The organism is Prosthecobacter dejongeii (assembly GCF_014203045.1).
Lineage (GTDB): Bacteria > Verrucomicrobiota > Verrucomicrobiia > Verrucomicrobiales > Verrucomicrobiaceae > Prosthecobacter > Prosthecobacter dejongeii.
The window spans coordinates 57672-113884 of record NZ_JACHIF010000007.1; the positions used below are offsets into that span (position 1 = coordinate 57672).

The 56213-nt window shown below is 54.5% G+C and carries 53 protein-coding genes, 2 tRNA genes and 1 pseudogene (1 of these 56 only partly in view); 28 read left to right on the plus strand and 28 right to left on the minus strand.

Going from position 1 to position 56213, the window contains the following annotated elements; all coding sequences use genetic code 11:
• Positions 1-93 precede the first annotated feature (93 nt).
• From HNQ64_RS15960 to HNQ64_RS15975, 4 genes are all read left to right on the plus strand, one after another.
• Positions 94-888, plus strand: a complete 795-nt coding sequence (locus HNQ64_RS15960; RefSeq protein ID WP_184210401.1) for a class I fructose-bisphosphate aldolase — start codon at positions 94-96, stop codon at positions 886-888.
• A gap of 23 nt (positions 889-911) precedes the next feature.
• The gene (locus HNQ64_RS15965; RefSeq protein ID WP_184210403.1) at positions 912-1562 is read left to right on the plus strand and encodes a hypothetical protein; all 651 of its coding nucleotides are present in this window, start codon (positions 912-914) and stop codon (positions 1560-1562) included.
• A gap of 80 nt (positions 1563-1642) precedes the next feature.
• Positions 1643-1719: transfer RNA gene (locus tag HNQ64_RS15970), tRNA-Asp, on the plus strand.
• A gap of 215 nt (positions 1720-1934) precedes the next feature.
• Positions 1935-2011: transfer RNA gene (locus tag HNQ64_RS15975), tRNA-Asp, on the plus strand.
• A gap of 128 nt (positions 2012-2139) precedes the next feature.
• On the opposite strand, the gene HNQ64_RS15980 is transcribed toward HNQ64_RS15975, so the two are convergent.
• The 5 genes from HNQ64_RS15980 to HNQ64_RS16000 form a co-directional block, all read right to left on the minus strand.
• Entirely contained in the window at positions 2140-3234 is a 1095-nt protein-coding gene (locus HNQ64_RS15980; protein ID WP_184210405.1) for a hypothetical protein, read from the minus strand.
• Between the two features lie 83 nt (positions 3235-3317).
• Positions 3318-3992 (minus strand): superoxide dismutase, encoded by a 675-nt coding sequence (locus HNQ64_RS15985; protein ID WP_184210838.1) that lies wholly within the window; start codon positions 3990-3992, stop codon positions 3318-3320.
• Between the two features lie 245 nt (positions 3993-4237).
• Positions 4238-5554 carry an APC family permease gene (locus HNQ64_RS15990; protein ID WP_184210407.1) on the minus strand — a complete coding sequence of 439 codons (1317 nt, stop codon included), beginning with the start codon at positions 5552-5554 and terminating at the stop codon, positions 4238-4240.
• A 63-nt stretch (positions 5555-5617) separates the two neighbouring features.
• On the minus strand, positions 5618-6931 hold the full coding sequence (locus tag HNQ64_RS15995; protein WP_184210409.1) for a c-type cytochrome domain-containing protein: 1314 nt from the start codon (positions 6929-6931) through the stop codon (positions 5618-5620).
• 28 nt (positions 6932-6959) lie between these two features.
• The gene (locus HNQ64_RS16000; protein WP_343075904.1) at positions 6960-8987 is read right to left on the minus strand and encodes a DNA gyrase/topoisomerase IV subunit A; all 2028 of its coding nucleotides are present in this window, start codon (positions 8985-8987) and stop codon (positions 6960-6962) included.
• 290 nt (positions 8988-9277) lie between these two features.
• Here HNQ64_RS16000 and HNQ64_RS16005 point away from each other — a divergent pair, with 290 nt between their 5' ends.
• From HNQ64_RS16005 to mutM, 3 genes are all read left to right on the plus strand, one after another.
• Entirely contained in the window at positions 9278-10081 is an 804-nt protein-coding gene (locus HNQ64_RS16005) for an immunoglobulin domain-containing family protein (RefSeq protein ID WP_184210411.1), read from the plus strand.
• 67 nt (positions 10082-10148) lie between these two features.
• Positions 10149-11036, plus strand: a complete 888-nt coding sequence (locus tag HNQ64_RS16010; RefSeq protein ID WP_184210413.1) for a hypothetical protein — start codon at positions 10149-10151, stop codon at positions 11034-11036.
• Between the two features lie 72 nt (positions 11037-11108).
• Positions 11109-11921, plus strand: a complete 813-nt coding sequence (gene mutM / locus HNQ64_RS16015) for a bifunctional DNA-formamidopyrimidine glycosylase/DNA-(apurinic or apyrimidinic site) lyase (protein WP_184210415.1) — start codon at positions 11109-11111, stop codon at positions 11919-11921.
• A gap of 9 nt (positions 11922-11930) precedes the next feature.
• Here mutM and HNQ64_RS16020 read toward each other — a convergent pair whose 3' ends face one another.
• From HNQ64_RS16020 to HNQ64_RS24490, 5 genes and pseudogenes are all read right to left on the minus strand, one after another.
• On the minus strand, positions 11931-12662 hold the full coding sequence (locus HNQ64_RS16020; RefSeq protein ID WP_184210417.1) for a segregation/condensation protein A: 732 nt from the start codon (positions 12660-12662) through the stop codon (positions 11931-11933).
• Positions 12663-12727: 65 nt separating this feature from the next.
• Complete coding sequence (locus tag HNQ64_RS16025) at positions 12728-13723, minus strand: zinc-binding alcohol dehydrogenase family protein (protein ID WP_184210419.1); 996 nt, start codon at positions 13721-13723, stop codon at positions 12728-12730.
• Positions 13724-13774: 51 nt separating this feature from the next.
• A complete protein-coding gene (locus HNQ64_RS16030; RefSeq protein ID WP_246431072.1) occupies positions 13775-14614 on the minus strand; it encodes a L,D-transpeptidase family protein in 840 nt (279 codons plus the stop codon).
• A 55-nt stretch (positions 14615-14669) separates the two neighbouring features.
• The gene (locus HNQ64_RS23980; RefSeq protein ID WP_246431073.1) at positions 14670-15248 is read right to left on the minus strand and encodes a LacI family DNA-binding transcriptional regulator; all 579 of its coding nucleotides are present in this window, start codon (positions 15246-15248) and stop codon (positions 14670-14672) included.
• A gap of 309 nt (positions 15249-15557) precedes the next feature.
• Positions 15558-15695, minus strand: a pseudogene (locus HNQ64_RS24490) (LacI family DNA-binding transcriptional regulator); the annotation flags it as partial.
• A gap of 144 nt (positions 15696-15839) precedes the next feature.
• Here HNQ64_RS24490 and lspA point away from each other — a divergent pair.
• The 8 genes from lspA (at position 15840) to HNQ64_RS16075 (ending at position 21889) form a co-directional block, all read left to right on the plus strand.
• Positions 15840-16334 carry a signal peptidase II gene (gene lspA / locus HNQ64_RS16040; protein WP_184210423.1) on the plus strand — a complete coding sequence of 165 codons (495 nt, stop codon included), beginning with the start codon at positions 15840-15842 and terminating at the stop codon, positions 16332-16334.
• Positions 16335-16901: 567 nt separating this feature from the next.
• On the plus strand, positions 16902-17606 hold the full coding sequence (locus HNQ64_RS16045) for a hypothetical protein (RefSeq protein WP_184210425.1): 705 nt from the start codon (positions 16902-16904) through the stop codon (positions 17604-17606).
• Positions 17607-17722: 116 nt separating this feature from the next.
• Positions 17723-17959, plus strand: a complete 237-nt coding sequence (locus tag HNQ64_RS16050; RefSeq protein ID WP_184210427.1) for a hypothetical protein — start codon at positions 17723-17725, stop codon at positions 17957-17959.
• A 111-nt stretch (positions 17960-18070) separates the two neighbouring features.
• A complete protein-coding gene (locus tag HNQ64_RS16055; RefSeq protein ID WP_184210429.1) occupies positions 18071-19159 on the plus strand; it encodes an SAM-dependent methyltransferase in 1089 nt (362 codons plus the stop codon).
• A gap of 79 nt (positions 19160-19238) precedes the next feature.
• Complete coding sequence (locus tag HNQ64_RS16060) at positions 19239-19793, plus strand: DUF1353 domain-containing protein (RefSeq protein WP_184210431.1); 555 nt, start codon at positions 19239-19241, stop codon at positions 19791-19793.
• A 112-nt stretch (positions 19794-19905) separates the two neighbouring features.
• Positions 19906-20277: a hypothetical protein gene (locus HNQ64_RS16065; RefSeq protein ID WP_184210432.1), complete on the plus strand. Its 372-nt coding sequence runs from the start codon at positions 19906-19908 to the stop codon at positions 20275-20277.
• Between the two features lie 24 nt (positions 20278-20301).
• Positions 20302-21174, plus strand: a complete 873-nt coding sequence (locus HNQ64_RS16070) for a ferredoxin family protein (RefSeq protein ID WP_184210434.1) — start codon at positions 20302-20304, stop codon at positions 21172-21174.
• 16 nt (positions 21175-21190) lie between these two features.
• On the plus strand, positions 21191-21889 hold the full coding sequence (locus HNQ64_RS16075; RefSeq protein ID WP_184210436.1) for an SET domain-containing protein: 699 nt from the start codon (positions 21191-21193) through the stop codon (positions 21887-21889).
• A 292-nt stretch (positions 21890-22181) separates the two neighbouring features.
• Here HNQ64_RS16075 and ilvN read toward each other — a convergent pair whose 3' ends face one another.
• From ilvN to ilvB, 3 genes are all read right to left on the minus strand, one after another.
• Positions 22182-22727, minus strand: coding sequence for an acetolactate synthase small subunit (ilvN, locus tag HNQ64_RS16080; RefSeq protein ID WP_184210438.1), 546 nt, complete (start codon positions 22725-22727; stop codon positions 22182-22184).
• A gap of 42 nt (positions 22728-22769) precedes the next feature.
• On the minus strand, positions 22770-23555 hold the full coding sequence (locus tag HNQ64_RS16085) for a DNA-methyltransferase (RefSeq protein WP_184210440.1): 786 nt from the start codon (positions 23553-23555) through the stop codon (positions 22770-22772).
• A 64-nt stretch (positions 23556-23619) separates the two neighbouring features.
• Positions 23620-25347, minus strand: a complete 1728-nt coding sequence (ilvB, locus tag HNQ64_RS16090) for a biosynthetic-type acetolactate synthase large subunit (protein WP_184210442.1) — start codon at positions 25345-25347, stop codon at positions 23620-23622.
• A 322-nt stretch (positions 25348-25669) separates the two neighbouring features.
• On the opposite strand from ilvB, the gene HNQ64_RS16095 reads away from it, so the two are divergent.
• The 4 genes from HNQ64_RS16095 (at position 25670) to HNQ64_RS16110 (ending at position 29871) form a co-directional block, all read left to right on the plus strand.
• Complete coding sequence (locus tag HNQ64_RS16095; RefSeq protein WP_184210444.1) at positions 25670-26125, plus strand: hypothetical protein; 456 nt, start codon at positions 25670-25672, stop codon at positions 26123-26125.
• Between the two features lie 132 nt (positions 26126-26257).
• The gene (locus HNQ64_RS16100) at positions 26258-26410 is read left to right on the plus strand and encodes a hypothetical protein (protein WP_184210446.1); all 153 of its coding nucleotides are present in this window, start codon (positions 26258-26260) and stop codon (positions 26408-26410) included.
• 51 nt (positions 26411-26461) lie between these two features.
• Positions 26462-29554 (plus strand): c-type cytochrome, encoded by a 3093-nt coding sequence (locus HNQ64_RS16105; protein ID WP_184210448.1) that lies wholly within the window; start codon positions 26462-26464, stop codon positions 29552-29554.
• Between the two features lie 47 nt (positions 29555-29601).
• On the plus strand, positions 29602-29871 hold the full coding sequence (locus HNQ64_RS16110) for an addiction module protein (protein WP_184210450.1): 270 nt from the start codon (positions 29602-29604) through the stop codon (positions 29869-29871).
• Between the two features lie 376 nt (positions 29872-30247).
• On the opposite strand, the gene HNQ64_RS16115 is transcribed toward HNQ64_RS16110, so the two are convergent.
• From HNQ64_RS16115 to HNQ64_RS16130, 4 genes are all read right to left on the minus strand, one after another.
• Complete coding sequence (locus HNQ64_RS16115) at positions 30248-31132, minus strand: prenyltransferase/squalene oxidase repeat-containing protein (protein ID WP_184210452.1); 885 nt, start codon at positions 31130-31132, stop codon at positions 30248-30250.
• Positions 31133-31142: 10 nt separating this feature from the next.
• Positions 31143-31994 carry an SMP-30/gluconolactonase/LRE family protein gene (locus HNQ64_RS16120; protein ID WP_184210454.1) on the minus strand — a complete coding sequence of 284 codons (852 nt, stop codon included), beginning with the start codon at positions 31992-31994 and terminating at the stop codon, positions 31143-31145.
• Between the two features lie 164 nt (positions 31995-32158).
• The gene (locus HNQ64_RS16125; protein ID WP_184210456.1) at positions 32159-34558 is read right to left on the minus strand and encodes a PSD1 and planctomycete cytochrome C domain-containing protein; all 2400 of its coding nucleotides are present in this window, start codon (positions 34556-34558) and stop codon (positions 32159-32161) included.
• 54 nt (positions 34559-34612) lie between these two features.
• A complete protein-coding gene (locus HNQ64_RS16130; protein WP_184210458.1) occupies positions 34613-35131 on the minus strand; it encodes a hypothetical protein in 519 nt (172 codons plus the stop codon).
• Between the two features lie 253 nt (positions 35132-35384).
• Here HNQ64_RS16130 and HNQ64_RS16135 point away from each other — a divergent pair, with 253 nt between their 5' ends.
• Positions 35385-35687: a glycine zipper domain-containing protein gene (locus HNQ64_RS16135; protein WP_184210460.1), complete on the plus strand. Its 303-nt coding sequence runs from the start codon at positions 35385-35387 to the stop codon at positions 35685-35687.
• Positions 35688-35697: 10 nt separating this feature from the next.
• On the opposite strand, the gene HNQ64_RS16140 is transcribed toward HNQ64_RS16135, so the two are convergent.
• The 3 genes from HNQ64_RS16140 to HNQ64_RS16150 all read right to left on the minus strand — a co-directional run bounded on the left by HNQ64_RS16140 (position 35698) and on the right by HNQ64_RS16150 (position 39085).
• Positions 35698-37389: a cation:proton antiporter domain-containing protein gene (locus HNQ64_RS16140; RefSeq protein ID WP_184210461.1), complete on the minus strand. Its 1692-nt coding sequence runs from the start codon at positions 37387-37389 to the stop codon at positions 35698-35700.
• Positions 37390-37469: 80 nt separating this feature from the next.
• Positions 37470-38267 (minus strand): ABC transporter permease, encoded by a 798-nt coding sequence (locus HNQ64_RS16145; RefSeq protein WP_184210463.1) that lies wholly within the window; start codon positions 38265-38267, stop codon positions 37470-37472.
• Positions 38268-38329: 62 nt separating this feature from the next.
• Positions 38330-39085 carry an ABC transporter ATP-binding protein gene (locus tag HNQ64_RS16150; protein WP_184210465.1) on the minus strand — a complete coding sequence of 252 codons (756 nt, stop codon included), beginning with the start codon at positions 39083-39085 and terminating at the stop codon, positions 38330-38332.
• A gap of 157 nt (positions 39086-39242) precedes the next feature.
• Between HNQ64_RS16150 and HNQ64_RS16155 the strand changes: the two genes are divergently transcribed.
• Complete coding sequence (locus HNQ64_RS16155; protein WP_184210466.1) at positions 39243-41345, plus strand: glycosyltransferase family 2 protein; 2103 nt, start codon at positions 39243-39245, stop codon at positions 41343-41345.
• Between the two features lie 45 nt (positions 41346-41390).
• Entirely contained in the window at positions 41391-42143 is a 753-nt protein-coding gene (gene bcsS, locus HNQ64_RS16160) for a cellulose biosynthesis protein BcsS (RefSeq protein ID WP_184210468.1), read from the plus strand.
• On the opposite strand, the gene HNQ64_RS16165 is transcribed toward bcsS, so the two are convergent.
• Positions 42133-42312 (minus strand): hypothetical protein, encoded by a 180-nt coding sequence (locus HNQ64_RS16165; protein ID WP_184210471.1) that lies wholly within the window; start codon positions 42310-42312, stop codon positions 42133-42135. The two genes, bcsS and HNQ64_RS16165, sit on opposite strands and share 11 nt — an antisense overlap.
• On the opposite strand from HNQ64_RS16165, the gene HNQ64_RS16170 reads away from it, so the two are divergent.
• Complete coding sequence (locus tag HNQ64_RS16170; protein ID WP_184210473.1) at positions 42311-44353, plus strand: FAD-dependent oxidoreductase; 2043 nt, start codon at positions 42311-42313, stop codon at positions 44351-44353. The genes HNQ64_RS16165 and HNQ64_RS16170 overlap by 2 nt on opposite strands.
• 98 nt (positions 44354-44451) lie before the next feature.
• Here the strand turns inward: HNQ64_RS16170 and HNQ64_RS16175 are convergent, their stop codons facing one another.
• Complete coding sequence (locus HNQ64_RS16175) at positions 44452-44781, minus strand: RNA recognition motif domain-containing protein (protein ID WP_184210475.1); 330 nt, start codon at positions 44779-44781, stop codon at positions 44452-44454.
• Positions 44782-45058: 277 nt separating this feature from the next.
• On the opposite strand from HNQ64_RS16175, the gene HNQ64_RS16180 reads away from it, so the two are divergent.
• The 3 genes from HNQ64_RS16180 (at position 45059) to HNQ64_RS16190 (ending at position 47561) form a co-directional block, all read left to right on the plus strand.
• Positions 45059-46039 carry a tRNA dihydrouridine synthase gene (locus HNQ64_RS16180; RefSeq protein WP_184210477.1) on the plus strand — a complete coding sequence of 327 codons (981 nt, stop codon included), beginning with the start codon at positions 45059-45061 and terminating at the stop codon, positions 46037-46039.
• A 113-nt stretch (positions 46040-46152) separates the two neighbouring features.
• Positions 46153-46758, plus strand: a complete 606-nt coding sequence (gene recR, locus HNQ64_RS16185; RefSeq protein WP_184210478.1) for a recombination mediator RecR — start codon at positions 46153-46155, stop codon at positions 46756-46758.
• Positions 46759-46835: 77 nt separating this feature from the next.
• Positions 46836-47561: a hypothetical protein gene (locus tag HNQ64_RS16190; protein ID WP_184210480.1), complete on the plus strand. Its 726-nt coding sequence runs from the start codon at positions 46836-46838 to the stop codon at positions 47559-47561.
• Positions 47562-47572: 11 nt separating this feature from the next.
• Here HNQ64_RS16190 and HNQ64_RS16195 read toward each other — a convergent pair whose 3' ends face one another.
• A complete protein-coding gene (locus tag HNQ64_RS16195) occupies positions 47573-49717 on the minus strand; it encodes a hypothetical protein (protein WP_184210482.1) in 2145 nt (714 codons plus the stop codon).
• Positions 49718-49844: 127 nt separating this feature from the next.
• Here HNQ64_RS16195 and HNQ64_RS16200 point away from each other — a divergent pair, with 127 nt between their 5' ends.
• Positions 49845-51005: a serine hydrolase domain-containing protein gene (locus tag HNQ64_RS16200; RefSeq protein WP_221305471.1), complete on the plus strand. Its 1161-nt coding sequence runs from the start codon at positions 49845-49847 to the stop codon at positions 51003-51005.
• A 1-nt stretch (position 51006) separates the two neighbouring features.
• On the opposite strand, the gene HNQ64_RS16205 is transcribed toward HNQ64_RS16200, so the two are convergent.
• The 5 genes from HNQ64_RS16205 to HNQ64_RS16225 all read right to left on the minus strand — a co-directional run bounded on the left by HNQ64_RS16205 (position 51007) and on the right by HNQ64_RS16225 (position 54824).
• On the minus strand, positions 51007-51579 hold the full coding sequence (locus HNQ64_RS16205) for an NUDIX domain-containing protein (protein WP_184210484.1): 573 nt from the start codon (positions 51577-51579) through the stop codon (positions 51007-51009).
• 71 nt (positions 51580-51650) lie between these two features.
• A complete protein-coding gene (locus HNQ64_RS16210) occupies positions 51651-53036 on the minus strand; it encodes an ATP-dependent Clp protease proteolytic subunit (RefSeq protein ID WP_184210486.1) in 1386 nt (461 codons plus the stop codon).
• A 109-nt stretch (positions 53037-53145) separates the two neighbouring features.
• The gene (locus HNQ64_RS16215) at positions 53146-53826 is read right to left on the minus strand and encodes an SGNH/GDSL hydrolase family protein (protein ID WP_184210488.1); all 681 of its coding nucleotides are present in this window, start codon (positions 53824-53826) and stop codon (positions 53146-53148) included.
• 34 nt (positions 53827-53860) lie between these two features.
• The gene (locus HNQ64_RS16220) at positions 53861-54553 is read right to left on the minus strand and encodes a hypothetical protein (RefSeq protein ID WP_184210490.1); all 693 of its coding nucleotides are present in this window, start codon (positions 54551-54553) and stop codon (positions 53861-53863) included.
• A 52-nt stretch (positions 54554-54605) separates the two neighbouring features.
• Positions 54606-54824 (minus strand): hypothetical protein, encoded by a 219-nt coding sequence (locus HNQ64_RS16225; protein WP_184210492.1) that lies wholly within the window; start codon positions 54822-54824, stop codon positions 54606-54608.
• A gap of 165 nt (positions 54825-54989) precedes the next feature.
• Here HNQ64_RS16225 and HNQ64_RS16230 point away from each other — a divergent pair, with 165 nt between their 5' ends.
• On the plus strand, positions 54990-56213 hold the 5' portion of the coding sequence (locus HNQ64_RS16230) for an arylsulfatase (protein WP_184210494.1). The gene runs 216 nt beyond the window's last position; 1224 of the gene's 1440 nt are visible here — the first part of the coding sequence; it begins with the start codon at positions 54990-54992; the stop codon falls past the right edge of the window.

The window sequence follows — 56213 nt, forward strand, 5'->3', positions numbered from 1 at the left end:
TTTCCCAAACCGGCTCCTGTTCAAAGTCGGGGCTTGGCGCTCGTTTCCTCACTTTACACCCCACGCATCCGCCGCCATCCGTAAGGTCTCGTTATGAACCGCCAAGAAAATCTTGAAATCTTCTTCCGTGACGGCAAGACCGTCATTCTCCCGATTGACCACGCTGTGGCCATCCCGGTGCCGGGCATGGAGAATCCATTCGCTCTGATTGATTCCGTGAGCCCCTACGTGGACGGTTATGTCATGAACCTCGGCGTGGCGATGCGTGCGGCCGACTCCATGGCTGGCAAAGGCATTTGCCTGCGCACGGATGTTTACAATACGCGGATCACTGGCGATGGCGCAGGCAGCATCAATGTCTATGGAGTGGAGGAAGCGGAAGCCGTGGGAGCCAATGCGGTGATGAACATGCTTTATCCTAACTCCATCAGTGAGCGCATCAATTTTCAGGAGTGCGCAGACATCATCCGCAGCAGCATGGATCTGGATATTCCGGTCATCATTGAGGCTCTGCCTTATGGCCTGGGCCAGACGGATAAATACACGCTGGAAAATGTGGCTTTTGCCGCTCGCCTCGCCGCAGAACTGGGGGCAGATGTCGTCAAGGTACCCTATCCGATTGATTGCAAACCGGGTGACTTTCGCAAAGTGGTGGATCAGGTCTGGATCCCCGTGATTATTCTGGGTGGTGCTTCTCTCAATGACGATGCGGCACTTTTGAAAATGACGGAAGATGCCATGGAAGCTGGAGCCTCTGGTGTCGCCATCGGGCGCAATGTCTGGCAGCATCAGAACCCCGCAGCGATTGCGCGCAGTCTTTCTGCGGTTGTGCATGAAGATGTCTCGGCACTGGAAGCCCTGGCTCTTTTGAAAGAACCTCTTCGTTAATCCAGTTTGGCTCATCCCCTGCCATGATGAAAACGCCTGCCCTCCTCGCCTCATCACTGCTGCTGCTTTCCCAAGCTTACAGCGCCGACTTGAAAACCTTCACCTTCACGGCTGACGATTGGTCGGAAGGGGATCCTCCGAAAGAGGTTTTCGTGGTGGATGGTACGATCAAAATCGCTGCGAAAGATGGCAATAAAGCCGTCATGATTTCTCCAGATAATCTGGTGGATGCCAGTGCCCAGTTTGCAGTGTCTGCGGCAGGTGATTCGGTGATCAAGACCAAGGTCTTTGCCAGCAAGCAGGGGCGAAGCAATCCTCGCTTCGGTATCGCTGTTCACGGCATGAGCGGCTATCGGCTGCTCGTCAATGCGCCGAAGAAGACACTGGAGTTGGTCAAGAGCGATGAAACGCTGGCCAGCATACCCTTTATCTGGAAGAGTGATGCCTGGCTGTGGATGAAGCTGGAAGTGAGGAAAACCGGCGAAGAATGGGCCATCACGGGTAAGACCTGGGCTACGGATGCTGCGGAGCCTGCTGAGGCACAGATCAAACATACGGATAAAGGGCTGAAAGGGCAGGGGAAAGTCAGTATTTGGGCCACCCCTTATTCCAATACGCCCATTTATTTTGACGACATCGAAGTAGGGGTGGAAGTAGCGGCAGAAACCAAATGAAAACAATCTTCGAAAGAAGATCATTTTCAAGTTGCCAACCTGCTGCGTGCATCTAGAATCGCTATCCACTCACGAAGCAAGGAGCGGTAGCTCAATTGGTTAGAGCGCCAGCCTGTCACGTTGGAGGTTGCGGGTTCAAGTCCCGTCCGTTCCGCCAGTGAGTTTGTAAAAAACCCGTTCAGCAATGAATGGGTTTTTTGTTGATCAAATGGCTCACGTTATACATCCGCGAAACGATGGTTGTGAGATTAAGGTCTGTATCGCTGTCTGTTTGTCGATGCTGATTAAAAAGACAAAAGCATGCGAAAAACACCCTTTTTCAGTTGCGAAAGCCCATAGCTCATGTAACATCTCTACCCACTCACGAAGCAAGGAGCGGTAGCTCAATTGGTTAGAGCGCCAGCCTGTCACGTTGGAGGTTGCGGGTTCAAGTCCCGTCCGTTCCGCCAGTGAGTTTGTTAAAAAAACCCGTTCAGTAATGAACGGGTTTTTTGTTTTTTCGGGCTTCTGTTAGCTGTGGGGCTCTAACGATGCTCCATGAATGCATGATACTTGGCCTAAAGCGAAATGAGCTTGTTTATTCATCGACCGCTTGTGCCTTCGGAGCCGCGCGGAATGCGGTACTCACGATGAGGGATGAGATGCCCGGCTTCCATTGGTAGCCGACGCCAAAAGGTAGATCGCCTGAAGCCCCTGCTTTGAAGGCAGCATCCAAATCAGTCTGGAAATGCTGTTTAAAAAGCTCAATCGGGCCTGGGTAGTTTCCATACAGACTGACCATCCACTGATCAGCAGCAAAGTATTTCAGGGGGATGCCGCTGTCGTCTTCGATGATGTTGCGCGTATTGTTAAGGAGGAAATCGCGGACATCGCTGAATTCTGTCATGTGCATTAAGTAAGAGGCAGCTTTGACAAAGCCATTTCCTTGACCTTGTTTTTTACAGAACTCGATGAAAGCAGGGTTAGTTTTGATGCCCCAATTAGAGAGGTCCGTGGTAAAATAATAGAGGGTCTGCTCTTTGCCAGTGGTGCCTATGAAGCGGATCTTCACTCCTGGAGTTTTAGACTTCTCCGTGGTGAGATTCCCAGCGGCATCTAACTTCACCAATTCTGCGCTCGTGATGCGGCAACCTGCACGCGAAAGAAACACATACAACACCGGAATCGTGCCACTCAGTTGCGTTTGACTGAGGTCATTCTTCATGTCGGCCGTGATGAAAAAGCTGAAGCTCAAAATAGCATTCAGTGCCGTTCGCAGATTGGCCAGTGCCCCCGCTCTCGCTCCGTCGCTGAGCGTGGCCACATCCGGTAAGGTACCAACAGGTTCACGCCCGCATAAGATGTAGGTGCTGGCATTCGGGTAAAAGGCATTCGCATAGAGAAAGTCAGGACCACTGAAAGTGTAAAATAAAGGGCTAGGATCCTCATAGATGTAGTTCAGCGTAGAGGGCATCCACGTACGGATCTTTGAAAGTTGCCTCTCTTCGAGATCGAGCCAAGCACGATGAAAAGAGGCCGAATGTGTCTGCCAGGCCTCTTCTCGCGCCAAGGGTTCAAGCTCTGTCGCATCTACAGATAGACCTGCGAGAAAACGGGCTTGATGATCTGGCGGGGCTGCCGCTTGAAGCTGAAGAGCGACAAGGCCAAGCAAGCTGAGGAAAATTCGTTTCATGGGGCTGGGGATGGGGGCAATGCCAATACAGCATCAGCCTAGCCATCCTTGCCAGAAGAAAAGATTTGTCCTCTTTCTGAACTTCAAACTTTGCCAGTGACGATGGCGTAAGCTCGATTGACGAATTCCCAATTCACGACTTTCCACCATGCGTCGATGTATTGTTCTCGGTCTTCTCCGTATTGCTCGTAGTAGCTATGTTCCCACAAGTCCAGGGCCAAAAGTGGCTTTCCAGATTGGTGCCATGGGATGTGGTCTTTCATGAGGGGATTATCCTCATTCATGGTGGTGCTCGTGACCAGGCATCCATCTGGCCGATAAACCAGCCAGGCCCAGCCGGAACCAACGTGATTCATCGCAGTCTCTTTGAAAACTTGTCGAAAGGCTTTCACACTGCCAAAGTCTTCAAGGATAGCCCGTGCAGCCCGTCCTTGGGGGCCCGAAGGGCCAGAATCTGGCGGGCAGAGAAAGCGCCAAAAAGCGGTGTGATTGATGTGGCCACCACCAGCACGGCGGATGGTCTGAACGGATTCTTTGGAGAGCGTTTGAGGGGCTTGGAATGACAGACCCTGGCTGACCAGTCTGCCGATTGGCATGAGGGAGTCTGACTTTTGCGGCTGGATCATCCTATCCATACCTGGCATGAGAGAGACGACATTGCCCACCGTCATTGCCTCGGTTTGTAGGGCCAATTCCAACTCTCGCAAATACTGAGCATGAGTCTCGCGATAATGGCGTCGCAGCGTGCTCGCTTTCATGAAAGGCTCCAAGGCTTCAAAATCAAATGGCAGAGGTTCTTGACGTAATGCAACTCCTAGGGGCGTGGACAACGGAGCGGGAGCACCTAAAACGGTGCTGCTAAATGCGGCCGTTGCTGCGGTAATGAAGCCCCGCCGTGTCATGGAGGAATATTGCATTTTTCGAGATTAACTGAATTCGAAAAAAAACAACAATAGGGATTTGGTTTATTATCCGGTGTTTTGCACGCAATCAGCGTTAGCCATTAAGCTGATGGAAATTTCTCTTTAGGAGACAGTGCATATAGCAATAGTCCCACAAGAATTGTGCCCAATCCAGCCAAGGACTCCTTGGGACTTTCCCACAGCAAGAAGGCCAGCATCCACAAACTGATACCCAAAAAGAGAAGCGGTGTGATGGGGTATCCCCAGCAGCGCACCGGGCGTGGCAAGTCAGGCTGTCTCCACCGCAGTACGATGAGCCCAAGCACGGTGGCAAAGGAGCAAAGCTGAATGCTGAACTGCACGTATTTGAGTACGGGCTCGAAGCTTGAAGTCTTGAGCAATGTCACCACGATGCAGATCTGAAATAGCAAGGCGACAATGGGAACTCCGCCCGCAGATTTTTTGGCAAAGGGACGTAGCAGTACTAGATCTTGGCCCATGGCCATGGTGACTCGCGGTCCCACCCATGTCATGGCGCTGATGCTGGAAACGAGTCCGAGACAGATCAACCCTGACATCAGATTGCCCCCAAGTTTGCCAAAGATGAAATCTGCCGCCACATGACCGACCTCGTTTTTTCCTTCCAGGGAGCTCAGGGGTGCCGCATACAAAAAAACGCCGTTCAGGGCTACATACAGCAAAGTTACCAGTCCTGTGCCCAGAGCAATAGCTTTGGGGACGTTACGCGCAGGATCACGAATCTCGCCCGTGATGTACGTCGCTGCATTCCAGCCTGCATAAGAGTACATGACAAAGACCAGACTGATGGCGAATGACTTGCTGGTGATCAAGGTGCCATCTCCCACTGTGGGTAGGAAGCTCACAGGCTGTCTTTCTGCCAGTAGCATTCCTGCAACAATGAAAATGAGGATCAGGGTGACCTTTCCCCAGGTGGCCATGTTTTGAAATTTCGAGGCCACATGGATGCCGAACATGTGAATGATAGTCACCGCCACGCTGACAGCTATCGAAAGATGCAAAGCGGAGGCCCCAGGAAAAATTCCCGTGTAGTATTTGCCGAAAGCCATCGCCGCTAAAGCGATGGGGGCTGCAAACCCGACTGTGGAAGAAAGCCAGCCTGCGACGAAACCCACCGAAGGATGAAATATCCGCGATAGGAAGTGATACTCTCCGCCAGATCTAGGGAAAGCGGCAGCCAGTTCTCCGTAAGCGAGGGCACCACAAAAAGCACACACCCCTCCAATGGTCCATAATATGACGATGGCAAAGCCGGAAGGCAGACCACCGACTTGATAACCGAGACTCGTGAAGACCCCAGTACCGATCATATTCGCCACAACGATGGCTGTGGCAGTCAAAAGGGAAACACCTGGGCGTGAGTGGGGAGCTTCATTCATAGACCTAGGGAGGCGAAGAGAACCCTGATATGCCCGTGATGCAAGGGAACAACCTGCATTGGATCACGGTGCAATGCTGCCCGTTTGCTTCCCTGCACCATCCCACAGCCAGACTTTTCCTTCATCGCCGCCGGCGAAGATCTTTTTGGCATCGCCCGTGATGGCCACGCTGTACAGCATGTTTCCGGTGCTGTTGAGTTTGGTCTGTTTAGCCGTATCACTCCTCTGTGCTCCGTCGTGCTTTTTTAGTTCCGTATAAATGCTACCGCTGCCTTTATCCGTGATGGCCACGAGGGCCTTGCCATCGGGTGTCCATGCTAGCGCTGTAAAAACTGTTTTTTTATCGCCCAAAGTCACATCCTGTTCCCGACTTTTAACGTCCCAGACCTTGATCTCTCGATCTGCTCCCGCTGTGGCCAGTTGGGTGGCATCTTGGTTGAACGCGACGGAAAGAACATGATTCGTATGGCCTTCATAACTGGAGATGAGCTTGCCATCTGCCACATTCCAAAGTCGGGCGAGTTTGTCTGCTGCCGCACTGGCTAGGCTTTGGCCCGTGGGGGAAAGTTTCAGGGAGTAGATGGTGTCATCATGGGCTTTCCACGTGGCGATGATTTTCTTCTCCGTGAGGTCCACACGGTGGATGAAGCCCGCTCCACCCGGTTCTCCATCAGAGGCGAAGAGCGTGCGTTGATCATTTGTTAGGGCGAGCGCAGTCAGATTGCCGACAAAATTTGCACGTATCTCCCCTTGGCTTTGCTGGGTAGCCGCGTCCCAGAGCTTGATTTGGCGAAAACCTCCCGTAATCACCGTTTTCCCATCGGCCGTCCAAATCACGGATTGCACCGTTTCATCGTGACCGCTGAGACTGCCCATTCGTGGATTCTGCGGCTGAGTCAAATCATGCAAATGCACGCGTGAGCCCGCCGCGATAGCCAGTCGCTTTTCATCCGGAGATATGGCTAGGGCGAGCACTGGCTGGTAAGCAGCGGGTAGGGGGGACAAAGCCACTGGAGAGGGTTTGGGCAGTTCATCAAACACCGCTGCATCCCACGCCGCACCCGCTTGGATCCAGCTTTGCAGCGCCGCGATCTGTTCTTTGCCAAGCTGCTTCTTGGGCGGCATGTGGGGGTCCGCCTCTTCTAGCACCAGTTGATAGAGCGGGCTTTCGGCGGGCTTGCCAGGCACCACAGAGGTGCCGTTGTCCCCGCCAATAAGCATTTTCTCACGCGTGGTCAGCAGCAGCCCCCCTTTGGCCTTGCCTGGCTTGTGACAGCCCAGGCATTCATCTCTCAGGACACGCATGGCGCTCTGCGTATCCGCCTGGATTGCAGAGAGGGAAGTCAGGGTGAAGAAAAAGGGCAAGGACCAGCGCATGAGGATATCACCCTCTTATACGCTGGCATCAGGCACTTTCTCCCGTACTTGCTTTGCGTTCGTTCACCACCCGGTCCACGGCATGTTTAGTGACGATGTTACCCTGAGAGTCACGCCCCTTGATGGCCAGGGCAGCAACAGGGAATTTGAGTGAAAGGGTGCGCAGATAGAGGGCTGGCTTAAGATGCACAAGAAGGTTCTGCGCATCGCTATCGGCCTCGTTTTCATGACGGGCAAAAAACAGCACTTTGGTGCCCGGATTGCCCTTAGCCAGGGAGTAGGTCTTGTCTCGGGTGATGCCGCCAATGCGGAAGCGTTTGGCCAAAACCGGGCCGTTTTTGCCATCGCGATAGATCAGGGTATAAACGGCCTCTTCGTCTTTCTTGAAAAGGTTGATGTATTCCAGGTTTTTCCCCACGTGGATCTTCGGTGCCATTTTAGCGACCGTCATCGTGCCTTCTTTGGTGAACCAAATGATGTCATCCAGAGGTGAGCATTTGCACAAAGGCTCACCCTCCTTTTTCAATCCGGTGCCAGCAAAGCCTTCCTTCGCATCCAGATAGAAAGTCTCATTGGCAATGATGACCTGGGCCGCTGCAACACGGTCAAAGCTGCTCACCACAGTGCGGCGTTCACGGCCTGCTCCATAGGTTTTTTTCAAACGCTCAAAGTGGGCAATAGCGAAGCGGGTGAGCTGTTTCAGATTTTTCTGCACGCTATCAATGTCTTTCTCCAGGCTACGGATGTGTTCATCCGCTTCGAAGCTGTTGAACTTGGAGATGCGTTTGATTTTGATCTCCGTCAGTCGCGCCACATCGTCGTCAGTGACCGGGCGTTTGAGGATGCTGAGATGGGGCTTCAGGCCTTTCCAGATGGCGGCCATCACCGCTTCCCAGGTCTCAGCTTCTTCGATTTTTCGGTAAATTCGGTTCTCGATAAAAATCTTTTCCAGGGAGCTGAAATGCCATTTTTCTTCCAGTTCATTGAGCTGGATCTGCAACTCCTCTCCAAGGATCTTTTTGGTGTGTTCGGCACTCTCCTTGAGGAGTTCGTTCACATTGGCAAAACGTGGTTTGTCATTCTGGATCACCACGGCATTCGGTGCGATGGAGACCTCACAATCCGTGAAAGCATACAACGCCTGGATAGTCGTCTCCACATCGGTTCCCACGGGTAGTTGGACCACGATTTCGACAAACTCCGCCGTGTTGTCATCCACTCGGGCGATCTTGATTTTGCCCTTGTCGTTAGCAGCGACGATGGAGTCCATCACCCCGCCTGTGGTGGTGCCAAAGGGGATCTCCGTGATGCGCAGCGTGTTCTTTTTCTGGCCTTCTTCGATCTTGGCCCGCACGCGAATGCGCCCGCCTCGCAGCCCGCCATTGTAGTCACTGGCATCCATGATGCCGCCCTGGATAAAGTCCGGTACCAGATAGACCTCTTCGCCGCGCAGTGCAGCCACGCTGGCATCGCAGAGCTCAATGAAATTGTGTGGCAAAATGCGGCAGCTCAGACCCACAGCGATGCCTTCGACCCCCTGCGCAAGCAGCATGGGGAACTTCACTGGCAGAGTGACAGGCTCTTTGTTACGTCCATCGTAACTGGCGGCCCAGTTCGTGACTTTGGGGCTGAAGACCACATCCAGAGCGAACTTGGACAGGCGGGCTTCGATGTATCGAGGTGCCGCCGCATTATCTCCCGTGAGGATGTTCCCCCAGTTCCCCTGCATATCAATCAGAAGGTCCTTCTGGCCGATCTGCACCATCGCATCCCCGATGCTGGCATCGCCGTGGGGGTGATACTTCATGGTGTTGCCCACCACGTTGGCCACCTTGTTGTAGCGGCCATCTTCCAGCTCATCCATGCTGTGCAAGATGCGGCGTTGCACAGGCTTAAAGCCATCGTTGATGTGGGGCACGGCACGCTCCAAAATCACGTAACTGGCATAGTCCAGAAACCAGTCCCCGTAGAGATCATCCACCGGTTTGATCTCGATGGGAGCGCTGTCCGCCAGGATGGGGGAGGTGTCTTCGGTCTTGGTAGATTTCTTGGCCACGATAAAAAAGGGAAAGGGGTTGCAACAGGTGCACCAGTCACATGCATGCCCCGGGGACGCCTGTCAAAACGGGTTGCGAGAATAGACGCTCCCGTCCGTCTGGCAAGCGTGGGCTCCGGGACGATGTCCTGATGAGCTCTCTGGCAGTCAAAGTATTGGCCAAATTGTTCCTGCCATTAGGCATCCAACTTCAAATCCCCTCCATGATAAAAGACTTAATAAAAGAGATTTTATGTAATAAGGATAGGTATCTCATGACTGCTCGTTTTTTGTCCTGCACTCTCTAGTTTTTGAAACTTTGCCTCAGAATCAAATCGTCCCTCTGGGGGGAAACTGCTAACTTCACCGCAGCCGTCGCGGGTGGGGATCTGGGAGTGGCCTATCAATGGGCATTCAATGGCAAACCCATCAGTGGGGCCATCTATCCTACCTTATCCGTGACTGGGGTGAATGCCGATCAAGCAGGCACCTACACCGTGACGGCGAGCAAGCCACCGCTCAAAGCTTCGGCATCCGCAATGTTAAACCTAAAGCAGCCGGGAGTGCTCATCTATAAACTGACCGGAACGGGCCAGACCTATTCTGGCAACGAGAATATGCGAATGGGCGTCGCGGGCTATTTATTGGTCGAAAGGACGGCTACTGAGTCAGACCTAGCCGCCATGATTTTAGTCACCCAGGCGGGGAAGCTGAAGCATTTCAGTGTGCAGTATCTTAATGAATTTCGAGCGGATTCCACCGGATCAGGACCTGGAGCGACGACGGTTTTTAGCAGTTTGGTGGAGGGGCACCCAGCAGCGGATCGGTCACTGCGTTGGTTTCAAGGAGCGAACAGTTTGATACCTCTGCGAAAAGGGCTTGAGAGCATCTTGGCTCCTCGAACTCTAACAGGACAGTGTGACCACATGGAGCCCTCTTTGGCGGGACCGGGCCATGGTGTGCAGTTGGATCGAATCGCCTTCAAAGGAGTCCTGGATATTCCCTTCACGGCAGATGCGCATCAGAGCTCCGAAGCACTGGCGCGAACGGTGGAGCGAGTCAAAATATTGCTTCAATTGCAAGGGGCCATTTCATCGGAAACGGCTCCGGAATAATAAGGCGGAGTTGTTTGCACAAAGGTGGCCGCAAGGAATGACCGATGAGTCCGCGTAATGCTCTCTCATGGTTCGCACTTCTGCCTTTCTTATCGCCGCTTTCATCTGTCTTTCGTGGAATTGGAGCGATGCCAAAGAGCCTTTTAAACCCAATTTGGGGCCAGACCTTCCCAGGGTGACGGTCACCTGTGGTGATCTGACTTTGGTGCTGCGTCAGGCCTCTCAATGGACGCCTGCTCGGCTGGACTACCATGGCGCTGCCATGACGACAGAACGCAGTGCCTACAGCACTGTCTTTTCTTTTCCTGATGTGGGGTTCATCGGCACGGGTCATTTGGAAAACGAGCCTGAGCCTTTGAAATCACTAGCGTTCATTTTGGATGGAAAGCGAGTGGAAAAGCCGACGGCAGAAATGAAGGGGCAAACTTTTCGCTTTGAGCGGCATTCTCGCATTCGTTCATTTGACCTAACCAACATCATCGAAGTCCGCGACAACCGTGTTTATGAAACCACCACCTTTCGGACAGTCGAAGCCCAGCCCTTGAAACTGGTGTATCACTTCATGCATGCTTGGGCACCCAGCGTCTCTGCTTTCCTCGCTGGGCGTGACGATAAGCCGGATCAAATCCTCTCAGGCCCTCTCACGGATGACCCCGCCACGGCAAGAAAGTTTTTCATCAATGGTCCAGTAGATTGGATGTCCGTTTATGAACCGAAGAGTTCTCATTTTGCCGTGTCGCGTCTCCTCGAATCCCCGCCTGAAGCCAAGTCCATTCCGATGATTTGGAATGTGCCAAACAGTTACCGAAAATACTACCTGAAGTGTTTTAGCGATGCCACCGTGCCTGCGGGATTTTCAGGCACCTGGCGCATGGTCACCGCCTTTGGCCAAGCAGACGTTAGCTCATGGGAAAAACCTGCTCGTGCAACTGCTCAAGCTTTGCTTGAGCCCTAGCCTGCGGCGATGAAAGGGGAGAGGAGTGCTTGAGATCGGGTGGGAACACTTCCATCCTATCATTGATTTTCCATGCCTGAGCTTCCTGAAGTCGAAACCACCCTGCGTGGGGTCTCTCCTTACCTTGTCGGTCGAGTCGTCCGTGAGGTGATCGTGCGTGATCCGCGCCTGCGATGGCCTGTGCCGGCGATCGTTCATGAACTGGAAGGGCAATGTATCACGTCGGGCATACGCCGGGGAAAGTATCTACTCTTTGGCTCACCTAAAGGGACCTTGCTGCTGCATCTGGGCATGTCAGGAAGCCTGCGAGTGACCGACCCTGCGACACCGTGGCGAAAGCATGATCACTTTGCGCTAACGACAGATCGCGGTATGCAGATTCGCTTGCATGATCCTCGTCGTTTCGGGGCGGCCTTATTCATCGAAGGCGAGTCAGGGGAGCACCCGCTCTTGGCAGAGCTGGGGCCAGAGCCACTTTCTGCAGACTTCACCGCTGCTTATCTCAAAAGCCAGTGTCTAGGGCGGAGTGCGCCCATCAAAGCGGTCATTATGGATAGCCACGCCGTGGTGGGAGTGGGCAATATCTATGCCTGTGAGGCTCTCTTTATGGCGGGTATCTCACCACAAAAAGCGGCGGGAAAAGTGACCTTGCCGCGTTTGGCCAAGCTCGTAGCGGCGATCCAGGGAGTCCTGGCTGCTTCGATTGAAATGGGCGGCACCACTTTGCGCGATTTTCTCAATGAAAAGGGAGAGCCGGGTTACTTTAAGCAGACCCTCCGTGTGTATGATCGGGAAGGGGATGCCTGTCACCAATGCAGCAGCGTGATCAAACGCGTGGTGATGAGTAACCGTTCCACTTTCTACTGCCCCACCTGTCAACAGTAAGCCGTCCGGTCATAGCACAGGTCGTATCACGACGATGTCTCCCAGCATCTGTTCCTGCTCCACCATAAGATGATTCAGCTTCATCAATTCAAGCATTGCGAGGAAGGTAACGATGACCTCCACTCGGCTGGCCGCGGAGCTAAAAAGGGAGTCAAATCTTACCCTCTCTCCCATGGGAATCGCTTCTAGGAGGTGCTCGATCTTGTCCGCAACACTGTAGCGGTCGCTGACGATTTCTCGAATGTCCGTGGAGTTTTCAAAACGCTTCAGCACCTTTTGAAAGGCGCGAATGAGGTCAAAAATGCCGACCTGACCCACCACGTCCGGTGCGGGCGCACTGAGGTCGGGTAATTCGGGGGTGGTGGCAAAAAACTCGTCGGCTTTGACTTCCTGGGTTCCCAGGAACTGAGCCACGTCTTTGAACTTTTTGTATTCCACCAACTGGCGAATGAGTTCCCAGCGCGGATCTTCCTCATCCGCATCTTCATCTGGAGGCTGCTGAGTCTGAGGAAGAAGCTCGCGACTTTTAAGATACATCAAGTTCGCGGCCATGACGATGAACTCACTGGCCACCTCGATGTTCAGCATCTTGAAGGTGTTGATGTAGTCGAGGTACTGCTTCGTGATGCGCCCGATGGACACGTCATAGATATCAATCTCATCCTTCTTGATGAGATACAGCAGTAGGTCGAGGGGGCCCTCGAAAATTTCCAATTTGACCTTGTAATCCTTGTCTTCCACCCCGTGAGCTTATGGCAGGGAACCACCCGGAAGCGAGGAGAAAAATAAGGAGCTATATGGGAGCTTTAGGAGCAGGGAATTCTTGCGATGGCCTTGACGGATTCTGTGCCAGGTGTCGTTAAAGTTTCCATCAGAGCAGGTAGATCATTCCAGTCTGCGCGGTGGGTGAGCCAGGACTGGGTATGGATGTGTCCTTGTTGAATGAGGGACAGGATGCGGGGGAAATCGCTCGCGTGAGCATTTCGACTGGCCAGAAGCGTGAGCTCCCGCCGATGCAGCAAAGGATCATCCAAAGGAATGGGATCTTTGGTGATGCCCACATACACGATGCGTCCGGTAAAACGTGCGAGGCTGAGCGCCCGTGCCATGGATGTGGCATTGCCCGTGGCATCGAACACCACCTGTGCGGCGGGTTCATCTGGCAGTGTTTCCACCACCGTTATTCCTGGATAATGCTGTCTCACAAAAGCCCGACGGCTGGCGCTAAGCTCCAGCACCGTGAGGCGTGAACTTACCAGACGGGCAAACTCCAACACCGTGAGGCCAATCGGGCCTGCACCAATGATCAGCACATCATCCTCAGGCAAGATGGCTGCGCGGTTCACTGCATGGCAGCCGATGGCCAATGTTTCTACCAAGGCTAATTGTTCAAAGTCTAGCGTCTCACTCACGTGCAATTTGTGAGCAGGCAATACCATCCTTTCCCGCATGCCGCCATCACAATGCACCCCCAGGACGGTGAGAGTTTCGCAACAATTGGTTCGGCCCTGACGACAAGCATGGCAGTGGCCGCAGTTTAGGTAAGGCTCGACGGAGCAACGATCTCCGATTTTTAAAGTGTGTACATCTGGCCCTACGGCAAGAACTTCCACGCCCAGCTCATGACCCAGAATGCGAGGATATTCAATGAAAGGCATCTTGCCCAAATAACCGCTGAGATCTGTGCCGCAGATGCCGATGGTCCGAATGGCCACGAGTGCTTCTCCTGGACCTGGAGCTGCTGGTTCAGGAAGGTCTATCCATCGAAGAGTCCGAGATTGAGCAAGCTGGAGCGCGCGCATGATTCATGCTTTTGCTAACAGGGCTGGCTACCTACGGCAATCAAGATCCGCTCACGGCTGCAAAACATAACATCCTTTTTGGACTTCGATAGTCGGTGGGGTGTGGTTTCGCTCGAAGGCTTCATACCCGGGTCTCAATTCTTGCCAAAAAGCATTAGCCGCATTCTTCGACTCCGCAGCTAAACGCTCCTCAGTGACAGGGAAAGGAAAGACATGCACGGGCACCTCATCTTGTCCGTTGGTCAAAGCCGCCTGCACGATCAAATAGATCTCCTCAATCAAAGGATCTGTCATGGCAAAGCAGCCGATGCTCACCTCACCACCATGCACCATGATGAAGCTGCCCGTGCGGCCCTGCATGACATCGTAGGCATTTGGATAACCAATATTAAACGACAAATGAAAGCTACTGCCTGGATTTAGTCGAGACTTGGTGACTCCGTAAAATCCCTCCGGTGCCTGCCCGTCGCCTTCTTTCAACTTAGGACCTAACGCTCCAGACATAGCGGCGATTGGATACTTGCGAAAAAGCTTCCATCCACGTTGAGATTCCAGCCAGAGTTCCAATTCACGGCTCTCTTTGAAAACTCGCAAGAAAGTGGAAGCGCCAAGCTGAAGGTCCCGTTCCATCAACTCTTGAGTCAATGGTTCGAGGACTCTCTCACGTGTGTGTTTCAGTCTTTCATCAGGCTTGAGCAGGCGCCACTCCTCAGGAGAGGGCGGTGGAGGGTAGGGGAGTTTCATCGTGCTGGGGCTGCTTAACCAAGTGGAGACTCCTGGCAGCGAAGGGGCGAAAGTGCAATCAATGCACATCGTCTGGGCAGGCTTTGCACCGAAAAAGGCCAACACCACCGCCACCGAAAGTAGAATCCAGAAGGTTTTGAGTTTCATGCAGCAGGGACAATCGCTGAGCCTTATTCTATAGAGAACTCTTGATCTAAAGTGATCAAAGATCGCCTCGTCGTCGTACGGATTCTCCGGGCCGCCATGTGCCCTCGGTCATGACGATCTTAGGATGCTGGGGCAAACCCCGTTCATTCTGTTGTTCCTGGGCGACAAGGAGATCCACCGCTGCTGCCCCGAGGACTTCTGCCTGCTGGTCCACACCGGCCACCTGGGGGCGGTCTGCCCGCCACCCTAATGTGACTACGCCCAGATGTTTGGAGTCTGTCATATCCTGTAACCAGTCCGCGACCAGATGTCCGCCTTCGATGACGGCATCGGGTTTGACTTTGGCTAGCCATTCTAAAAAATTTGAGCGGTTGGGTTCTCGGCGCAGGCCCAGCAGCATTTCCGCCTGTTTGAGGGGGAGTGGGTGGTGCGCTAAAAAGCTGGCTGACCATGCGCCGAACATCCGTTCATTGATCACACTGCCGCCGTAATAACCGATGCGTCTGTAGCCGAGTTTTTTCAACTGTCGCATTGCCGTCATCATGCCAAGATAATGATGATGATGCACGCGATGCAGGGCGGGGCGTGCATACCCCAGGCCGATGACTACGCTGCTGAATTTTTCCCATCTCATGGACACATGCCCACGGCTACGAGAGATAAGCGGGGAAAGAATGAAACCTGGGATTCCGCGTGCTTCCAATATGTCTGATAACCTGCGGCCCGTCATTCCTTTGCCCGCTAAGTGAAATTCATCCAACTGAAACCCCAAAGTCTCTGCCCGTGCTTTAGCTCCACTAATAAGCTGGCGAGACCAAGCTGAAAGGCCTAGGTCCTGGGGTTCCTTCTCCGCCCAAACAAAGGCTAACGTCCTTGGGGCCTGAGATCGCCGTTTGCGTCGCATGTGCGTCATCAGTTTAGAGATCTCAGGATCCGGCCGATAACCTAAATTTGCCGCTGCTTCTAAAATACGAGTTCGCAAAGCCGCTGCTACGTAAGCTTCCCCACGGAGGGCACGGGACACCGTCATCTTGGAGACGCCAAGATGATCGGCAATGTCCTGAAGGGTCGGGCTACTCACATTTTTGGGGGTGTTTCACAGTAATCTGTTCGGGGGCAGCACTGCAAGTTCATCTCTGGATCGGGTGGGTGAGTGCTTGAGAAGTCTTCCAGCCTTGCTTATGGGGATCTACTGCCGAATCTCGGCTTCTCATTTTCCCTCATCATGATCCGTCTGTTGCTTCTTCTTTCTATCCCTTTGTACATTCTCGACCAGTGGTCGAAGCTTTGGATCGTGAAACATTTCGAGCTCCACGTCACCGAGCAGGAAGTTATTCCCGGCATTTTTTGGTTGCACCACACGGCCAACACAGGTGTCGCTTTTGGCATGTTCAATGGCACTGAATATGCAAACTATGCCTTTGGTGCCATTTCCTTGACGGCTCTCACCTTCATCATCTGGATGTATAAAAAAGGTGCCTTTCCTGGAACACTCAGTCGGACAGCGGTGGCGTTGTTGATCTCTGGTATCTTTGGAAACCTTACAGATCGTTTACTCCACGGTTATGTTGTGGATTTCCTGCGCTTTGATTTCGGATTTCGTCCATTCAACCCCTGGCCTTCTTTTAACGTGGCAGACTCTTGCGTCGTCGTGGCAGCCCTTTGCCTAGCCATTGCCTCATTCACAGAAACTACTCCGACCAAGAAGCCCAAAGCCTGATCCTTCTCCATCGCAGTTCTGATAACTTGAACCCGCTTTGCCAAAAGCGGGTTTTTTGTGCCTATTTGTCGCGGCGCAAGCTTCAGAAGCACTTTTTCATTTCAGATCACCCTCTTTTTCAGAGCACACGAGGGGGATCAATCTCAATCGGAAGAATTGAGCCACTGACCCAAAAACTCGAATCAAGGGGTGTCTTTGCATTTCTGAGAAATGGGGTCTTCTCTAAACCATGTAGGACAACTGACACTACGATTCAGAGAGAATGAGGTTAAAATTCATCAGGTAGAAAATTTGGTTTCACAGTAAAATCCAGAAAATGATAAGGGTTTGATCGTTGGTATCGAAATTTCTTTTGGTATGAAAAAAGTGATGTTTTGATGATTTATTATGATAAATCATTGAAAATGAGGTGATTAAGGCCATTTTTAGACTGGGCTTGAAAAGTGAAACGAACTGGCGATCAAACGAAAGCCTCTCAATTTACAGAAATTCTAAAAAATGATGATTTAATCATTGCGGCAATTCTAGTTTTTGATATAATTACCATATCAATCACAAGAAACTGCCATGAAAACAGCTTCCACAACTTTCGCCGCGCTCGCTATCTTCCTGGTGGCTCTTGTTTTCCCCCAGTTTGTTTCCGCCCAGTATGGTTATGCAGCTAGCCACTACGCTGCCCAGCAGGCTGCCTACGCACAGCAGCAGCAAGCCGCTGCTTATCATGCCCAGATGCAGCAACAGCAGGCCTGGGCAGCCTATCATGCCCAGCAACAGCAAGCTGCTGCCTATCATGCCCAGATGCAGCAGCAGATGATGGTCGCCCGTGCAGTGCCTGTAGCTCGCACCGCTCCAGCAGCCGGTTCACTGATTCGATTCGATGGCAAATATGCTGCTTGCTCCGCAAGCCTCCCTGGGCAGGTCCAATACCTTATCAATGCTGCGAATCATCTGCAAAGCAGCCCTTATATTCGTGGCGCTGGTCATGGCCGTGTTGAAGACCGCGCCTACGACTGTTCTAGCTCGACGTCTTACACCCTGATCAAAGCTGGATTACTGAAAAGCCCACTGACTTCGGCTGGCTTTGCTAAATATGGCCAGCCAGGAGAAGGTCGCTTCATCACGATCTGGGTGAAGCCTGGTGACCATGTTTTCATGACCGTGTGCGGCCTTCGTCTGGACACATCAGGTGGCAAGGTGGGCGAGGGCCCACGCTGGCGCACCAAGGGCCGTAGCTACGCTGGCTTCACCCCTCGTCATCCTTTTGGCCTTTAATTATCATTTTTGTGACTCGTTTCTCAAACTCAAATCAATGAAGCGAGCCAATTTAAAGAATCATCCTTTTCAAATTCAATAAAATCGCAATCCTAGTAAAGCGTCTTCTCAATTTTATGAACGTTCCTTCGCATTCCAACTTTTCGTGTCGCGATTCTGAAGATCAGATTTCTCTTGGCTGGACATCAATGGGCGCCTTCGGACAGACGACGTCCTCTTTTGTTAATGCAGAAGTCGTCGCTGATTTTGTGGCAGCCACTCGCCCAGTAACCTCTCCAAAAATTCGTTTTCTGAGTTCCTTTTGGACTTCCCTTTCTGCTCCTTTTGTTTCGGCCGAAGTTGCCATGGCTTAAACCGTAGGGTCGGCAGTTTTATGGAGGGCAGCCATTGTTTGGCATAAGTAGGCCTTTCCTTTTGAAGCCCCCACTTGCACTCGACGCTGCCTGGGGCGACTTCACGGATTCATGACTCCAGTCGCAGATTTTTCCATCACCTCCCAAACTCGTTCCTGGCTGGTACGCATTCCTGAAATTTTCGAAGGTCTTTCGAAGGAGATTTTGGGACCCTTTGGTGCCGAATCATGTACTCGTTTGGGGCATGAATACTATTTGATCAAGGCTGCCAAACCTCAGGCTATCCATCAGTCGGAAGTGGCTAAGTTTGTGCGCTGGAATCTGCCCATGCATCACACCTGGCCCTGCAATCCGCAAAAAATGGAAGGGTTCATTGAAAAAGCAGCGCAGACACTTTTGAAAAAGTTTGGGGATAGCCAGCCGCAGGGGCTTTTTATCGGCCAGCTCAATCCCACATCGCCAGACAAATACTATAAAAGCCTCGCTTCCAATTTGAGGGGGCGAGCTCTTCAGGTCTTTCCCAAGATGGTCGCCGGAAATGTGGAAGAACAAGATCCCACCGCTAGCACGCTCTATTGCTTAGTTGGCAAAGAAGGGCTTTTCACCGGCCTGCAGTCTCCCCGCCTCTGCAATGGTTTGTTTCCTGGTGGCAGCAAGTACATAGATCAAGATTCCCCAGATACCATCAGTCGGGCAGGGGCCAAGATTGCTGAGGCGTTGCATTACCTCCTGCTGCACCGCCCGCCCATGCCTGCCGGCAGTCATTGGATGGAGTTAGGTGCCTGCCCCGGAGGCATGACATCTGAGCTCCTCGCCCGTGAACAGCGCGTGACCGCGATTGACCGGGCTCCGCTGGACAAGCGCCTGAATGGCCGAGCTGGGTTGAAGTTCATCCATGCCGATGTCGCCACTTTCACCCCCCAAGACGGCACTGTGTATGATGCTCTTTTATCGGATCTTAATGGCCCTCCATTCGAGTCGCTGGACCACGTCATCCGCCTATCCCGTTCCCTGCGGCCCCGGGGCCTCATCGTTTTCACTCTGAAGGTGCCCCGCATCGAGACCGTGGAAGAGCCCTGTGATCTCTTCTGCAAGATCGTCAAGACCGCCACTGCGGCAGGCCTCCGCCTCTTTGCGCAGACGCATCTCACCTACAATCGTCACGAGTTTACCCTCTTTTTTGAAAAGGGGGGGAGGTAGGGCAGGAGGCTAGTTTATAATGGATTTTACTGGTCATTCTTTTTGTTAGGCTGCTTGTGCCTTAGCCTCTCTCATTTCCATGACATCCAATCTTCACCTTCTTGCTCGTGCCACCCAGGCGCTTTTCGCTACTTGGTTGCTCACGCATTGCGCTAGCATCACGCCCGCACCGACGGTAGCATTTACAGATCATCGCCATGCCATGCTCCACGCTGACCTGGAGTATGTGGATGTCGTCACCGGGCAAAAGATCCTTGTCCCTGCGGGTTTTGTGACCGATCACGCCAGTATCCCGCCAAGTCTGCGCAGATACTTTGAGGCGGGCGGTCAAGCGTATCAATACCCGGCCATCATTCACGACTGGCTCTACTGGTCCCAGATCACCAACCGCGCGGAGGCTGACCGCATCTTCGCTGCGGCCATGGAAGATTGTGGTGTGGGTGAAGTGAAACGAAAGGCCATCCATGCTGGCGTACGCGCCGGCGGAGAGTCCGCCTGGAAGAAGAACCAAAAAGAGCGCGAGCAGGGCCTATTCAAAGTCATCCCTGCAAGTTATCGCGATCCCCGAACTTGGCCCGCCAATATTACTTGGCCCCAATTCCGCCAGCACCTTTTTGATTCTGGGGTGCGCTAAGCAGGTTTATCCAAAGCGTGGGCAATCTCAGCTATTGCATCCGCAGGCTGAAAACGGCAATATTTGACGCCATATCCGCCTCCGCCCTGCGTTATCTCTTTCGTCCCCCCACATGCCCGAAGCCCCAGTCCTCCTTTATTGCCGCTGCGCCTATGCTCAGGTCGTTCCCTCTGGGGTTAAAAACGCAGTCCTCGCACAGCTCTGCGATTCCGGTACCAGCTTTGAGACGGTCTCGGATCTTTGCGAAATGGCTGCCCATCGAGATCCCCGCCTGCAGCAACTCTCCCAGTGTGGTCACTTGCGCATCGCCGCCTGCTATCCGCGTGCTGTAACCGGCCTCTTCCATCAGGCGGGTGCACCCTTGCCTGAGGGGACGGAGATTTTAAACATGCGCAGCCAAACTGCCGAGGACATCACCCAGCAGATGCTTCGCCCTGCGGGTGCTGCGACTCCCACGCCTGCACCAGTCGCCGCCCAAGACTGATTTTTCCTCCTGCCTGCCATCGTCATGATCACTCATACCGCCCGCCCCCTGAAAGTCGTCCTTTATGAAGGAAATGGCGCCCTGCCTCTACCGCCCGAGGCCCGCCTCAAGGTCTTGACTGCTTTGCTCGATAAAGGCTATGCGGTATCCCGCGTCACCCCTACCAGCGTCACTCCCACATCGTCGGACGATCACACCCTGCTGCTCCTAGGCACCTTTCCCCAGCGCCAGGCCCCAGCCCTTGAGGACGTCACTGGCCGCATCCAAATCGAAACCCGCGACATCACGGATCTTGATCCCGAAACCGTCGTCGCGCTGGTGGACAAAACGCGAGGTGACAAGCCCATGAACGAACCGGGCAAGTGGAAGCCCTGGTTCCCCGTCATTGACTACAGTCGTTGTACGAACTGCATGCAGTGCCTCAGCTTCTGTCTCTTCGATGTGTATGGCGTTAGCGACGAGAACAAGATCCAGGTCCAGAACAACGACAACTGCAAGACCAACTGCCCAGCTTGCTCTCGCGTCTGCCCGGAGGTGGCCATCATGTTCCCCAAATACCAGGCCGGCCCCATCAATGGCGACGACGTCAGTGCTGCCGATCATGGCCGCGAAAAGATGAAGGTGGATATCTCCTCCCTCCTCGGCGGCGATATTTACTCCGCCCTCAAGGATCGCAGTGCCGCAGCCAAGAGCCGCTTCAGCAAAGAGCGCAGTCCTGACAAAGCTCTCGATGAGCGCAAAAAATGCCTCACCAAACTCGTCAGTGATGGCTTTATCCCTATGGATGTCCTCGCCTCCCTCCCCAGCCCTGACGAGATTCTTCGCAAGGCCGAAGTGGCAAAGGCTCGTGCCGCCGCTGCTCTCGCTGCCCAGCCTAGCCAGCAGCCTGCTTCCTAGATGGAAACTTTGCCGTTTGCCTGACTTTCCCAGTGGCATCGGCACCACATCCGCTGCACATCGCCTCATGCCCACAGTCACTCCCCAAAAATGGTGGATCGTCCGCCGCTCTGCCATCCATCAGCGGGGGATCTTTTCCCGCACTTTTATCCCGGCAGGCACTCCTATCATCGAATACACGGGGGAAAAAATCACCAAGGCTGAAAGCGAGCGCCGGGGCAATGCCCTTGCTGCCCGCGCGGCCAAGACGGGTGGTGCCGCTGTTTACATTTTCACGCTGAATAAGACCCACGACCTCGACGGCAGCACCTCTGGCAATACCGCCCGGCTCATCAACCACTCCTGCGAGCCCAATTGCGAGGCCTTCATCAGCCGTGGCCGTATCTGGATCCACGCCAAGTACGACATTCCCGAAGGCGAGGAGCTTTCTTTCAATTACGGTTTTGCCCTCGATACCTGGGAGGACCACCCATGCCGTTGTGGCAAGCCTTCCTGTGTCGGCTACATCGTTGATGAGCAATACTGGCCAAAGTTAAGGCGTATTCTGAAAGCCCGCGCTCAGCGTGCCGAAAAAATTGCCGCTCTCGAAGCTCGTGCGGCTGAGCTTCAGCAACAACTCGATGAACTTGGCGAGCCTACTTCTCCTACCACCAAAGTGGCTCAAAAAGAGACCGCTAAAGTTCCCCAAAAAAAGCGCTCCTCTCGCAAAAAATAGCTGCCTTAAGAGGGCGGTCATTTGCATATCTTGCGTGAGATGACCCAGTAAAAACGGGCCCGCACAGTCTCCTTCGCGGAAGGCCGCAGTGCTGGGTTACACATCCGCTCAGGTCGGCAACACATTTGCACCATTCTGCGGGCGCCTGCCGGGATTGTGGATTCAGCCTAGGGGGGGCTTACAGCAATCCAAAAAAAATCTTTGTTGATGCGATCCTGATTCAAAAAAAGGAGCCGGTGTAACCGGCTCCTTCAAAGGACTACGTGAGATGAATGCGTCCCTGTCTGGGTGACTAGGTCGTCTCCAGGCCGCGGGCCATCACCACCTTGCCGGTGCGCACGGTTTCCACGATCTCGAACTTGCTCAGCAGTCGCACGGCGGCGTCCACCTTGTCGGTGTTGCCAGTGATCATGGCAATGAGGCTGTCTTCCTGGAGGTCCACGGTCTTGCCGCCGTAATGTTCCACGATTTGCAGGATCTCGGTGCGCTGGTCTGGACCGGCGGAGATTTTCACCAGCACCATTTCTTTCGCCACCGCGTCACGATCGGTGTGCTCCACGCAATGGATCACATCAATGAGCTTGTTCACCTGCATGATGATCTGGTGCAGGCCTTCGGGATGACCGCTGATGCCAATGGTCATGCGGCTGAAGCGGGGATCCCGCGTCTGGGACACAACGAGGGACTCGATGTTGAACCCACGGCGGCTGAAGACGGCGCAGATTCGGCCGAGGACGCCGGGTTGATTGTTCACATGCACGCTCAGCGTGTGGATGTTGATGATGTCCGCCTGCGGGGCGGGCTTTTTGTCCGTGGTGGCGGGGATGCGGTCGCTCATGGTACTGATGTGTTTGAAAAAGTTTTTTTGAATTAAAAAAGGTTAGGCGGAAGCGCGTTGTGTTTTCAGACGTTTACGGGCGAGCTTGGCGTAGTCAGCACTGAGCTCAATGCCGATCCACTGGCGGCCCTGGCTTTCTGCGGCGATAGCGGTGGTGCCACTGCCGAGAAAGGGGTCCACCACAAGGTCACCTTCGTCTGAAGCGCAGGCGATGAGCTTGTGGATCAATGCGAGGGGCTTCTGGCTGGGATGTCCGCATTTCTCCTTGGTCAGCCCTTTTAGACTGGGTACGCGGAGGATGTTGGTGGCGAATTTTCCCTGATCCAGGTGGGCCTTGCGGGCTTCCTTATTTTTGTAACGTGGGTCCCGTAGGTAAGCGGTGATGGTGTCCGCATCGTAAGGGATTCGGACCGCACCTTTATTGAACTTCACGGACTCACTTTTCCTCAGCACGAGAATCATCTCGTATTGCGGAGTGAAGCTGTCACGGCGCTCATTGTAGCCCACCGCACGATCCCAAATGATGAGATCATGAAACTGGTGCTGCTGGCAGAGCCGGGACATGAGGTGGATAAAGGTGTGCTCGCGTTTTCCTAATTGGCCAAAGATGAAGCCAAGTCCGTCGTCCTTGAGCACGCGCAGGCATTCAGCCACCCAGTTCTCACACCAGGTGAGGTAGTCTTCAGGCGTTTTCCATTGCGTGTCCCAGGCTTCATCTTCGAGGACATTAAAATAGGGAGGGTCGGCGATCACCGTCTGGGCGATGGCATCAGGCAGCTTTTTCAGCTCTTTGAGGGCATCACCTTTGATGACGGTGTTGAGTTTCATGTGGGCAGGGAAGGGCGGCCAGGGGCCCTGCCGCAAAGGGCAGGGCACAAATAGCCGCACTTCATCACGTGGAACCGGTCGGCTTTTCCATCTTATGCTTCGGTGCTTCAATGATCATGTCTTCCAGGGCGGCACCTGCAGGGATCATAGGAAACACGTTTTCATACTTGATACACTCGGCCTCAATGATGCACGGGCCTTCATTGTAATCGAGAGCCTGCTGCAGGATACGCTCCACATCAGCCGGACGGCGGATGTGGAATCCTTTGATGCCATAGGCTTCACCGAGCTTCACAAAGTCGGGGTTACCCACCAGATCCACACCGCTTTCACGGTTTTCAAAGAACAACTCCTGCCACTGGCGCACCATGCCGAGGTAGCTGTTGTTCAGAACGAGGATCTTAATCGGCAGCTTGTGAATCGCGGCTGTGGCCAGTTCAAACAAGGTCATCTGGAAACCGCCGTCACCAGAAATGGAAACCACCAGCTTGTCCGGACAGGCCAGCTGCGCACCGATGGCGGCAGGGAAACCGAAGCCCATGGTGCCGGCACCGCCGGAACTGATCCAGTGGTAGCTGGCGTCGTTCTTGTAGAACTGGGCAGCCCACATTTGGTGCTGACCCACGTCCGTGGTCACGATGGCCTTACCCTGAGTGAGGTTATACAATTCATCGATCACCTGCTGCATGCGCAGGCCCCCCTGCTTTTTGTAGCCAAGAGGGAACTTCTTCTTGAAACCATCCACATGCTCCAACCAATCTTCGGTGGGTAGCTTTTCCACTAGGGGAAGCAGAGCCGTGAGGGCAGCTTTTGCATCGCCCTTGATCGCCACGTCCACCTTGATCATCTTATTAAACTCGGCGGCATCAATGTCGATGTGGATCAGCGTGGCATTACGGCCAAACTTGTCCGGCTTGCCAATGATGCGGTCATCAAAGCGAGAGCCCACATTAAGAATGAGGTCGGCCTCACAAATGGCCTTGTTCGCATAGGCAGTCCCATGCATGCCCAGCATGCCGAGTGACAGAGAGTGGGTCTCCGGGAACACCCCTTTGCCTAGCAGGGTGGTGGTCACAGGGCAGCCTAGGGTTTCTGCGAGTTGCAGAAGTTCCTTGTCCGCACGGGCGATCATCGCGCCCTGGCCAGCGAGGATGATCGGACGCTTGGACTGGGCAATGAGGCGGGCGGCTTCTTTGATGCCTTTGGAATCAATGTTGAAGGCCTCTTCTGGGTGATAGCCCGGTAGGTCCATCGGTTCATCATAATTGCCGGTGAAGGGAGCCTGGCTCTTATCCTTCGGGATATCAATCAGCACTGGGCCTGGACGACCGGTGGTGGCGATGTGATAGGCCTCGCGGGCGATACGGGGGATGGAGTTGGTGTCCTTCACCAGATAGTTGTGCTTCACCACGGGGGCCGTGATGTTAAAGATGTCTGCTTCCTGGAAGGCATCCTTACCCAGCATCCAGCTCACCGTCTGACCGCAGAGCACGATCATCGGCACGCTGTCCATCTGCGCGGTCATCAAGCCCGTGATAGTATTGCCAGCACCAGGGCCGGAGGTCACCAGAACCACAGCAGGCTTGCCTGTGGCGCGGGCGTAGCCGTCGGCCATGTGGACGGCACCCTGCTCATGACGCACGAGGACGAACTTCATATTCGTCTTCATGGTTTCCAATGCGTCGAAAATCGGGATCGCGGCGCCGCCGGAATAACCGAACACGTATTCGATGCCGAGATCGGCCAAGGTTTTGATCAGCGCTTGTGCGCCATCCAATTGGGGTGTGCTCATAAGGTTGTCAGATAAAATATCTTTTACGAAGGTTAGTTTGAAGGGTTTTTTCGAAAATACAATCTAAAAATGAGGTATTTTGGGGTTAATTGAGGTTTTTGTCTTGTGGTGGTGGTTTGAAAATTGATGAATTTGGATCAAGTGACGTTTTGTTGGTGTTTGTTAATTTGAAAAAATGGCATTTTTTGAACGAATTGGGTGTGTGCCGGGTCGTTACCATCAAAAAGGCTTCTCGAGGTTTTAACGTGCTGATGAAAAAAACTGTTCCTGCATTCAATCTCACCTTGAGAAGAATCCTGCCCAGACATACAAAATGGACTCCATGAGAAACCTCCTAGTCCTAGTCGTTACCAGCCTCCTTCTCTGTCAGTGTAATTCACTTCAGTACACCGGCACCGCTCCGAATCCGCCCCTGACCAAGCTTGCGATTGTCAAAAATACCAAGCTCCACATGTCCGGCATGCAGCCCGAAGTGGTGAAGCAGGTGCAGGAGATGGGAATCGCCACCACCCTGGTAGATGCACCCCCTGCGACTAATGAACCTTACCTGACCTTCACTGCCAACTGGGCTTGGGACCTGGCCATGTACCTTCGTTACTTCAAGGCTGAGCTCCATCAGGGCGGTCAGGTGACGGGCAGCGTGGAATACAAAACCAGTGGCTCAGACATGAGCAAATTCGGCCACACGGATGCCAAGATCCGCCCCATGCTGAGAAAGCTGATCCTCGGCGAAAACCCACCACCTAAGCCACGCGCCCCTGCTGCCTCCATGCGCTAATCGCGCAGTTTACAACCCCCTTTCTATCAACGGCGGTCCTTTTGGAGGACCGCCGTCTTCTTTAAAGCGCGTGGACAGGAGCGAACTTTCATCTGGCCCGCAGGCCACCCGCCCGTATTTATAGAGGCAACCATGTCCACCACCCCCGCCTCTCTGCCCTGCGACTTCTGCGGCTACCCCGAAGCCCATCCCGTGGCCGACATGCACATCTGCGATGAATGCTACATCGCTAAAGGTAGTTGCTGCGCCGGGGAGGAGGAATGCCCTCCAAACAGTCTCCCTTGATCGCTGCAAGGCTTGCTCTGTTCACTGCGTTTTCTACGCCCTATTTTTCTCATGACCACTCCGGCCCGTTTATTGACCCTGCTGTCTCTTTTGTCCCTTCCAGCGCTCCAGGCGGAGCCGCAGTGGATCTGGTCTTCTAAAAAGGCGGAGGCACAGGAGAAGGCGACTTTTAAACATAGCTTCGACCTAAAACTGACGCCAAAGTCGGCTCTGCTGAGCGTTACCTGTGACAACGGGGCCACGGTTTTCATCAATGGCAAAAAGGCGGCGGTGAATGAGGACTGGCAGAAGCCCGTGAAGCTGGATGTCATCAAGCTGCTGGAACTGGGCGCGGCAAACACGATCGAAATTCAAGCCACGAACAAAGGTGGTAGTGCTGGGTTGATCGCTAAGCTGGAACTGGCGAAGCAGCAGGGCGGGGTAGAGATCATCGAAACGAATGCCCAGTGGCAAGCGACGGTGACTGGCAAGGCCGAGTGGAAACCGGTGGTGGTGGTGGGTGCCTATGGTGTAGGCCCTTGGGGAAAGGTGTTCGATGGCAAGATAGGCTCCACCCAAGGCGATGGCACGGTGGTAGCAGCGGCAGATGTGACGGTGCCAAAGGGCTTCAAAGTGGAACTACTCTATACGGTGCCAAAGGAAGAGCAGGGGTCCTGGGTGGCGCTGACGACAGATGACAAGGGCCGCCTGATCGCCTGTGACCAATACGGCAGCCTCTATCGCATGGCGGTGCCTGCGATTGGCAAGACGGAGCTGCTGAAACCTGAGAAACTGAAGCTGGATTTCGGCAAGGCCCACGGCCTGCTTTACGCTTTTGGTAGTCTCTATGTGATGGTGAACGAAAACGGCAAGGACAATGGCCTATACCGCCTGAAAGACAGCGATGGCGATGACCAGTATGACAAGGTCGAAAAACTGGTGACCATGGCGGGTGGTGGTGAGCATGGCCTGCACAGCATGGTGGTGAGCCCAGACGGCAAACGCATCTATTTCAATGGCGGCAACCATACCAAGCTGCCAGACGTGCTGGACAAAAGCCGCCCGGCTAAGGTATGGGACGAGGACCATATCCTCCCCCGCATGTGGGATGCCAATGGCCACGCGCGCGGCATTATGGCCCCAGGCGGTTTCATCTGCAGCATGACGCCTGAGGGCAAGGATGTGGAGCTATTCTGCTATGGCTTCCGCAACCAGTTTGACATCACTTTCGACCTCAGCGGTGAGCTCTTTACCTACGATGCGGACATGGAGTGGGATATCGGTTCACCCTGGTACCGGCCGACGCGTGTGAACCACTGCGTGAGCGGGGCTGACTATGGTTGGCGCAGCGGCAGCGGCAAGTGGCCACAATATTACCCAGACAGTCTGCCCACCACGCTAGACATCGGCCCTGGTAGCCCTACGGGCGTGGTCAGCGGCAAAGGGGCCAAATTCCCAGCCAAGTATCAGCGCGCGGTCTTTGTCAATGACTGGACCTATGGCACCATGTGGGCCATTAACCTGGAGGCTAAAGGTGGCAGCTTTCTGGCGGATAAAGAAGAGTTCGTTTTCGGCAAACCCCTGCCGCTCACAGACGTCATCATTCATCCACAGGATGGGGCCATGTACTTTGCCATTGGCGGCCGGCGCACCCAGTCGGGTGTGTATCGTGTGAGCTATGTGGGAGAGGAATCCACCGCGCCGGTCCAGGCTTTGCCTTTGGATGAAGAAACTCGCATGCGCCAGACTCTGGAGGCCATGCATCAGGATGGTGGAGATCCGCAGAAGATCCTCGCCGCCGCCTGGCCTTACCTTAGCCACAGTGACCGCCATGTGCGTTACGCGGCCCGTGTGGCCATCGAAAGACTGCCGCAGGAACTGTGGCGGGAAAAGGCGCTGAATGAAACTCAGCCCATGGCCATCATTGAAAGCCTCATCGCCCTGGCCCGTGTGAATGGCCGCAAGACCGAGGCCCCTGTGACCAAGCCTGCTGCCGGGTCTTCATCAGCCCCGATTGGGGCGGTCTCGCCCGACAAGGTGGAACTGCAGCTCAAGATGCTTGAGACTTTAGGCCGCCTAGAAGGAGCGAAGCTGACTGTGAATCAACAACTCGGTGCGTTGCGTGCCCTTCAGCTCATCCTCATTCGTCTGGGCAAACCTTCGCCTGAAGTGTGCGAGGGTATTGTGGAAAAATTGCATCCGCTTTATCCAAGTGCTGACGACAGCATCAATCGTGAGCTTGCCCAGATCCTCATCGTGCTGGATTCTGCCCAGGCCCCAGCTAAGACGCTCGCGCTGATGGCGCAAGCCAAGGATGACTTCCAGGCTGTGGCCACGGATGCGGTGCTGAGCCGCAATGATGGTTACGCCAATGCAGCCCGCGCCGCTGCTGGCAGCCGCCCGAATTCTCAACAGATCGCCTACATGTTTGCGCTACGCAATGCCACTGCCGGCTGGACGCCAGAACTGCGCAAGACCTTCTTCTCCTGGTTCCCACGCGCCCGCACCTGGAAGGGTGGCAACAGCTTCAAAGGCTTCATCGAAAACATCCGCAAAGATTCCTTGGCCACCTTCGTGCCGGAATCCGAACGTGCCGAGATGGATGCCATCAGCAGCAAGGTGGAAGGTGCAGACATCCCGAACTACGTGGCTCCCAAAGGCCCAGGCCGCGCGTGGAGCGTGGATGAAGTGGTGGCCCTCACCAGCGGTGGTCTCAAAGGCCGCGACTTTAAAAATGGCGAGGCCATGTACCGCAGCGTCATGTGCGCCACCTGCCATCGCTTCAATGGTGATGGGGGCAGCATCGGCCCGGACCTCACCGGCAGTGGTAACCGCTACACCATGCGTGACCTGATGGAAAACATCGTGGACCCGAGCAAGGTCATCTCCGACCAGTATGACAGCCACCAGATCACCAAAAAAGACGGCAGCACCATCCTGGGTCGTATTGTGGTAGAAGAGAACGGAAAGGTCTTTGTGATGGCCAATCCCTTTGCGCCCAACGACCAGACAGCCATCAATGAGAGTGAGATTGCCCGCAAGGAAACCCGCAAGGTATCCATGATGCCTCCAGGCCTCATCAATGCGCTGAATCAAGATGAACTGCTGGACCTCATTGCCTACCTCATCAGCGGTGGCAATGAGAAGGACAAGGCTTTCAAATAGCCCCTTCCAGCGTGGACAAATTCGTCATGATGCCTTAGGCTGGTGTCATGACGGCTGCCGTTGAGCACATCAAAAAGGAGATCCGCAGTCTCGGTCCTGATGAGATCGAGGCCCTCCTGCGCGATCTTCAAAATGAGTACGTTCTGCCTCCAGCCGATGATGAAGCCGCCTCCATCGAAGCCGAATGGGACGCCGAAATAGACCGCCGCATGCAGGATGTCATCCAAGGCCGTGTGGAACTGATTTCCGCAGAGGAATCAGACCACCGCATGGATGCCCTCTTTGCCAAACGCGGGTTTGAGCGTCACAGCGCATGACCGCTTGGAGGATCCATCCGGCAGCTGAACAAGAGTTGGAGAATGTGGTTGATCATTACCTCGGCGTTGATGCCAAGCTGGCCTATTCATTCGACGAACACTATCGCCATTACCGAAATTAAATCTGTCAGAATCCCTTCATGTTCAATGTCCGCAGGAAGGACGTCCGGCGCGTTAATTTGACACCACGATTTGGGGAATACTACATCGCTTACATGGTCTGGAATGAAAAGGTGGTTATTCTTGCTGTCGCCCACGCCAAACGCCGTCCCTACTATTGGCGAAATCGCATTGTTGAAGGAAAGGATTTGTTGTAATCCAAGCTCAATAAGAACTGATTTATTTCGGCTTTAGTAGGGCAGGAGGCTTTAACTGGCTACAAAGCCAGATGCCCGAGGGCGAGCAGGCCGTAGTAGGTGTACTCGGGGTCCAGGGTGTCGTCGGTCCAGTTGCCGTGGAAGCCGCCCTCGGCGCTCCAGAGGCTGTCCACAAAATCCAGACAAGGTTCGCGGACGCGTTCGATGGCGGCGTCATTACCGGAGAGCGCATGCAGGGCCACAGCGGTGGAGAGGAGATCCGGGATCGGTGCCCCAGGGATAGCCAGGAAGCCGCCGCCAGGGAGGCATTGCCTGACGAGCCACTCGACGCTGGCTATGGGCGCAGGCATTTGCAGATGCCGGTAAAGGGAAAGCATGGCCGAGGTGGCCGTGGTGGAACCGAGGCGAATGCCGGGCTCATTGGACCACGCGCCGTCGGGCGTCTCCAGGCTGTCCATGCACAGCGCGATGTTCATCGCATCTGGTGGCAGCAGGCCGAGATCCTGATAAGCACCCCAGGCGATGAGGCAGCCGTAGGCACTGCCATTCTTTCGGTTAGGGGCCTGGTGATAACCGCCATCCGGCGTGCGGTATTTTTCAATGCGCGCTGCCAGCGAAGTGCGTGCGGCTTCCGGTAAATCATCCATACCGATCGTGGCCCAGCAGCGGGCTAGGCAGCAGAGGTGCACGAAGTCATGCCCCTCGCCATCACCATGCTTGCCTAACCATGAGCGTGTCAATTCGATGGGCAGCTTTTCTTGGAGAGCCAGCACCCCTTCCAGGCCAAAAACGGTGTAATAGAGATCCGGCTTGCCATCGCGGTCCATCACACCGCCTTCAGGATGAAAGCGAGAGCGGAGAAACTGTGCGACGAGTTCCGTGGAATCCCCCAAGAGCTTTGGAGCCACACGAGCTACCTGGAGCATTTCTAGCCGGAAAGACATAAGTGTGTAATTATCCGGCAAAGGCCACGCTCGGCACACCCTGGGCACCTGGACGGCAGATGAAAAGGCGGCCTGCTGCTGCTTCTTTAAGGTCTCCCTTTACCCCGGTCGTGACATAAAGATCCCGCAGATCCGGTCCACCAAAAGCGCAAGCGGTGGTTTCCACGCAAGGGAAGTCCACTTGTTGTACAACCGCCTGGGTCTTGGGGTCAAAACACACGACTTTGCCACCGTGACAGAAGGCAATCCAAAGACGGTCCTCACTGTCAATCGTCATGCCGTCTGGGCTGCTGGAATCAGCACTGGTATCCCAGATGACACGCTCGTTGCTGATGGCAGAGGTGCTTCTATCGAAGTCAAACGCGCGGATCTTTTTGCTCGGTGTATCAATGTAAAACATGGTTGTACCGTCGCGGCTCCAGACGATGCCGTTGGAGTTTGTCACCGGGCCAAATTTCTTTTCCACCGTGAGGTCCGTGTGCAGGCAGTAAAGGGAGGCTTCCTGGCGCTTCTTCAGATTGATGGTGCCTGCCCAGAGACGGCCTTGTGGATCGCACTTGCCATCGTTGAAGCGGTTGTCGGCGAGTTCAGGTTCAGGGTCGGCAATCGGTGTGCTGATGCCTGTCTCTTCATCCAGGAAGAAGAAGCCTTGGTCGCCAGCCCACACAAGCCCGCCCTGCTCACGCGCCACCACGGTGCCGACACGCTGGCCCACATCCCAGATCTTTTCTTCACCTGTCACCGGATTGAAAGCGATGATCTTGTGCGTCTCGATGTCCACATAGAGCAGACGGTTCTTGTCCCACAGCGGGCCCTCGCCCCAGACAGATGTGTATGCGCCAACGATTTCAGGTATGATCATGGAGCCGAGGAGATAGCGAGGGGGCAGGGGAGGTCAAGGGAAGGTCAACGGGTCAACGGGTCAACGGGTCAACGGGTCAACGGGTCAAGGCGCGATTTGTGACCAGGGTTTTAAACTTCCTCTTTGACATTCTTGACTATTGACTGCCTTGCCCTGCTCCCACCTCACCTCAGATAGATGAACTCATTCGCCATCATGAGCGACTGGCAGAGCAATTCCCACACGCGGATTTGCCGCTGGTCATGGTCGTTGATGCTGGAGGCGAGCATTGCATCTGCTGCGGTGAGGAAGTCCTGGGCCTGGGCCAGATCTGTGAAGTTCATTTCACGCGCGTAAGCGAGACGGATGGCCTGGGCGAGGCGCTGTTCCACTGTGGGGCCTTCTTTCGTCACGCGCTGGGCCAAGGCACGAGCGCTTTGTTCCGCGATGGGGCTATTCATCATCAGCAGTGCCTGTGGCGACACGACGGTGCTGTTGCGCTGGCCTGTGGAAACGGTGGGATCTGGGTAGTCGAATTGCTGGAAAAGATCGTAGAGATTGTTGCGGATGATCGGTAAATATAAGGCGCGGCGCTTGCTGTCGTACTTCGTTGCATCCTTGGAGGTGTGGTTGAAGACGAACTGGCGATTTCGCAGCGGCACGGTCTTGCCGCCCATGCTCAGATCCAATTCACCCGACACGCTCAGCAGGGCATCGCGAATTTCTTCGGCCTGGAGACGGCGAATGGGAAAATGATGGAGAAGTCGGTTTTCAGGATCTACTTCCTGACTTGGCGCACTGGCTTGCTGATAAACAGCACTGGTTAGGATGAGGCGATGAAGGTCCTTCAAACTCCATCCATTCTGGGGCAACCATGTGGCGAGCCAATCGAGAAGTTCAGGATGGGTGGGGGCATCACCCAAGAGGCCAAAGTTGTCAGGCGTGCGGGCTAGGCCATGACCGAAGTGCCAGGTCCAGACTCGGTTCACAATGACTCGAGCTGTGAGCGGATGTTCAGGCTTAGCTAGCCACTGTGCCAGTTCCAGGCGACCACTTTTTTCTTTGGGAAAACTAGCCTTTGGCTCTAGGCTAGCCTGCATGACTTTAGGAAAGCCTCGTTCTATAGGTTTACCTAGCGTGAGGTGGCTCCCACGGATGTGAATAGGAACAGTGGTCTTGATTTTGGAGTCGTCCTTGACCCCAACCACCGTGGGAAGATCGGGCAGATTTTTCTCCACTTCTTCCACAGCGGTCATGACTGCTTCCACCTTGGCCTTGGCTTCCTGTGTGGGTGTTTTTTTTGCTGCAGCCACGGCCAGAGAAAGTTCCTTCTTTTTGTTAGCCAGGGCACGTTCGGCAGACTTCACGTACGCAAATTCGTCCAGGCCACCAATGGGGGTCTCGTGCCAATAAGAGATAGCTCCGTTCATCTCTTCAGTGAAGGAGCGGGTACTCTTGAAGATGGCCGCGAGGGCGTAGTAATCCTCGTGGGAGATGGGATCGAACTTGTGATCATGGCACCGCACACAGCCCAAGGTCATTCCAAGAAAAGCTCGCCCGGTGGTTTCGATCTGCTCATCCACCACGTCCATGATCAGCTTTTCCTTGTCAGCCTCGGCCAGAACTTTGGCCCCTAGATTGAGGAAGGCGGTGGCGGTGGCCTGTTCATGGCGATCTGCCAAGGTTTTAGCGGGCAGGAGATCTCCAGCAATCTGTTCGATCAGAAAGCGATCAAAGGGTTTGTCTGCGTTGAAGCTGCGCACCACATAGTCGCGGTAACGCCAGGCCGTGCCGAGGGCGATGTTTTCATCGAGGCCGTTAGAGTCGGCATAACGGGCCACATCCAGCCAGTGCCTTCCCCATTTTTCTCCGTAGTGCGGACTGGATAATAGACGATCTATGAGGGCGCGGATGGCTGTGTCACGATTTAGTGCCACGGCCTTTTTAAATTCGGTCACTTCGCCAGGTGTTGGCGGCAGACCGATGAGGTCGTAGCTCATGCGGCGGATCAGCGTCACGGCATCCGCTGGTGGTGAGAGATGTAGATTCTTCTCGGTGAGTTTTGCTTTGATGAAGGAGTCCACCGGATGACCCTGAATTGTAGCAGGGGTTATCTTGGCGATGGGGCGGAAAGCCCAGTGCAGGCGGCCTTTTTCCAAGTCGATCTTTCGGGGCCTCTGAGCCACCACCTGAGTTCGGGGATCTGGTGCACCGCGCTGCACCCATTCTTCCAGTACTTTGATTTCGGCTGACGGCAGCGCGCTCTTCGGCGGCATCTGCATATCACGATTTTTGTAACGGATGGCCTCGATGATCAGGCTTTTGTCCGGATGACCTGCGACTAGGCCTGGGCCATTGTCACCGCCTTGTAGCAGGGCCGCCTTTGAGTCCATGGCCAGACTGCCTTTGGTTTTGCCACTTTCTGTGGAGTGGCATTCATAGCAGCGTTCAATGAGAATGGGGCGGACTTTCTGTTCAAAAAAGTCCAGATCAGCGGCCGTCGGCTCATTGGCCGACAGCACTCCCAGAGGCAAACCTGCCAGGAGTGCCGCGAACAAGCGGGATGCAGAGGCGATGTAATGCATGAGGTGTCGTAAAAAGCTACGCACCCTTTCCCCCGCTTCTTGCGTGCCAGGACTTTAGCGGTCTTTCAGCCGGGTGAAGACTTTAGCATCGCCAAACAGCTTATCCCATGCCGGAGATTTCTCCAAAAGCGCCTTTTGAGTCGCGGCTGCGCTGGCAGTATGACCGCCTTCCGTGTTTAAAGGGCGGATGGATAATTGACCATCTCCAGTCTTTTCCACGAGCAGAAGCGTGTAATGAGGCGTGTCGTTTTTCGGCAAGCCATCTTCGAAGGTAGCCGCCAACCGTACCTGCCAGATGTCCTTACCACCGACCTTTAATGGCCTCACTTCAAAGTAGCTACTTCCTTTAGCGCCAACGGGATAGTTCAACATGAAGGCGTCCGCGCCGACCGGTGCTAATACCGCAAATTCGCGTCCTCGGGCATCCCCCGTTTCATCTTCAGTCATCCATACTCCAGCGACTTCAGGGTCCGTGGCAACGAACCCTCCCGTGAAAATGGGTTCTTTAAAAAGACATGAAGAAAGGCTGATGACAAGGGCTACAGCAGCGAGGGCATGGAGAATGTGTTTCATGGGAGAGGGAGCCCGAGCAGGGCCTGTTTGTGGAGACTCCGTTCGCCCCAAGAGTATTCAAAAGTTTCAGTTTTGAGCACAAACGGGCACGTGCATTTAGCAAGGTTTCTGAACCCATTTTTCATGCAGAATGCTTTGTTAGGGCCCCTAGCAACGAAGTCTTCCCTGGTAAACGGCACTTGGCACAGTGTTTGCCCTGAGTTGTTGCCTGTGGTGAATCACCACCCCCCTCAAAACTAACCTGAATACACTCATGAAACGCATCCTCTTCAGTCTTATCGCAGCTTCATCGCTTGTGTCCTGCGCGACCGGCCCCAATGCCCAAACGGGCACCGTGGTGGGCGCGCTCGGTGGCGCAGCCGCTGGTGGCATCATTGGCAATCAGAGCGGTCGTGGTCTAGAAGGTGCCGCTATCGGGGCTGGCCTGGGTGCCCTGGCTGGCAATGCGATCGGCAACTCTCAAGATCAGCGCAACTATGAGCGCGCCCGTTATTATCACAACGGTCGTTACTATCACAACCGTGGTTATCGCAACAGCCGCTACTACTATTATTGATCCTGACGAGCTAGAGAACACGGCCCTGCTCCACAACGGCGCGGGCTGCTTCGATTTCGTCATTGATCACCACAGTGGCCCCGAAACGCTTCAACCTTTCAACATCTGAAGCAAAGCGTGCTCTCGCGAGCACCGGAATATCTTTCCGGTGCTCGCGGATCAGGGACAAAGCCTCTAATGTTAAAGTGGCATCTGGGAATGTGAATGCGACCAATCGCGCATGGGCTAAACGAGTCAGCTCCCAAGTTTCCGCATGGGCAGCATCGGCAAAAAGTACGGCCTGACCTTGGCGTTTCAGTTGCCGTACCGTTTCTGCATTTAACTCAACCACCAATGTTTCTACACCCTCGTCGTGGAGAGATTTATTGAGTTGCTGGCCCACTGGACCAAAACCACAAATGATGGCGTGGTTGTGCATAATACTCATTTTTTGGCGCATGGGAGCGGACTCTGGCAGCGCAGGTTTCTTCTTCCCCCACCCCAGTTTTTCTAATTTTGCGCCCACGGGCCCACCAGCACGCATGAGGGCAGGTAGCAGCCCCATACTGAGGGCGGCACTGGCGATAAACGTCTGCTGTAGGCCTGCATCCCAAAGGCCTGCTCCACCCGCCTTTTGCAAAAGAACCAAAGAGAATTCACCTGCGCTGCATAAGCCAATGCCTGCCATGAGAGCCTGCCGATGTACGAGCCCAAGTTTGCGGGCGATAAGCGTGATGAGCCCAGCCTTAGCTACCATCATCATCACGGTCAAGGCCAATATAGGCTTCCAGTAAACGGCCGCGACGTGCAGATCAATCATGAGTCCAACCGACACGAAAAAGAGTGTCAAGAAGAGGTCTTTAATTGGCATGATGTCAGCCAGGATGCGGTGTTTAAAAATAGATTCACTGACGGCCAGCCCCGCCACAAATGCGCCCAATGCCAGACCGAGCTGTAACAGGCCGCCGATGAAGGCCAAGCCAATGCAGGAGCCAATAACACTGAGGGTGAAAAGCTCGCGGTTGCGGGTGCGAGTCACTGCGTTCAGCAGGGCCGGAATGACCCATCGTGCAGCTACACCCGCCAGCAGGACAAACAATCCACCACGCCCCAAAAGAGAAGCAACGCGCTGCCACACACTTTCTTCGGCGGATCCTTCATGAAGCAAAAGGGGAAGGATTAGAAAGAAGACGATGATGAAAAGGTCCTGAAAAATGGCTACTGCGAGTGCCATGCGCGCTCCTGTGCTGGATTCTAATCCTAGGTCTTGAAAGCTTTTGAGACTGACTGCCGTTGAGCTCATGGCAAGAGCAACGGCCAACAAAACGGAGCCCGTGATTGAGATCCCTCCTACCCATGCGGCCAATCCGCCTAGAGTGCCACAGAGTGCCATCTGCCAACCACCGCCTACAAAGGCAAGCCGTCGGACATAGCGCAGATCGCTGAGGGAAAACTCCATGCCGAGTGTGAACATCAGCAGCATGACACCGAACTCAGACATTTGGGCAATGCGTGCCTCGGATTCCCCACCGCCTAATAGATCCAGCACCCCGCTATTCGCCACAATGACCCCGCAGATGAAGTAGCCTGCTAAAAGAGATTGTTGCAGCCTCAAAAGCAACAGAGATACCACGACGACAGTCGTGAGCATGACTGCCAGAAGCGTAAAGAGTGGCGGCAGACCCTCGGCAGCAGCGAGCAGGGGAGACAGGCGGGGGAGCATACCCTTGTCATGGACAGGGCAAAGGCTCGGCTCAAGTAGGAATCTGTGCCTTGCAAATATTCCTGACCAAAAGCCTCTGTTTACTGAGTGGCGAACTTCGTCAGCAAACCGCGTTTGCGAGTGAGTTGGAGGATCCACAAGAAGAGTCCGCCTGCGGCCGAAAGGTAGATGATGTTCAGCACAAAAGCCTGGGTGAGCAGTGTGAGATTCATCGTGCCAGTCCGCATCACTTCGCGCATGCCTTCAAAGATATAAGTCGCTGGGAAGGCCCAAGCGATGGGCTGAGACCAGGATGGCATGTCAGAGACTGGGTAAAAGACGGCTACGGCTGGCTGGATAAAAAAGGGAACTGCCCAGGCTAGAGATTCAGCGGCCTGTCCCCAGCGCAGGATCAGCGCTGTGGAGATCATACCCAGGGACCAGCCAAAGAGCATCAAATTGAGGAAAAACGGCACCAGCCACCACTCCAGAACGAAGACGTTAAAGGAGTAACCAAACCAGGCGATCAGGCCCAGGACGACCCCCGTAACCATGATGCGCAGCACGCCCACAGCAAAGGTGGCACCCAGGTATTCGCTCGTGCGGACCGGGGCGACAAAGACGTTGAGCAGGTTGCGCGTCCAGACGTCTTCCAGGAAGGAAATGGCCACGCCTTGCTGAGCACGGAACATGATGTCCCAGAGGATCATCGCCCCCAGCAGGAAGAGGATGTAGTTGCCGAATTCGTGGGTGGTGTTGCGCTGCAAAAACAACGTCAGGTTTCCCCATACCAACAGGTCCACCACGGGCCAAAACACCATTTCCACCAGGCGGACCGGGTTTCTCGTGTAGAGAAAGATGTAGCGGAGCACTAAGGCCCAAATGACGCGCAAATTCATAATCCTGTTAATCTCGAAATCTTGTTAATCCTTGTCGTTAAAACAGCCTCGCTGACTCAGCCTCAGGCCTCAAGGTCTCCGCTGCGGGCAATTTTGATGAACACGTCCTCTAGGGAGTTTTCAGAGAACTTTTTCACGATCTGGTCCGGCGTCCCTTCCGCTACGATCTTGCCTTTGTGCAGGAATATCACGCGGTCGCAGACTTCCTCGATGTCCTTCATATTGTGGCTGGTGTAGAGGATGCCGATGTTACGCTCGCTCTGCACCCGGCGCACGACTTTGCGCACCTTGTCGGCGATGTCAGGGTCCAAGCTGGCGGTGGGCTCGTCCAGCATGAGGAGTTCCGGGTCATTAAGAAACGCTTTGCAAAGGTTTACTCGGGTGGATTCTCCGGCAGAAAGCTGGCCCGTCACTCGGTCACGCAGGTGAGCCACTTCCAGCAACTCTAACAATTCAGCGATCTTCTTTTTCGGCTTGGGCACCCCGTAAATCTGGGCAAAAACCGTCAGATTTTGCCATACTTTTAAGTTTCCTGGCAGGCTCACGTAAGCAGAGGAAAAGTTGGTTTTTTTCAGGATCTCGATGCGATGGGCCTCCAGTGTTTTGCCAAAGGCAAAAAGGTCACCGGACGTCGGTAGGGTGAGACCCAGCATGCAATTCATGGCGGTGGTCTTGCCCGCACCATTGGCACCTAGAAGTCCCAGGATTTCCCCCCGACGTAGCTTGAAGGAAAAACGATCCAGCGCCTTCACTCCTTCAAATTCTCGGGTGAGTTCACGGGCTTCCAAAATGACTTCGCGCGAGTCGGTGTCTGACATGGGGTGCCCAGATTCGCTGGAAAGTCCAGAAAAGCAAGGAGCAGCCCGATCCTAGATTTCTTCATCAAAAACTTACATGTTGAGTGTGTTACACGGATTTGACGACCGATTTGATTGGAGTCGAATCTCAAATTCAGATACGGATAATCTTTATCTCATGTTCAGTCACTCCCGCGAAGTCGTCACTTATTTGTCTCAAAAGCGTCTTCGTGTCAGACTGGCAGGCGCAGCCTATGCGCTGGTGGCACTGCCTTACTTGGTTTGGCGCTTTACTGTGTTTAATGAAAACGCGCTGGTAATGTCGTGGATCTTCTATCTGGCGGAGTTTTATGGGATTGTTCTTGGCCTTACCCTCATTTACAGCGCTTGGCAGCAGCGGGAGAGAGTGATTCCGAAAATAACACGCCCCTTCACTGTAGATGTGATGGTGCCTGTATACACCGAGCCTGCGGAAATGATTGATCTCACCGTGCTTGGGGCAAAAGAGATCGCTTATCCTCATGAAACTTGGTTACTCGATGACGGGCGGCGGCCCGAGATAGAAGCCATCGCCAAAAAGTATGGCGTGCATTATGTGACACGGGCGGATAACCGAGGTGCAAAAGCGGGCAATCTAAACAACGCCATGAAACTCAGCCGAGGGGAGGTGATTGCTGTTTTTGATTCTGACCACATTGCCCAGAGGGAGGCCTTGGAAAAACTATTGCCATTTTTGGAAGATGAAAAGGTGGGATTGGTCCAGGCACCTCAATGTTACTACAATGAAGATTCCTTCCTCTACCGAGAGAATTATGTGGGCGGCGGACGGTGGCATGAACAGGCTTTTTTCATGGATGTGATGCAGCGGAGTCATGATACGTATGACGCATGCACGGGTATCGGCACGGGCGTTTTGTATCGGCGATCTGCATTGGATCTGATCGGCGGTTTTCCTGAGCAGACCATTACAGAGGATATTCACACCTCGTTATTGATGCACAAAAATGGCCTGAAAACCGCCTATGTAAACGAGCCTGTGGCCTGGGGAGTGGCAGCATCGGATGTCTCTGAATTTAGCAAGACACGACGCCGTTGGGCCCATGGAAACCTGCATGTTTTCTTTGTGGAGAATATCCTTTTCTGCCGTGGGCTGCCATGGCGAAAGCGGTTGGCCTATTTGATGATGGGCCTGCATATGCAGGAGGGCTGGCAGCAACTCGCCTTTCTGCTGCTACCAGCTTACAGCATGATTTTTTATGTCACTCCTTTTGATCCTTCGCTTTTCAATACATTGATCATCATGGGGCTGCCTCCCCTGATGGTTTTGCTTTTGATGGTCACGGGGGCTGGTTACCTGCCTTTTCTGCCCACGCAGATTTTCACCACTGGAAAGCTTTTTCCCCAGCTCATCGCCACTCGCGGACTGGTGGGTAAAAGTTTAGGCTGGCAGGTTTCACTGAAAAACGTGTTAGGCCGCGTGTCTTTCAGCATGCTAGCTCCACATTTTGTCATCCTCACGATCGGCAGTTTGGCCTTGGTGTATGCCCTGCTGCGAGTCACGGGGTGGATACCCATGCTCACACCTCCTGTGGGGGGACAGATTATTTTGAGTTTTGCCTGCTTCTGGGTGGTGTTTAATCTTTGGCGCTCATGGCGCTGGATTCGTGACACGATCGGGCTCACGTTGAGGACGCATCGGGAGTATCAATTCGAAGCAAAGCTGCCTGTCCTTGATGAGGACAATCATTGGTTAGGTGTCACCGAACGGCTAAGCACCACTGAAGCTGAAGTGACATGGATTAAAGAGGGGGCGCAATGTGTGGGGCAGCGGTTGCGTCTGGTCTCACCAGGTTATGTCATCGCGGTCACTGTTCATAAGGCGCATTCCGGAGGAGGGATGACCTTTGAGTGCGAGGATGAAGACGGGCTTGATCGTCTTCGACGAGGTTTATATTCGGTGGACTGGCACCGGAAACTCCGCTTGGCGCAGTGGGCCTCTGAGGCATATCGCCAGGGGCTCGGAGGACTTTGGCAGGCTGTCCTGTTGTGCCATGGTGTGGAAAGGGTGTGGGCCATGCTCTTGCCTGGTCGAGAGCCCCAAAGTGCCACATTACTGGTGACAACCCTCTTGCAAATGGGACAAGAAATCGAGATTCAAGTTCTTAATAGTGGAGAAATCAATACGCAACGCTGGACGATCCGAGAGGAGATCCGACCGGAATTTCTCATGCCTCGGGGCTTGAACGATCAGAACTTTGCCTTTTTAAAGATTGACCGATAAAGAATTTGCTGATCTTCTGGTAAAGACACAGTTGTCATTCACTCTATGAAAAAAATCACCACAATCCTTGCTGCTCTCTCGATGGCATTGGCTGCGAATGCTGGAGAGGCACCACCTCCAGCGAAGAACTCCCAGCCTGTTACGCCGGCGCTGGATCCACATGGCAATGTCATCTTCGCCGGTTTGGACGTGCGTGAGTACTCTTGGTATACCCATCTGGGTTACATGTATGCCTTGAATGGAGATCTTGGCACTAGCGGCCTGTTCCTCCGTGCTTTCTCAGGTCTGGGCGAATACGAATATGACCAGCGCGCTCTAGCCAATTCTGAAGTTCAGGGTCGCATTTTCGATGCCGATCTTAGCCTAGGCTACCGTTACTTGACGGGCAATTTTGTCATCGGTGGCTTCGCAGGCCTGCATGTGCACGACCTCAACCTGTTTGATCGCGACCCGACCAATGACGGTGGCGGCACGGATGTGGGGGCTCGTTTCGGTCTGGATGTAACTGGCACCACCGGTCCTATCTATTGGAGTGCTATCGGTCAGTATTCCACGGTGGAGCAGGCTATTTGGTCACGTGCTCGCGTGGGTTATACCTTCGGCAAAGTCGTCATCGGTCCTGAAGTCGTTTATCTTGAAGATGACCGCTTTGACGAATATCGTCTGGGTGGTTTCGTGAAGGTGCAGATCCTGGCAAACATGAGCATCACGGGTGCTGCTGGTGTGGCCAACTATGATGGTAATTTCGGTGATGACCAGTCCTTCTATGGTTCTCTGGGCCTTGTCTTCACCTTCTGATCTTAGCTTCTTCTGAGGATTTGTTAATCGAGCCGATGGCGATTGCGCCATCGGCTTTTTTTGTGTTCGCTAAGTGAGACAATTGTTCTTCGCTTTCTGGTAAGGTTTCGGAAAAAATAAAATGTGTGTCCAAACAACCGGCCTGCCAGCCTTTTGAAATTTCAACCATGAAGAAACTGCTCTGTCTCGCCCTTTTCCTTACTGCCAGCCTTCACGCCGCCAACGAATCTCAGGTGCTTATTTATGGGGCTACCCCTGGCGGATTCTGTGCTGCCATCGCCGCTGCGCGTGAAGGGGCCTCCGTGATCCTACTGGAACCGACGGACCACGTGGGCGGCGTGAATACTGGGGGGCTGAGTTTCAGCGATTCCAACCAGACCGTGCGCAGCACCGTTATGGGTCTCTTTGATGAATGGCATAGCCGCATTGAAAAAGACTATCAGCAGCGCGGTGTCACGCTGCCTTACAAGGTAAGCGAAAAGGACAACAAAGTGTGGACGTACGAACCCAGCGTGGCCATGCGCATCACCCAGCAGATGCTCGATGAGGCCAAGGTGAGGGTGTTAACTAAACAGGTATTGAAAAGGGTGATCAAAGACGGTCCTCGCATCACACTGCTGCAAACTTCAGAAGGGGAATACAAGGCCCGCGTTTTCATTGATGCGACGTATGAAGGGGATCTGCTGGCCGCAGCAGGAGTTAGTTGGACCATTGGCCGAGAAGGCCGCAAGGAATACGGGGAATCCCTAGCTGGAAAGCAGTACCCTAAAAGCACCATGCCGATCTCAGGGTTTGATGCCGCAGGCAAACCGCTGCCCCTTATCACCACTACCGATGCTGGGCCTCAGGAAGAGGGAGACAAGAACGTCATGGTGTACAGCTTTCGCCTTTGCCTGACCAAGGACCCTACCAACCGGGTGCCTTTCCCGAAACCGGCCAATTATGACCCGGCCCGCTTTGAGGCCGTGCGCCGCTATTACGCTGCTGAAAAGCGCCCGCATCTGCTCTGGGATCTCTATGCCCTGCCTAACCAGAAGTTTGATGCAAATAACGGCATAGGTAAACAATTCTCCATGGGGCTCGTGGGTGCCTGCAATGGCTGGAGCGAGGCCGACCAAGCCGGACGCGAATTAAGCTGGGAAGCTCACAAGCAGTACACGCTGGAGCTTTATCAGTTTCTCACCACCGATCCTGCCGTGCCGGAGCACCTGCGTGTGCAGCTCAGCGAATACGGCCTGTGCAAGGATGAGTTCGAAGCCTATGGCCACTGGTCTCCGCAGCTTTATGTGCGGGAAGGCCGCCGCATGAAGGGGCTGTATGTCGTCAACCAGAAGGACATCCTGGACCAGCCGGAAAAGGAAGATCCCGTGGTCGTCTCTTCCTTTCCCATTGATTCCCATGACTGCCAGCGCGTGGCCTTGAAGGATGGCGGTGTGGTCAACGAAGGTACCATTTATCCGGTGCGTATGACTGGCCGTAAGCATGGTTATGCCTACCATATTCCTTATCGAAGCCTCCTACCCAAAGGCGAGGAGTGCGACAACCTGCTGGTACCAGTCGCGCTTTCCTGCACCCATGTGGGCATCTCCTCCATCCGTGTAGAACCCACGTGGATGATCCTGGGACAGAGTTCGGGCATTGCAGCAGCGCTTTCTGCCAAGCAAGACGTCGCCGTACAGGACCTGCCTTACCCGGCCCTCAAGGAGCGCTTACTTGCACAAAAACAAGTACTGGATTTGCCTGTGCTGGCTCCTCTACCGCCGCTGCCCATGACTCCGATGAATGTGGACCCCTCGACCTTGAAAGGGATCATCTTAGACGATGCCAATGCCGAACTAAAGGGTGCGTGGAGCCACTCCACGGGATTTAAGCCGCATGTGGGCCGCGGCTATCAGCATGATGAGCAGAGGGGCGATGGCCAGGCTTCCGCTCTTTTCCGTTTTGAAGTACCTGAAACGGGCAAATACGATCTGCGCATGGCCTACTCGGCCCATGAAACGCGAGCTAAAAAAGTGCCGGTGGAAGTCGTGAACGAAGGCCTCAGCGTGAAACTCACTGCAGATCAGACCTTGCCGCTGCCTCAGGGCGAGGTTTTCCGCAGCTTGGGAACGGTGGAGCTTTCCAAAGGGGAAACCACCCTCCAGATCCGCAACCAGGGCACAGAAGGTTTTGTGATCTTGGATGCCCTGCAGTTGCTGAAGGTGGACTAACCACAAGGCGATCATGAAAAACCCGCATTGTCGCCACCCCGGTTAGGGCGGAACAATGCGGGCTCAAAAACAGTCTATAAAAGGCTGTCGGTCAGATGCTAGTAACGGCCACCGCCGCCGCCACCACCATAACCACCTTTGCCGCCACGGCTGCCGCCGCCGGAATAGGCTGGACGATCTTCTTTCGGGCGAGCTTCATTGATGGTCAGAGAGCGACCACCAAAGTCTTTGCCATTCAGAGCCGTGATGGCTTCATTCATGGCCATTGCGGAGTCCATGGTCACAAATGCAAAACCACGCGGGCGACCGGTGGCATGATCCATCGGCAGGTGCATATCGGTCACGGTGCCGTAATCATTGAAGAGAGCGCGGAGTTCAGACTCCATGGCTGTGAAGGGCAGGTTGCCCACATACATTTTGGTATTCATAACGTTAACTTGATGCCGTTCTTCCTTGCGGGACATCAACCAAGCTCCGTTATCGGATTTCAGAACATCACCGAATCCAAAGAATCACCTGATGAACAACTTAGCTTAGCCTTCACCAGGGTAACTTGCACGGCTCCATTCGTCCTGAATGCTGCAATAGCAAACGATAGTTAGGATAGTTTCAGCGCTCCAACTTGACGAGGGCTCTCTCTCAGAGCAGGCGTTAAGGGTGCGCACATTGCTTCCTTCCCACCGTCCTGCCCTCATTCTTGCCCCTATGCAGGACGTGACAGATTTGCCGTTCATGCGGCTGATCGCGCGCTACGGTGGCCCTGATCTCTATGTTACGGAATACTTCCGTGTTACGCCGGATTCCAAGCTGGATGCCACCATCTTGAAGTCCATTACCCAAAATGATACGGGGATTCCTGTGATTGCACAGATGATTGGCCAAGACATTCCAGCCTTGATCCGTACCGCTAAAGCTTTGGAACAATACCCGATTGCAGGGATAGATCTGAACCTAGGATGCCCAGCGCCAGTCGTTTGCCGCAAAGATGCTGGCGGTGGGCTTTTACGCCAACCAGAACGTGTAAACGAGATCCTCAAAGTCTTACGCGAGACCATCCAGGGCCGTTTCACGGTGAAATGCCGGGTGGGTTTTACTGACAAAGCCGAGTTTCCGCGCTTGTTGGAGGTCTTCCAAAATCACGCCATAGATGGCCTCACCGTCCACGGTCGCACGGTGAAAGATGCCTACAAAACGGCAGTTCACCCTGAGTGTGTGGCTTTGGCGGTCCAGACGATGCCCTGTCCCGTGATTGCGAATGGCAATGTGGTGGATGTTCCCACGGGTGTGGCCTACCTCCGCCATACTCAGGCCGCAGGTCTAATGCTGGGGCGTGGTGCCATCCGGCATCCCTGGCTTTTTGACCATCTCAGAGCTCATTGGGAGGGGCGGGAAGTCACTCCGCGCACGGGACGTGACATGATGGATTACATCCAAAATCTCTATGATATGACGGCCGCGTTTCACCCGCACTATGAGACGAACTCACATGTGCAAAAGATGAAACGTTACATGGTTTATATCACCACGGGCATTGCGGACGGGCAGTTTGAATACCGTATCCGCCGTGTCAGCACAGAGCCGGAGTTTTTTGCTGCCTGCCATGAATATCTGGACAACGACTTGCCACTACCCGTGCGACCTCCTGAGACTTCGAGTGTTTTTTGTGGCTTTGCAGAGCTGAAATGAGGCGGCTCATTTGGCTAAGGAAGCTTCAGGGATAGTTGAAGTCGGTGGGTTTCGCAGATTCTCCTTTGCGCCATTGCGTCTTTGCATGACTCATAAGCGTCTTTAGATCAATCATGCCTTCGCTCGACTATCCGCCCCCCCTCCAGCGTCTCATCGCGCAGATCCGGACTCTGCCGGGACTAGGGCCTCGTAGTGCTGAGCGCCTAGTGCTTTGGCTCATGCAGGATGGGGGGCGTATTGAACCCCTGGTGGACTGTCTTCAGGATGTCGGGCAGCGTGTGGAAGCCTGTGAACAATGCGGCTTTTTCATTGAGCGTGACGAAGCGTGTGTGCTCTGCCATAGCCCGAAGCGAAACCCGCGTCTTATTTGTGTGGTGGAGCAGGCGGTGGATGTGTTGCGGCTAGAGCGTTCAGGTGCCTTCATGGGGCATTACCATGTGTTAGGGGGAAAGCTCTCACCTCTGGACAATGTGACTCCAGACGACTTGCGCATCGAACCGCTGATTCATCGGGTAAAAACGCATCCCGTGGAGGAAGTGATTTTGGCCGTGGGCAGTGATGTCGAAGGGGAGGCTACGGCCAGTTATCTCAGTGATCTCTTGCGCATGGAGGGGCTCACCGTTTCGCGTCTCGCGCAGGGAATGCCTGCGGGTGGTGGACTGGATCATGTGGATGAGCTGACGCTTTATCAAGCTTTGCAAGGGCGACGGCAGATTTAAGGGGAGCCGTCTGAAGTTCCTTCTCAAAGAGATTTGTCAGGGCTGTGATTTTCACTACCTTAAAGACATCCATGAAGATGGTTCACACACCCCAGGGAGAAGTCTGGCTGCATGAGCCGCCGGTGGAGATGCTGAGGGCCATCCGCGCTTTCCTGCCCTTTGGTGCGGTGCGTTATGCCAACACTCAGAATGGTGCCGATTATGGCCTCGTCATGCAGTGCGGTGAGCGTGAGGTTTACGGGGTGAAACAGCAGCCGGTGGATTGCGATGAAGCGCAGAGCCGGGTGTCCTTTAAAGCACACTCTCTGCTCATTGCCCACAGTTTGGCAGGTTATCGCACGTTCGGTTTCTCCGGCCTATTCATACCATGCCCCTATCTCCGCACCAAGGAGAGCGGGCGGCATGAGTCCGGCATTGCCTACTTTGGCTACCCCTCATCACGCGGTCATGAGTCGCAGGAATACCCTTATGAACCCGCCTTTGATGGCAATTTCGGTCACGGTTTCACCACACTGATGAAGTCCTTCATCCGAACCTTGCAGCAGAGTTCTCATGACATGGGCATCACCCTAGGCCGCCCGATCGGGCTAGACATCCGTTCCCGTTTGCAGATGGGTTCCGTAGGCTTTGGGTTCATGATTTTGGGGCAGCACATCATCTGCCTGAAAACGGCGATCTCTGAGCAGGATCCCGTGTGGACAGTGCTGCGCAGCACGGGAATCAGTGACGTCTATCACCTGCCTAGCCAGCCTATTGCTATCCGTGAAGAGGACCTTCACTTGGCTAAGCCTCAGGCGAGTTAGTCAGAGCAGACTCAGGGGGCCTTAGTCGGCACCGCAAACCTGGAATCGTCCCATTGGAAGGGTTTCTTTTGGCCTAACAAGAGATCGTAAATTGCGTAATTGGTTTTCATCATCTCTTCCAGCATGTCCTTCCACGGGCGGTCCGCGACACTGATGAGACCGGTATTGTAGCTTTCACCGTTGTATTTGCTAAACCACCGCCCTGTGGTGGCCTGATCCACGAGAGTGAACCATTCAATACCGACGACAAAACCCAGCACAGCGCTTTGTTCAACGTAATTGCGATAAGCGAGGCCACGCTCACGCTGACTGCTGACTTCACGGCCGCCGATGAGGCCGCTGTCTTTGGGCGATGACCAGAAGAACTCACTCAGCATCATCGGTCTGCCTCCACTCCATTCGTGGATGCGGCTGAGTTCCGCCTTATCCACGCCATAGGTGTAGTAGTTGTAGGAGACGACATCCACATGCCGTCCCATGATGCGGCAGAGCGTCTCATCTTGAATGGTGATGGGCTGCAGGCGGCTGCCGAGAAGCAAGTGATTGCGGTCATGCCGGCGGTAAAGCCGCTCGATTTGGGCAAAGTAGGTCTCCAGGAATTCGGCCATAAAGGCACGCACATCCGCCTTGGCTTGATCGGTGCTGACGGCGAGCCCGGCATCCAACAAGGACTCAAAACTGGCAGCTTGGGATTGCCAGGCTTGGTTGTAAGCATCGATCGTGGCATGCTTCTTTTTCAGAAAGGCCACCAACTCTCTTTTGCATGCATGTTTGCCCGTGAGGGAAGGAATAACGCGGGGAAGTTCATCATAACGTGGTTCATTGACAATGAAGTAGCCAATGAGCAGAGGATCCTGCGCATGGGCCGGCAGTTCGCGCGCAAGATTTTCGGCGATCTTGGCCTCGGTGGCAGGTTCATAGGGATCCCAGACCTCATGTGCACCTGGTATGCGTGGCAGGCCTTCCCATTCATTGATAGGCAAATGCGCTACATAAGGGAAGCTCGCCTTTTCACAGGCGGTAGGCGGTTTTGGGCTGAAAGCGCCTATAGAGTTGAAGCCCCACTGCCGAACACGTGGGATCATGCGTGCGGCGTGTGTATCCAGGTCGTAAGGAGCACCGAATTTCTTGATCGTGTTCGCTAGGTAAAAGGAAAAATGGGCATGGTCATCCCCGGGTCTAAAGGCGGATGTAAACTCGCTTTGGGGTGAAGGCAGCCATTCATAAATGCTCTCACGACCCTTGATGTAGGTGTAGTCATCATTCGGCGCAAAACCGCAGATGCCGAGATGGAAAAAGGCCTGACCCTCTGGATCTACCAGCCAGGTTTTGCCGCCTTTCGCCTCCACATGAAAGAAGCCCGTGGCCTTCAGGCTCAGCTTTTCACCGCTTCCTGGCAGGCCGCCAAATTTGTCCGTCGCTGGTGGTTTCAACCCGGTATAGTAAGCTTCATCTGCGGCCACATCCGCCTTTAGATCGGATTCGTTCAACAGTTTGTTAGGAAAAGCGTCTTTGATGGATTGGCCGAAGGCATCCACCAATTTGGCCGAAGCGGCGAGTTCCGTGGTGATCTTGAAGGTGGCCGTGGGGCTATCCGGTAAATAAGGCACGAGGCACATCCAGTGGTAAACGGCCCAGTTCCACTCACGGTTGTCTGTGAGCTGTTGGAAGGCAAAGTCAGGCGTGGTGATGTCCAGGCTTTGGCCCTGGGCATTTTTGACCTGGAAGGTCGTGCTCCCCAGGCTGGCAATCTGAGGAGTTTTGGGTTTCTCAGCAGGGAACGTGCCTGCTGTTTCGCCCACCTTCCAAGTGCCACCTTTGGCGAAACCAATGTCGATCAAGGTGGTGACCTTCCAAGAAGCCACGTCTGCGGGGATCTGGCTGAAAGTGAGGGTGATCTCGTCCTTCGCCACCGTCATTGTGCATTGCGCTCCCCCTTCATATTGTACTGTGGCAGTGCCACCGCTGGCACTGGCTTGCGTTTGTTTATGCACAGGCTGGCTGCTGGCATTGACGAATTCCGGATACGTTAGTACGAAGTTCCCCAGGCTGCCCGCCACCACTTCAATGCCAGCGGGTGTGGTCTTCAGTTCGGCTGCCAAGCTGGGCAGTGTGGTAGCAATCAGGAACAATGTAAGCAGGTGGCGAAGCAGCATGATAGGCAGTCATTGATGCGGGAGGCCGTTTTGCCAAGCATTCTCGCAGGGGAAGGGTATGATTCTTTTGGGCAGGGGACCTAGCCTGATAGAAAAGAGGTAGCGACCCTGTTTGGAGCTGTGAGATATGATCATCCCCCACCGCGCACTTTTCGTCAGTCTGTTCGTTTTTGTTGCCAGTCTCACTGTCCTCACAGCAGAACAGCCGGTGCCGACGATTACCTCTGCGTTGAAGCCCTTCGTCGAGAAACAAGAACTCGCCGGGGCGGTGGTCTGGGTAGGAGCGGTGGATAAAAGCGCGAGCCTCGGCTCCGTTGGTTTTGCCGACATTGAGGCTCAAGTGCCGATGAGGGAAAATACACTTTTTTGGATTGCGTCCATGTCCAAGCCGATGACTGGAGCCGCCGTGATGATGCTGGTGGATGAGGGCAAAATTCATTTGGATGACCCGGTAGAAAAATACTTGCCGGAGTTCAAAGGCCAGCATCTCGCCCTCCTGAAAGACGGTAAGCAAACAGGAACCCGAGCCCCGGCCAGACTTATCACCATTCGCGATGTGCTGAGCCACACCAGCGGGCTGCCTTTCAAATCTCCCGAAGAGCAACCGACCCTGGATGGCCTGCCTCTGGAAAAGGCCGTGAAAACCTATGCATCGCACCCGCTGGTGTTCGAGCCTGGAAAAGACTTTCTCTACAGCAATGCGGGCATCAATACAGCGGCGCGCATTCTGGAAGTGGTCTCCGGCATGGCCTATGAAGACTTTATGGCGAAGCGCCTGTTTGAACCTCTGGGCATGGTGGACACCACCTTTTGGCCTAACGAATCACAGGTGGCAAGATTGGCGAAATCTTATAAGCCGGGCAAGGACGGCATGGGATTGGAGCCTTTGCTGATCGGTCAGCTCCATTATCCTTTGGGGGACCGTAGCAAGCGTTTCCCCATGCCTGCGGGGGGCCTGTTTTCCACGGCTGCGGATGTGGGCACCTTTGGCCTCATGATCCTCAATGGCGGAGAATGGAAAGGTCGCCGTTATCTGTCCCAAGCGGCCGTGGAAGAACTGACACGCCGCCAGACCCCGCCCGAGCTTAGCCGGGCCTATGGCCTCGGCTGGGCTGTAGATGCGGATGGCGCTGGCCATGGCGGTGCCTTTGCTACGAATCTGAGCGTGGATAAAAAGCACGGTCTTGTGCTGGTGTTCATGATCCAGCACTCGGGCTTTCCAGGAGAAGGAAAAAAAGCCTTGGGAGCATTCAAAGCGGCAGCAGTGAAGGCCTTTGCGAACCCCTGAATCAGCCTCGAAGCTGAGTTGCAAGCCGCAGCAAAGCCAGCACGCTGACGCTGTCGCGAATGCGGCCATCCAAGGCCATCTGGATGGCTTCTGTCAAAGGCAGGCGCTTCACGGCGAGCTGCTCCGTCTCTTCCGGCTCCGCCTCGCCAAAGGTGAGATCACGGGCAACGAAGATGTCGCAGACCTCATTGGTCGTTGAATTCGAAAGCTGAAGATTCATCAGCAGCGGTTCGATGGTGGCGGCACGAATGCCTGTTTCCTCCAGGAGTTCACGCCGGGCGCATTCGGCGGGTTCTTCGCCGGGTGGGCAGCCGCCTTCGGGGATCTCCCACTCATAACGTTCATGGCTATAGCGCCACTGGCCCACCAGCCAGGTGTTTCCTTCAGCATCCACTGGCACCACGCCAATGGCGCGATTTTTATACTCTACCACGCCATAAATGCCGCGGCCACCGCTGGGGTTGATCACTTGGTCTTCACGCACACGAATCCAGGGATTCACATATCCCTCACGGCTGCTGAGTGTGGTCCAGGGATTGGTGGTTTCGATGGAGTCGGAAGTGGGTTGGTCCATGGCAGAAAATGAGCCTGGTTTAATCCAGGCTCATTCACTGATTAACCAGCATTCAGAGGTGGCTCAACCTTTTACTGAAGGCGGAAATAACCATCCGGATTATACATCCAGTAGGCATCGAGCGGGTTCAGGCGGGGCAAGACAGCGACAGGCTTGCCGCGTTCGTCGGAGCTTTCGACGACACCGTTGTCCAGGTGGCCGGGGGGCAGGATACGAATGGGCATGCCTGTCTGTGACTGGGCTGGCTGGGTGGTATCCGGATGGCGCAGCAGGGCAGTCTCTTCGATCTCTTCGACAATGGTGTCCACCCATTTCAATTTCTGGGCATTGTCAGCAAATTCATTCCAGTCACCAGTGGATGATTTTTTGTACATCTTGGTGATGAATTCGTCGCGGGTAAGACCCATTTTTTGCGCCACGGGATCTGCCAGGCGCTTCCACCATTCTTCCAGTTCCTTCACGCTTTCGCGGTGCTGCGTCAGATTCCCCATGATGCCGGCGGAAAGCTGATGGTGCAGGATGATCGCATTCGGATACGCGAAGGATTTTTTCGATAGAGTGGTGATGCACGCGGCCATGCTGGCGGCAAAGGATTTAACCACCGTGTAAACCGGGGCCTTGGAACCGTGCATGGCCTTGATGATCTTATAGCCAGCCATCACGCTACCGCCGGGGCAGTCATCAATGACGATGAAGATCGGAGCTTCCTCGTCGCGATTGTTAAAGTAGGCGATTCGATCCGCCAGACTGTCAGCGGTCTTGGAGGTGATAACGCCGTTTAGGGCGATGGTGCGATCGGAAAGGATGAGTTTGTTGCCCTGCACGGGCTCTTTCAGGTAAGCCGGAGCTTTGCCTGCATAGGTGCGCGATTCGGTCTCCTTTTGCTGGAGTTCCATGGCGAGCGTGAGTGCGGAGGTCTTGCGCTTGATGGCGTTTTCTTCGCGGCGCATGGCGTAGCCTTCGGTGTCCACCTCGTTCTTCGCGATGGAGGCCTCCATGCTGGTGCGCTCGCCTTTGCGGCGGAGTTCCATGATGTCGGCATAGTCCTTGTCTCGCTGCTCGGCCTCGGCCAGATCCGACTTGGCCTTCATCTCCTCCAGCTTGATCTGGATCTCGGCCAGGGCGCGTTTTCTGACCGCCAGTTTTTCATCCAGCTTCGTCTGCTCCAGGGCCATCTGGGCAGCGATTCTTTCGCGCTCTGCCACCAGCTTGGCGGTTTCCGCCTTGATGGATTCCAGCGGATCGGGCTTGGCGGGTTCTGGTGTTTTTTCCGCGACTGAAATTTCAATTTTCTGGCCTGAGATGACTGCGGGCTTGCCGTCTTTCGCAGTAGTTTTTTCGTCCTTCGGTGCGGTGGGCTTTTCCTCCTTGGCCGCTGGCGGTTTCGGGGGAAGGGGATCACCCAGGGCGAGGCCCGTCAACAACAATGAAAAAAGGGCAGGGGTCGTGCATTTCATCACGGATGACTATACACCGCCCACGCCCGGATTGTTCAAGAATGTTTTGTCTGTTCCTTTGACGTGGTAGGGCCGGGACGGTCGTCACCCGCCCCAGCCTCTCCCAGATTTAATTTACCTGGGCTCGGATGGCCTTCACCACTTCGGCTCCCAGGGCCTCCGATCCGGCAGGAGTGAAATGGACGTTGGCAGGCTGGATTTGCAGCTCCTTCATCCTTGGCTGGGCGAAGGCGTACAGATCGTTCACCGGGATACCGTTTTCCTTCATCACCCGTATGGCCGCTTCGTTGTAGCGGATGACGTCGGCATTGTCGCGATAGACCTTCATGGGTTCTGCGGGTGCTGGCGTGGTGGTGGCAAAGACGAGCTTGGCCCCAGTAGCCTTCAGTTTGCCGACGATTTCGCGGAGCTGCTTTTCATACACTTCCACAGTGGCCTGGGGCGGGTCGGTGGCCAGGTCGGAGGTGGCCTTGCCATCGGCTTTTACATGCTTGAGGTCGTGCAGGCCCCAGTTGAAATGGATCACGTTCCATTTGCCACCGTCAATCTGTAGCCAGCGGCCAATGTTGGCCACGCCCGAGTTGGTGCCGCCACAGTTCTCAGCCTTGCCGTTTTTGGCCATGGGCCGCAGGACCGTCATCTCATCCGCCAACAGTTTTTGCACCACCGGGGTGTAGCCCATGGAGATAGAATCGCCGAGAATGAGCACACGGGGCTTTTCAGCCGCATGAGCAGAGGTGAAAGCGAAGGCCGTCGTGGCCAGTAAAAAGAGAAAGCTGGTACGTTTCATGGACTCGTCCTAACGACGGGCTGCTAGAAACATTTCAGCCCTTCTTCGCCGGGTCTGGGGCCACGGTGCTCAGCCACAGTCCCTCCGGGGTCACCTTCACCTGACGGATGGCCTTCAGCACCGTGCCGATAGGTTCTACCTTGCGATAAGGGGCCACCCACTGCCAGATCTCCATGCCGGTGATGAATCCATCGGGCACTTCTTTGCCAGGCACTTTCACGTCCACCACTTTGGCATCCACGCCTTCTTCATGCACATGCACGTAGTAGGTGAGCTGGCCGATGAGATAGCGCTTTTTGTCTTCCCAGAATTTGATGTTGTTCAGCGGCAGGCAAACCTGGCTGGTGATGGCATCTTTGTCCGGCATAGTGCCTTCGATACGGATGAGATCCGCATAGCTGCCGTAGCCGGTGTCTGGGGCGATGCTGATGATGCCATTGAGGTCCGCGACCGTCAGGGATAGTTCCGTAGGCTGGCCATTTTTTGAGGCTTCGGCAAAGTCGCTCAACCGCTTTTCCAGGGCCGTGCGGGCTTCTGGAGTCAGCTCTACGGGCGGCAGTTTGACAGGGGCATCTACCGTGATTTTGGCGATTTCCTTGTCCTGGGTGAAAAGCGAGTAGGCGCTCCAGGCGATCATGCCGCCAAAGACCAGGGCGGCCATGATCATGATGGCGCAACCGTAAAAGGGATTGAAGGGGGCCGTGGGGACTTTTTGAATGCGGGACATGGTCGGGGGAGGGGAAACCTTGGCTCAACCTCAGGGCATCGCCAAGCATGAATCAGGGCTCTTTGCCTGCCTCTTCGCGTGCTTCTTCAGGAGTCAGCAAGACGGCACCTTTGATGAGGCGGCAAAATTCTTTTTTGCTCACCTGCTGCTCGGCACCCTGTTTAGTTTTCAGGTCTTTCATCCCTTTGTAAACAATGAATTGGCGGTCCCAGTGCACGATGCGCAGGTAGAGGTCGCCTTGTTTCCAGATCTGATTCTGTTCCAGTTTCATGCATTTCCTTACATGGGGCTCAGGCCGCAGGCCAGAGGATTTGTCTGGTCTGTTTCCGGGCGTTCTGTTTCAGTGGAGTAGCCCTGGGCTAGGCTTATTCGAATGCCTTGAAATGACCCGCCTGTGCCGACGTTCAATGGGCTGCCCAATTCCCCTCCAACCGATATGTCCAAACTCGCCGCCACTTTTTTGACGCAGATCGTCCTCGGCTTTGCCCTGGCCACCAGCAGCCTGTGCGCCGCCGAACGGCCTAATATCATCTGGATCATGGCAGATGACCTAGGCTATGGCGACTTAGGCTGCTTTGGCCAAAAAGTCATCACCACCCCGAATCTGGATCGCATGGCGAAAGAGGGGATGAAGTTCACCCACTTTTACGCAGGGGCCACGGTTTGTGCGCCTTCACGCAGCGTGCTAATGACGGGGCTGCATCACGGACACACCCGAGTGCGCGGCAATTCCGGTAAAACCAATCCTGGTGCTCAGGCCCTCAAGGAAGGTGATGTAACCGTGGCGAAGGTGCTTCAGGAGGCAGGCTACAAGACCGCCCTCATCGGCAAATGGGGCCTGGGTGATGAAGGAGCTGCCGAGACGGGACTGCCACGCAAGCAGGGCTTTGACTACTTCTACGGCTACCTGGACCAGACCCACGCGCACAATCATTACCCTGATTATCTCTGGCGCAATGAGACCAAGGAGCCGCTGTCGAACATCGTCACCCCCCTAGGTGAAAACGGAGGTGGCTATGCCACCCAGCCTATTCATTTCTCAGACGATCTCTTTGCCGATGAGGCGCTGAAGTATGTGGAAGAAAACAAGGCCGCGCCTTTTTTCCTCTACTGGAGCATGGTCGTCCCTCACGCCAATAACGAGCGCACCCGCGAACTTAAGGATGGCGCTGAGGTGCCTGACTATGGACCCTATGAAGGCAAGGACTGGCCCAATCCCGACAAAGGCCAGGCGGCAATGATCTCCCGCTTGGACGGCTATGTGGGGCGAATGTTGGACCTGCTCAAGGCCCAGGGGCTAGCTGAAAAAACACTGGTCATTTTCACCAGCGACAATGGTCCCCATGATGAGAGCAATCACGACCTCGCCCGCTTCAATCCCTCCGGCCCCTACACTGGCATCAAGAGAAGCCTCACCGATGGGGGCATTCGCGTCCCGCTCATCGCCTGGTGGCCGGGCAAAGTGAAGGCCGATGTGGAAACGGGCCATGTCGCCTCTTTTGCCGATTGGCTGGGCACAGCCGCTGACTTAGCAGGTGCCAAGGCACCGGAGAAGATCGATTCCATCAGCTTTAAGCCAACTTTGTTAGGCCTGGAAGAGCAGGCAAAGCATGAGTTTCTTTACTGGGAGTTTCATGAGGGCGGTTTTAAGCAGGCGGCC

What these genes read in the sequence shown, in the direction of transcription:
- HNQ64_RS16050 (WP_184210427.1), top strand. Translation starts at nt 17,723, where the DNA reads ATGAACGTTCCTTCGCATTCCAACTTTTCGTGTCGCGATTCTGAAGAT.
- HNQ64_RS16195 (WP_184210482.1), bottom strand. Translation starts at nt 49,717, where the DNA reads ATGCTGCTTCGCCACCTGCTTACATTGTTCCTGATTGCTACCACACTG.
- HNQ64_RS16140 (WP_184210461.1), bottom strand. Translation starts at nt 37,389, where the DNA reads ATGCTCCCCCGCCTGTCTCCCCTGCTCGCTGCTGCCGAGGGTCTGCCG.
- HNQ64_RS16150 (WP_184210465.1), bottom strand. Translation starts at nt 39,085, where the DNA reads ATGTCAGACACCGACTCGCGCGAAGTCATTTTGGAAGCCCGTGAACTC.
- HNQ64_RS16180 (WP_184210477.1), top strand. Translation starts at nt 45,059, where the DNA reads ATGCAGGACGTGACAGATTTGCCGTTCATGCGGCTGATCGCGCGCTAC.
- HNQ64_RS16125 (WP_184210456.1), bottom strand. Translation starts at nt 34,558, where the DNA reads ATGCATTACATCGCCTCTGCATCCCGCTTGTTCGCGGCACTCCTGGCA.
- HNQ64_RS15995 (WP_184210409.1), bottom strand. Translation starts at nt 6,931, where the DNA reads ATGCGCTGGTCCTTGCCCTTTTTCTTCACCCTGACTTCCCTCTCTGCA.
- lspA (WP_184210423.1), top strand. Translation starts at nt 15,840, where the DNA reads ATGATCCGTCTGTTGCTTCTTCTTTCTATCCCTTTGTACATTCTCGAC.
- HNQ64_RS16030 (WP_246431072.1), bottom strand. Translation starts at nt 14,614, where the DNA reads ATGAAACTCAAAACCTTCTGGATTCTACTTTCGGTGGCGGTGGTGTTG.
- HNQ64_RS16165 (WP_184210471.1), bottom strand. Translation starts at nt 42,312, where the DNA reads ATGGTTGAAATTTCAAAAGGCTGGCAGGCCGGTTGTTTGGACACACAT.
- HNQ64_RS16210 (WP_184210486.1), bottom strand. Translation starts at nt 53,036, where the DNA reads ATGAAATGCACGACCCCTGCCCTTTTTTCATTGTTGTTGACGGGCCTC.
- ilvN (WP_184210438.1), bottom strand. Translation starts at nt 22,727, where the DNA reads ATGAGCGACCGCATCCCCGCCACCACGGACAAAAAGCCCGCCCCGCAG.
- HNQ64_RS15960 (WP_184210401.1), top strand. Translation starts at nt 94, where the DNA reads ATGAACCGCCAAGAAAATCTTGAAATCTTCTTCCGTGACGGCAAGACC.
- HNQ64_RS16095 (WP_184210444.1), top strand. Translation starts at nt 25,670, where the DNA reads ATGAGAAACCTCCTAGTCCTAGTCGTTACCAGCCTCCTTCTCTGTCAG.
- HNQ64_RS16110 (WP_184210450.1), top strand. Translation starts at nt 29,602, where the DNA reads ATGACGGCTGCCGTTGAGCACATCAAAAAGGAGATCCGCAGTCTCGGT.
- ilvB (WP_184210442.1), bottom strand. Translation starts at nt 25,347, where the DNA reads ATGAGCACACCCCAATTGGATGGCGCACAAGCGCTGATCAAAACCTTG.
- HNQ64_RS16145 (WP_184210463.1), bottom strand. Translation starts at nt 38,267, where the DNA reads ATGAATTTGCGCGTCATTTGGGCCTTAGTGCTCCGCTACATCTTTCTC.
- HNQ64_RS16205 (WP_184210484.1), bottom strand. Translation starts at nt 51,579, where the DNA reads ATGGACCAACCCACTTCCGACTCCATCGAAACCACCAATCCCTGGACC.
- HNQ64_RS16225 (WP_184210492.1), bottom strand. Translation starts at nt 54,824, where the DNA reads ATGAAACTGGAACAGAATCAGATCTGGAAACAAGGCGACCTCTACCTG.
- HNQ64_RS15990 (WP_184210407.1), bottom strand. Translation starts at nt 5,554, where the DNA reads ATGAATGAAGCTCCCCACTCACGCCCAGGTGTTTCCCTTTTGACTGCC.
- HNQ64_RS16025 (WP_184210419.1), bottom strand. Translation starts at nt 13,723, where the DNA reads ATGCGCGCGCTCCAGCTTGCTCAATCTCGGACTCTTCGATGGATAGAC.
- HNQ64_RS15985 (WP_184210838.1), bottom strand. Translation starts at nt 3,992, where the DNA reads ATGAAAGCGAGCACGCTGCGACGCCATTATCGCGAGACTCATGCTCAG.
- HNQ64_RS16055 (WP_184210429.1), top strand. Translation starts at nt 18,071, where the DNA reads ATGACTCCAGTCGCAGATTTTTCCATCACCTCCCAAACTCGTTCCTGG.
- HNQ64_RS16175 (WP_184210475.1), bottom strand. Translation starts at nt 44,781, where the DNA reads ATGAATACCAAAATGTATGTGGGCAACCTGCCCTTCACAGCCATGGAG.
- HNQ64_RS16120 (WP_184210454.1), bottom strand. Translation starts at nt 31,994, where the DNA reads ATGATCATACCTGAAATCGTTGGCGCATACACATCTGTCTGGGGCGAG.
- HNQ64_RS16130 (WP_184210458.1), bottom strand. Translation starts at nt 35,131, where the DNA reads ATGAAACACATTCTCCATGCCCTCGCTGCTGTAGCCCTTGTCATCAGC.
- HNQ64_RS16155 (WP_184210466.1), top strand. Translation starts at nt 39,243, where the DNA reads ATGTTCAGTCACTCCCGCGAAGTCGTCACTTATTTGTCTCAAAAGCGT.
- HNQ64_RS16105 (WP_184210448.1), top strand. Translation starts at nt 26,462, where the DNA reads ATGACCACTCCGGCCCGTTTATTGACCCTGCTGTCTCTTTTGTCCCTT.
- HNQ64_RS16070 (WP_184210434.1), top strand. Translation starts at nt 20,302, where the DNA reads ATGATCACTCATACCGCCCGCCCCCTGAAAGTCGTCCTTTATGAAGGA.
- HNQ64_RS23980 (WP_246431073.1), bottom strand. Translation starts at nt 15,248, where the DNA reads ATGAGATGGGAAAAATTCAGCAGCGTAGTCATCGGCCTGGGGTATGCA.
- HNQ64_RS16085 (WP_184210440.1), bottom strand. Translation starts at nt 23,555, where the DNA reads ATGAAACTCAACACCGTCATCAAAGGTGATGCCCTCAAAGAGCTGAAA.
- HNQ64_RS16190 (WP_184210480.1), top strand. Translation starts at nt 46,836, where the DNA reads ATGGTTCACACACCCCAGGGAGAAGTCTGGCTGCATGAGCCGCCGGTG.
- HNQ64_RS16200 (WP_221305471.1), top strand. Translation starts at nt 49,845, where the DNA reads ATGATCATCCCCCACCGCGCACTTTTCGTCAGTCTGTTCGTTTTTGTT.
- HNQ64_RS16060 (WP_184210431.1), top strand. Translation starts at nt 19,239, where the DNA reads ATGACATCCAATCTTCACCTTCTTGCTCGTGCCACCCAGGCGCTTTTC.
- HNQ64_RS16010 (WP_184210413.1), top strand. Translation starts at nt 10,149, where the DNA reads ATGGTTCGCACTTCTGCCTTTCTTATCGCCGCTTTCATCTGTCTTTCG.
- recR (WP_184210478.1), top strand. Translation starts at nt 46,153, where the DNA reads ATGCCTTCGCTCGACTATCCGCCCCCCCTCCAGCGTCTCATCGCGCAG.
- HNQ64_RS15965 (WP_184210403.1), top strand. Translation starts at nt 912, where the DNA reads ATGATGAAAACGCCTGCCCTCCTCGCCTCATCACTGCTGCTGCTTTCC.
- bcsS (WP_184210468.1), top strand. Translation starts at nt 41,391, where the DNA reads ATGAAAAAAATCACCACAATCCTTGCTGCTCTCTCGATGGCATTGGCT.
- mutM (WP_184210415.1), top strand. Translation starts at nt 11,109, where the DNA reads ATGCCTGAGCTTCCTGAAGTCGAAACCACCCTGCGTGGGGTCTCTCCT.
- HNQ64_RS16135 (WP_184210460.1), top strand. Translation starts at nt 35,385, where the DNA reads ATGAAACGCATCCTCTTCAGTCTTATCGCAGCTTCATCGCTTGTGTCC.
- HNQ64_RS16215 (WP_184210488.1), bottom strand. Translation starts at nt 53,826, where the DNA reads ATGAAACGTACCAGCTTTCTCTTTTTACTGGCCACGACGGCCTTCGCT.
- HNQ64_RS15980 (WP_184210405.1), bottom strand. Translation starts at nt 3,234, where the DNA reads ATGAAACGAATTTTCCTCAGCTTGCTTGGCCTTGTCGCTCTTCAGCTT.
- HNQ64_RS16045 (WP_184210425.1), top strand. Translation starts at nt 16,902, where the DNA reads ATGAAAACAGCTTCCACAACTTTCGCCGCGCTCGCTATCTTCCTGGTG.
- HNQ64_RS16100 (WP_184210446.1), top strand. Translation starts at nt 26,258, where the DNA reads ATGTCCACCACCCCCGCCTCTCTGCCCTGCGACTTCTGCGGCTACCCC.
- HNQ64_RS16170 (WP_184210473.1), top strand. Translation starts at nt 42,311, where the DNA reads ATGAAGAAACTGCTCTGTCTCGCCCTTTTCCTTACTGCCAGCCTTCAC.
- HNQ64_RS16065 (WP_184210432.1), top strand. Translation starts at nt 19,906, where the DNA reads ATGCCCGAAGCCCCAGTCCTCCTTTATTGCCGCTGCGCCTATGCTCAG.
- HNQ64_RS16220 (WP_184210490.1), bottom strand. Translation starts at nt 54,553, where the DNA reads ATGTCCCGCATTCAAAAAGTCCCCACGGCCCCCTTCAATCCCTTTTAC.
- HNQ64_RS16115 (WP_184210452.1), bottom strand. Translation starts at nt 31,132, where the DNA reads ATGTCTTTCCGGCTAGAAATGCTCCAGGTAGCTCGTGTGGCTCCAAAG.